Source organism: Thiomicrorhabdus cannonii, from assembly GCF_013391695.1.
GTDB classification, from domain to species: Bacteria; Pseudomonadota; Gammaproteobacteria; order Thiomicrospirales; family Thiomicrospiraceae; genus Thiomicrorhabdus; species Thiomicrorhabdus cannonii.
Genome location: NZ_JACBGH010000003.1, coordinates 1 through 57,671, shown reverse-complemented (window position 1 = coordinate 57,671; position 57,671 = coordinate 1). Strand labels below are relative to the sequence as shown.

Below are 57,671 nucleotides of genomic sequence, written 5' to 3'. Positions count from 1 at the left end.
TGCCCTCGCGCCCAAGGCCCTATTGAATACCTATGTCGAATGCACTTGCCGATTTTTTCAAAAAACATCCCTGGCTCGCCGGCCTCACCGTTCTGCTGGGTCTGGTGCTGTGGCTGTTACCCTACGGCATTAAACTCGGCATCGAAAAAGCCTTGCTGGCGCAAGGCGCACAGCAGGCCAGCATCGACGACATCGACCTCAATCTGTTCCAAGGCCAATTCCGCCTAAAACACCTGCAAATCAGGCAGGATGACCAGCCGACGCTCACCATTCAAAACCTCGACGCCGCCTGGCGCTGGCGTGACCTGTTGCAGCAACACTGGGCGCTGACTGACGTTCATTTGCAAAACGCCACTATCGACATCCGCCAGACCGATGCCGAACACCTGACGATTGGCGGTTTGACACTGCCGCTGGGGGCCAGCGAAGATAAACAGGCCGCCTCTTCGACACTGCCGGCGGTCGGCATCCAAACCCTGAGGCTCGAAAATGTCAGCCTGCAGATTACCCCGCTTGCGCAGCCAGCGAGCCGCTACCATATCCAGAAACTGGAGCTCAACGATCTCTACAGCTGGCAGACCGAACCGGCCGCCTTGATACTCAACAGCGATTTGAACGGTGCGCGTTTCAACGCCCATCTGCAACTCGACCTGTTTGCCAAGGAACCCAAAGTCGTCGGCACCATCCGCACCCAACAACTCAATTTGGCGCAGCTGCCCCTGCCCGAAGCGCTCAAGGCACAGCTACCCGGCCTGTCCGGTTTGCTCAGCACCGACCTGACCTTTACCGCGCAGCAACGCACCCAGGGCGTGCAGTTCAATCAGCAAGGCAACTTCAGTCTGGATCAAGTCGCCTTAACGGTTGCCGACCTTAAAACCCGTTTAGAGCGCATCAGCTGGTCGGGGGATGTGGCTTATACAGAGCAGGAAACCAATCCCCGGCTACACCTCCAGGGCAAATTGCAACTGGCCAATCTCGACCTGCATGACGCCGCCACTCAAACCGCGCTGCAACAATCGCTGGATGCCGAACTGGACCTGACGGCGATTTTAAAAGCAGGCGGCATCGCCCTCAGCCAAAACGGCCGACTCATCCTTAAACGTCTCAATGTTGAGCAGCCCGAAATGCAGCTTGCATTAGATTCCGGCCAGTATCAGGGAGTCATCCGCTTCGAGCAAAACGACGCCGACTCCAATCTCGATATGACAGGCAAATTGACCGCCCAAGCCGTCGCGTTAAAACAGGCCGGGCAAACCATCCAGCAAAATATCGACAGCGACCTGCAATTGCAGGCCACACTGACGCCGCAAAGCATGCAACTCAGCCAAAACGGCAGCTTGCAACTGAAGCAGGTCAAATGGCAGCAGGCCCACCTGCAAGCCGAACTCGGCAAACTTCTCTGGCAAGGCGAGGCGGCTTACCGCCAACTGGGCACCGAAAGCCCACAGCTCCAGGCCAAAGGCCAGGTGCAGTCGGAAAACTTCCGTGCCCTAAGCCGGCAGCAGCCCATTGCCGATCTGGCGGGATTATCGATTCAAAAACTGGAGTTGAACGGCCTCGACAACCTGCATTTAGCGCAAATCCGCCTCAAAGACCTGACATTGCCTGACCAGCCGGAAAAGCCGTTCATCCAGCTCGGCAGCCTGCAAATCGACCAGGCAGCCTTAAAAAACCTCGATTATCTCGATATCGGCCACATTCACGCGCAAAATACGCAAGCGCAGCTGGCAATCGACGCTAATCATCAGGTCGCCGAAATCACCCGCCTGCAGCAGCGTTTGGCCGCCGATACGCAACCAATGGCCTCAAGCCAACCGTCAGAGGAAAAGACAGCGCCCGCCGCAGCGGCCTTCCACTACCGCATCGCCGCCATTCAGGTGGACGGCCAGAATCCGATTCAGCTCACACTCAACCAGTTCGCCGAGCCGATCAGCAAACAACTGCAGGTCGATACCTTGTCCATCGGCACCATCGACAGCCAAAAACCGCAAAGCGACACCGCCGTTAAACTGGCCGCCCGCATTGATGAATTTGCGACTCTCAGCAGCCAAGGCCAACTGCAGCCGCTCAACCCCGAACTGGACGTCAACCTGCAAAGCCGTATTGAAGGACTCAATCTGGTTGACCTGAGCCCCGCCAGCCGTCAATTTGTGGGCTATGACATCGCCAGCGGGCAGCTCTCCGCTAATTTCGATACGCAGATCAAAAACCAGCAGATCAACGCAGAAAACACCTTAAAACTCAATAAACTGGAACTGAAGGCGGCCGATGCCGACAAGAGCGCGGAATTCCAACAAGGGCTGAGTATGTCGCTGGATGCGGCGCTGGGGTTGCTGCGCGACAAGGAGGACAATATCAAACTCAAACTGCCGGTCAAAGGCGACCTCAGCAATCCCGATTTTGACTTGCAGCACGTCATCAATACCGCCCTGTCCGGTGCCATGAAAACCGCCACCAAAACCTATCTGCTGCTGGCGTTGCAGCCCTTCGGAGCGATTGCACTGGCCGGCAATTTCCTGACTGATCAGGCCGGCGCCATCCATCTGCAGGCGGTGGATTTCAATGCGGGAGAAAGCGCCCTTAACCCGCAAATGCAGGACTACCTGCAAAAGCTCGCTAAACTGCTCAACGAAAAGCGCAAAATCCAGATTAAAGTGTGCGCTGCCGCCAACGAATACGACCGTCAGATACGCCTGCACAAGCTGGCTAAAACCCTGACCGAGGCAAAACCGACCGAGAAAGCCGATAAAACGCCTGCTAAAGCGCTGCCTGCGCCGCAGGTCAGTGACGAGGAATTATTAAATTTGGCGACGGAACGCGCCAATCAGATCAAACGCCAGCTATTGCAGCTGGGGGTCAAAACCGAGCAGGTGATTCTGTGTCAGCCGCGACTGGACGCCGACCGCAGCCCGCCAAAGGTCACACTGGGGATTTAAACACCCGGCCTGTTGGGTTTGTGGGATCCAAAATTTGGGCATAAAAAAAGCAGGCAAATGCCTGCTTTTTCAGTAAAGGTGCGCGGCTCTCGAGATTTATCTTATCACCTGGATGTTGCCATCCATTGCCAAAACAGTAGATTCAAAAGCCACTTCAAACTTATAGCGGAGTAACGTTCGCCGCTTGCAAGCCTTTTTCACCTTCAACAATTTCAAAGGAAACCGCTTGGCCTTCAGCCAAAGTGCGACGTCCTGCACCGTTAATAGCACGGAAATGTACGAATACATCCGCACCGTTTTCTTGAGCCAGGAAACCGAATCCTTTCTCATCGTTGAACCACTTAACGGTACCTTTTACTACATCAGACATGATAAACCTCAAAACTAAAAAAATCATTCCGCCTTCACCTTTACAGCAAAACACCCGTAAAAGAGGTGGAACACCATCATAGTAACAGTTGTTCCCATTAAAAGACAGTTAAAACATTGAAATACCAATGAAATTTTTATGACAAATCACTTTTGGCCACCTGCCGAAGCAAAAAACCAATAAAAACAACGGTTTTTCGTCACCGCCAAAGGCTATAAAATAAGCCTCCCTGCCACAACTCTGCGGAGCACGCCTATGTCCAGCACACTTTTGCCAACCTTGCATCGCGAACAGTTCGGCCAAGGCCCGAACCTGACCTTTATCCACGGCTGGGGAGCGCAGAACAGCGTGTGGCGCAACTGGATCGAACACTATTTTGCAGAAGACTACCGCATCACCCTGATTGAACTGCCCGGTTTTGGCGACAGTCCGGAAATCCCCAAACCGGCCGATCTGGAACAGGCCTGGGTGGATGCACTCTATGCCGCCATGCCCGAACCGACCCATCTGGTCGGCTGGTCGCTCGGCGGACTGTTGGCGCAAAAAATCGCCCAGCAACACCCCGCATCCGTCTTGAGCCTGACCTGCCTTGCCTCCACTCCACGTTTTATGCAGACCGAAGGCTGGCATTGGGCGATGAATCCGCAGTTGATGAACGACTTTGTCCAGGCGCTCGCCAAAGACGCTTTGGCAACGCTGCAGCACTTCTGGAAACTGCAGATTCAAGGATCGGACGGCGCACGCCAACTGATCAAACTGTTTATGCAGCAGATGAAGGAACGCAAAATCCCCAAGGCGGTCAGCCTGGCGCAAGGTCTGCAACTCCTCAAACACATGGACAACCGCGCCGCCTTAAGCCAATTGCCGCATGCGGTTTTATGGCTGCTGGGCGAAAACGACCCGCTGATTCCCAAGGAATTTGTGACCGAATTCAGTACAATACAGCCGCAAGCCGAAGTCTGTGTGCTCCAGGGAGCTGCGCACATGCCGTTCTACTCGCACCCTGAGCCGACCGCACAGGCTTTAAGGGATTTTTTACAGCGCCAAATAGCAAAAACCAACCACAAGCCACACTCTAATGTCTGAACAATTCGCCACACCACCGGTCAACCGCCAGCATATCCGCCAGCATTTCAGTCATGCCGCGCCGAGCTATGACGACGCCGCCATTCTGCAGAAAACCGTGGCCGAACGGGTGGACGAACGCCTGGAACTGACGACGCTTTCCCCGCGACTGGTAGTGGATGTCGGCGCCGGCACCGGCCTGTTGACGCAAAAAGTTATACAACGTTATCCACAGGCGCAGCATATCGCCATCGACCTTTCCGAGGCCATGCTCAAACAAGCGCGCCAACGCCTAAAAGCGCCTAAATTCAAGTGGTTACCGCAGAATTTATGGTCAAAGAACGGCGCGCACCTGCTCAATGCCGACGCCTACGCGCTGCCGCTGGCAGACAAAAGTGTGGATTTATTGGTCAGCAATCTGATGCTGCAATGGTGTGACGACTTGGATCGGGTGTTCAGCGAATTCCGCCGCGTGATGCGCCCCGAAGGGCTGCTGATGTTCACCACCTTCGGCCCCGACACCCTCAAAGAACTCAAACAGGCGTGGGCCGTGGCCGATCCGCAGGGACAGCACGTCAACCAGTTTGTCGATATGCACGATATCGGCGACGCGCTGATCCGCAACGGTTTCGGCCAACCGGTCATGGATGTGGAACATTTCACCCTCACCTACGACAAGCCGATCGGCGTGCTGAAAGACCTCAAAGCCATCGGCGCGACCAACTCCAGCCTCAACCGCGATAAAGGCATGATGGGCAAAGGCAAGTTTCAGCGCATGCTGGAAGCCTACGAGATATTCAGACCGGCCGACGGCAAGGTGCCGGCCACCTACGAAGTCGTGCACGGCCACGCCTGGGCGGCGCAAGAAATCATCAAAGGCCCCAACCGCGACCGCAGCGGCCTGGTGGAAATCAGCCTTGACGAATTTGCACGCCAGACACGTGCGAAATAACCTTTGCATGTGATTCACCACACAGACACCGAGTATTAAGCAATCATCGTTAAAACTAGGTGACTCTGTGTCTCTGTGGTTCATAATCCGGCCTGCTCAGTTCATCTCCTGCGGATCGACGTCCACGCTCCAGCGCACTTTGCGCGTCAGCGGGCTTTGGTAGATCAGCGGCTCGACCTGCGCAAACAGGCTTTGCAGCTGGGCGCGTTTGGGTGCCTGCAGTAAAAGTTGATAGCGGTAACGCCCCTGACGGCGCTCCATCGGCGCCGACACCGGCCCCCAGATTTCGACCGGCTTGGCCTCCTCTGCCGGCCACTGCGCCAACGTTTCCTGCAAGCTCTGCTTCAAGGCGTGCAAAAAAGCCATGCCGGCCTGCGGATGCGTCGCCTCGGCGCGCAGCATCAATTGAAAACGGAACGGCGGCAACTTGGCGATTTGGCGCTCCTGCAAGGCCTTGGCGGCAAAGGCGTCGTAGCCGTCGCGAATCAAGGTCAGCAATAGCGGATGGTCGGGATGGTGCGTCTGAATCAGCACTTCGCCGGCCGCCTCGCCGCGGCCGGCACGCCCGGCGACTTGCAGAATCAGCTGCGCCATGCGCTCGGCGGCACGGAAGTCGGCGCCGAACAATCCCTGGTCGATATCCAACAGCCCCACCAAGGTGACTTTGGGGAAGTGATGCCCTTTGGCCAACATCTGCGTGCCGATCAAAATATCCGCCGCACCGCTGCGCGCCTGTTCGGTGAGTTCGGCCATACTGCCTTTGAGGCGCGTGGTATCGCGGTCGATGCGCAACACGGTTTTATCGGGAAACCAGCTTTGAATGGTTTCGGTGAGCCGTTCGGTGCCCTGACCAACCTGCACAAACTCCGTGCTCTGACACGATGGACAGGTTTGCGGTGCGGCGGCCTGATAACCGCAGTGATGGCAGCGCAGATGGCCGTGATGCTGGCCGGAATAGTGCAGCGTCATATTGGCGTCGCAACTCGGACAACTGGCCTGCCAGCCGCATTCATGGCACATCAGCACCGGCGCAAAACCGCGTCGGTTCAAGAACAGCAAAACCTGCCCGCCGGCGTCCAAATGGCGCTGCATCGCCACCTGCAAAGGCCGGGAAACACCTTCCTGAATGCGCTCGCCGCGAATGTCCAGCAATTTAATGGAAGGCAATTTGGCCTTAGCGGCGCGTTGCGTGAGGCGCAGATGTTCAAAGCGGCCGGTCTGCGCGTTATGCAGAGTTTCCAAAGATGGTGTGGCCGACCCCAGCACCACGGGCACCTGTTCGGCAAAGGCGCGGCGCACCAGCAGGTCGCGCGCCGAATAACGGAAGCCTTCCTGCTGCTTGAAAGAGAGGTCGTGCTCTTCGTCGATAATGCACAAGCCCAAATCGGCAAACGGCGCAAACACCGCAGAACGCGTGCCCAAAAGCACCTTGACCTGGCCGGTGCGAATCAGATGCCAGGCACACAAGCGTTCGCTGTCGTTCAGTCCGGAATGCAAGGTGGCGACCGGCTGCTGCAAAGCAGCGGAAAAACGCGCCACCATCTGCGGCGTCAGCCCGATTTCGGGCACCAGCACCAACGCCTGCTGGCCGCGCGCCAGCACCGCTTCGATCATGCCCAGATAGACTTCGGTTTTGCCGCTGCCGGTCACGCCTTGCAACAGAAACGCTTTGAACTGGTCTGGCGGCAAATCGGCCACTGCCTGCACGGCGCTCTGCTGCTCGGCGTTCAAAATGTGGCTGGGTTTGACGCCAAAATCGCTCTTTGGCAGACATAGCCCGCGGTGCGACGTCACCCAGCCTTCGGCCATAAACTTTTTCATCGCAGCGCGCCAGCTGGTTAATCTGGCGTTGAGTTGCGCCGCGCTCCAGCCGGCCTGTTCAGTTTGCAGAAACGCCAGCAAAGCGTGTTGCTGTTTGGCGTTTTTGGGCAGATCAGCCGACTGCAATGACTGCCCGGCTTGGCTTAACCGCCATACTTCTTCGCCTTCGATTTCAAGCGGATCGCCGGCGCGCAGTTTTTTCGGCAACGCGGCCTGCACCACCTCGCCAATCGGTTCGTGATAATAGCTGGCCGCCCACGCCAAAAACGCTAAATGGTCGGCATCAAAAATCGGTTCGGCATCCAACACCGCCATGATGCTTTTAAGCTTGGCGACATCGTAATCGGGGGTAGCCTGCACCGCCATGACCAGCCCAATCAGCTCCTTGTTGCGAAACGGCACGCGCACGCGCACGCCGACCTGCGGCGCGGGCGATTCGGCCAGGTCGAAACGGTAATCCAACGGAGTCAGAAACGGCCCGGGAACGGCCACTTTAACGATCATACGGCATTCAAACTTCTGGTTTAAGGCACTAAAAAAGCGTCATCTTAACACGCCTTTTCTCTCGGCAAATGCACAAATAATCCACAATTCAAACCGGCAAAAATGGTAAGGTTAAACCGAACTTGATCAGCACAAGGAGAACGCCATGTTTGCACACTTTTTCAAGTTTCCGCTGCTGGCGGCGTTGATTGCCGGCACAGCGCTCTTAAACGGCTGTACCGTGGCACCAACACGTGGCGCCGTGCAGGTACACAGCGACAATGTCAGTCTGAAACTGGCCTTTAACGACTATGACCGCAATTATATCCACCGTTATTACGGCTACCCGCATAAACACCGCAAGCCCCTGCCGCCGGGCTATTACAACCGTTTTCATCGCCACAAACCGCTGCCGCGCAACTACTATCCGCGCCCGCTGCCTTGGGAGTTGGAACGCCGTTTATCGCCGCTGCCTTCGGGCTATATGCGTATGATTATCGGCAACGACGTCGTGTTGATGAACAGCCATAACCGCGTGGTATACGACATCCTCTGGTCGATTCGCTGATTTGACCTCGCAAAAACCCAACAGGCCGGGTATCAAGCTACCCGGCCTGTTCACTTTTCCAAACGTGAAAACGGCGCGATGCGATTCGCTTTTGTGCGGATAAAACCTGCAAAAAACGCCATAACACCGTAAAATAGCCTGCAAATTCAGCTATTAATCGAAAAAAGTTATGTCGACCTCCGTTCTACTCAATCGCTTTATTACCGCGCAAAACCGCCTGCAGCTGCAGCTCGGCCACCTGGTCGCCTGGGGAGCGCTCAGTTTGGTATTGTTAACCGCACTCATCGTCATCCTTCGCTACGGCTTCAATATCGGGTCGGTCGCCTTGCAGCAGGCGGCGCTCTACAACCACGCCATTCTGTTTATGCTCGGCATCGCCTACACCTACCTGCAAGACAAACACGTGCGCGTCGACATCTTTTACGGCCAGGCCTCCAAAACCCGCCAGGCGTGGATCGACCTGATCGGCACGCTGCTATTGGTGCTGCCGAGCATGGCCTTTATTGTGTGGAGCGGCTGGGATTATGTGGCCGCCAGCTGGGCGATTCAGGAGCGCTCGGCGGAGTCCGGCGGCTTGGGTTATCTCTATCTGATTAAAACATTGATTCTGGTCATGGCCGCCTTGGTGACGCTGCAAGCCTTGGCGATTGCCGCGCGTGCCTGGCTGCAAATTTCTGACCCGCAGGCCTTGCCGGCCGAAGCGCCGACTGAGGTGGAGGGCAAACTCTAATGGAATGGTTGTCGCTGTTACTCTTCGCGGTGATTTTTATTGCTCTGCTGGTCGGTTTTCCGGTGGCCTTTACCTTGGCCGGCGTTTCCTTGCTGTTTGCCTTGATCGCCAACGTCTTCGGCGCTTTCGACATGGACTTTCTGCAAAGCCTGCCTAACCGCATTTTCAGCATTATGAGCAACGAAACCCTGCTGGCCGTGCCGCTGTTTGTGTATATGGGCATTATGCTTGAGCAGTCCAAAATTGCCGAACAGCTGCTCAACACCATGGATGAGCTGATGCGCGGCGTTAAAGGCGGTCTGGGCATTGCGGTGATTCTGGTGGGCATGCTCTTGGCCGCGAGTACCGGCATCGTCGGTGCCACCGTGGTCACCATGGGGTTGCTGGCGTTGCCGACCATGCTCAAACAGGGCTACTGCCCCAAGCTGGCCAGCGGCACCATTTGCGCGGCCGGCACGCTCGGGCAGATCATCCCGCCGTCAATCATCCTGATTCTATTGGGTGACGTGCTCTCCTCCTCTTACCAGCAGGCGCAACTCAACCAAGGCATTTTCTCGCCGGAAACCCTCTCGGTGGGCGACCTCTTCGTGGGCGCCCTGTTCCCCGGCATGCTCCTGGTGGTGTTGTATATCGCCTATATTTTCATGCGTGCCTGGCTGAATCCGGCGAGCGTGCCTAACCACAGCGGCAATCCGGTCGCCCCCGGCCTGGGCGGACGGGTGGTGAACAGCCTGTTGCCGCCGATGCTGCTGATCATTTTGGTACTGGGGTCGATTCTGGGCGGCTTTGCCACTCCCACCGAAGCGGCTTCCCTGGGTGCGTTGGGTGCGACCCTGCTGGCGCTTTCCAAAAGACAGCTCAATCTCACCACGCTGAATACGGTGATGCGCAACACCCTGCAAGTCACCAGCATGATCTTTATGATCTTCATCGGCGCGGCGTTTTTCTCGCTGGTATTCCGCGGTCTGGGCGGCGACGAGCTGATGCACGAACTGCTGGCCGATCTGCCGGGCGGCGTCTTTACCGCCATGCTGATTGTCATGGTGATTATGTTTATTCTGGGCTTCTTCCTCGACTTTATCGAAATCACCTACGTGGTGGTGCCGGTGGTGGCGCCGATTCTGCTGATGATGGGCGTGGATCCGATCTGGCTCGGCATTATGATCGCCATCAATCTGCAAACCGCGTTTTTGACCCCGCCTTTCGGCTTTGCGCTGTTCTATCTGAAAGGGGTGGCACCGGCCGGGCTGAAAACGGCGGATTTGTATCGGGGAACCGTCCCGTTTATTGCGATTCAGCTCGGCGTTTTAGTCATGATTGCCATCTGGCCGGAAATCGTGACGTGGCTGCCCAAAGTGGTTTATTAAGCCAGTCGTTTATTAAGCCCATCCTGTGCCATCCTGTGCGCTAAACGACCAAATAGCGCACAATCAGCGGAATTTAATGGCGTAATTCTGCCTACGCCTGTTGGATTTGTCGGTATTCTTGGTTAGAATCAAAAAAACTTCTTACATGGCCTCTTAAATGAACGCAGTCAAACTCCATTCACAGCTTGAGCTTTCTCTAGAGAAACTCCGTGAAGAGCGTGAGAACAAACTGGATATTATCTGCTCGTTTCATGAGGCTATCATCGTCTTCAAACCGGACCTGAGTCCGCAGATTATCAACACCCAGGCCAAGACCCTTTTCAAGGATTGCTTGCAGGATGGCGCTACACCCAGCATTGACCAGCTCTGTCTGTACAAAAACAAAAAATCGACCATCCGCTTCGATTTGCGGGGCTGGCTCGAGTCGCTGTTGACGCTCAAACCGCTGCACGGCAAGAACCTCGAACCGCTTGAAGTCTCCGTCTGGCTCAAACAGCCGCAGACGTTGCAAACCAATCTGCTGATGCTCTCGGCCAAACCGCTTTTTACCGCACAGGGTGACATCAAAAACATCCTGTTGGTCATCTACGACCGCTCCATCTACGCCCAGGCCGACGAACAAAAACGCCTGATGGAAGCGGCTTTTAACAGTTTTGACGGCCAGTTCATCACCAACGAGAAAGGCTATATCACCCACCCCAACGACGCCTTTTGCGCCCTCACAGCCCTCACCGCGGAAACCCTCAGAAGCATGACGCTGACCCGCTGGCTGGAACAGCAGGTGACCCTCAAGACCACCACCAACGAACTGCTCAAAACGCTGCTCAGCACGCGCCACTGGAGCGGCGAGGTGGAATTGCATCCGGAACCCAATACCACCTTCTATGCGGTATTGAGCATCTCGCTGTTGGCCGACGAGCAGTTCAATATCGAACACTATGTGGTCACGATACAGAACATCACCGATATTCACGAGGCGCAGATGGCCATTGCGCAGATGGCCTACTACGACGAATTGACCGGCCTGGCGAACCGCCGTCTGGCGATGGAACATCTCGAACTGGCGCTGAAGCACCACAAACGCCACGCCACCTATGCGTCACTGTTTTTTATCAATCTGGATCGCTTCAAAAACATCAACGACGCCTTCGGTCGTAAAATCGGCGATGTTCTGCTGGTGCAGGTGGCGCAATCCCTCAAACAGTTTCTGCGCGATGAAGATACCGTGGCGCGCATTGCCGGCGATGAGTTCCTGATTTTCACGCAGGACAAGGCCACCTCCAAGGCACAGGCCACCCAAAACGCCTACCACTTGGCCAAGAAAATCGCCTCGCACCTCAACCGCAACTATCACATTCACGAAATCACGCTGAACAGTACGGTGTGCATCGGCATTACGGTGTTTCCTTTCAACCCGAATGACACCGCCGAAGACCTTTTCACCTACGCCGAACTAGCGATTGCGGCCGCGAAAAAACGCACCAACCAGAAAATCTATTTTTATGAGCCGTCGCTCTCGCAGATTGTGGTGGAACGACGTACGCTGGAGCACGCGCTGACCACCGCCGACCTGGACAAACAGTTCGAACTGCACTATCAGGTGCAAATCGACAGTGACGACCGCACACACGGCGCCGAAGCGCTGATTCGCTGGCAACATCCGCAAATGGGCAGCATCTCGCCGGGCAAATTTATTCCCATCGCCGAAGAGGGCCGGCAGATCCTGCGCCTGGGACACTGGATTATGGCCAAGGCGTTTCTGCAAGCCAAACAGTGGACCGAAAAAAATCCCGATTTCACCCTATCGATCAATATCAGCCCGATTCAGTTCCACGAAGCGGACTTTGTTGAACAGACCGTTAAAACCATGCAGCAGACGCTGGTCAATCCCAAAAATATTACGCTGGAGCTCACCGAGGGCGTGCTGATTTCCGATACCCAGAATGCGTTAAAGAAAATCGAACGCTTGTCTGAACTGGGCTTCAAAATCTCCATCGACGATTTCGGCACGGGCTACTCCTCGCTGAGTTATTTGCAGAAGCTGCCGATTCATGAGCTCAAAATCGACCAGAGTTTCATTTTCCGGGTGCCGGAGAGTAAAGACGATATTGCCATCGTCGAGTCGATTATCAGCGTTGCCCGCACCAAAAATCTGACCATCGTCGCAGAAGGGGTCGAAAACCAGCAGCAGGTCGAATTTCTGCGGAAACAGCCCGACAACATCCTCATTCAGGGCTATCTGTACGGCCACCCTTGCACGGCTGACGAATTTGAAACCCTCTACCTCAATAAGCGCTGAGGTAACTTATCGCCGCATAAAATCTTTATTTAATTCGATAAGCAATTTTACCGGTCACGCATCGCAAAAGTTAGTGTATTATGCGGTAATGATCGCGTTTAAACGATACCGCCTAAAGCATGAAAGCGCCCCAGCACAACCGTGAAATCATCTCTTTGATTGCCGAGCTTAATCAGGCGCATCACTACCAGAAGCAACAGATTGCCGACTCGTTTGAAGACGGCCTCATCCTCTTTTCCAGCGCCCTGCATCCGCGACTGATCAACACCCAAGCCCAAGCCCTGCTGCATACCGCGGATACCGACCATTTTTTCGAGCAACTCAAGCTTTACAGTCAAAAACGCCAAACCAAACGCTTTGACTTGCAGGCCTGGCTGCAACGCTGTCTGCACCATCCACAAGATTGCACCTGCGACGAAGTCCTGTGGATTACCGCACCCGATCAGAACGTGAAAAGCAGCGTACCGGTCAAGCTGCGCGCCTATCCGATCAGAAACCGCCAGCAGCAGCTCGATAACCTGCTGGTTCACATTAAAGACCTCAGCATCCAAATCCAGGCCGAAGCGCAAATGCGCCTGATGGATGCCAGCTACGCCGGCCAGTTCATCACCAACGCCCAAGGGTACATCACCCAGCCCAACTACGCCTTTTGCGCCTATACCGGGCTGAATCCGGACGCCCTTAAAGGCATGACCTATATAGACTGGCTGAAAAAGCAGGTCACGCTCAAGGTGCCGTTTGGCAGCGTCATGGAATCGCTGCTGCATGAGGGTTGCTGGAGCGGCGAGGTGCAGATCAGCGCCTCCAGCGACGCCCAGTTCCATGCCGTGCTGAGCGTATCGATGCTGACCGATAAAAACCGCAATATCGAACACTTTATCGGCGTGCTGCAGGACATTACCGACATCCATGAAGCACGCAGCGAAATCGAACGGCTCGCTTATTACGACAAACTTACCGGCCTGGCCAACCGCGCGCTGCTGCATAACCAGCTGGAAGCGACGCTTGAAAATCTGCCGGCATCCCAGAGCCACACCGCGCTGATCATGCTGGATCTGGACGGCTTCAAAATCCTTAACGACACACTCGGCCACGCGATTGGCGACCAGCTGCTGATTCTGGTGGCGCAAAAGATCAAAGCCCTCGTTCCTGCCGATGCATTGGTGGCGCGGCTGGATGGCGACGAGTTTGCCATCCTGCTCAAAGAGATCAGCCAGGATGCCGAAGAAGCCCAGCAAAGCGCCTTATCGACGGCTTATAAACTGCAAGATGCGCTGGATGACCGCTACACCCTCAGAAACCGCACCCTACACTGCTCCGTCAGTGTCGGCGTTTATCTGTTTGAACCGGATTTAAGCCAAGGCCAATCCGATCAACTCATCGGCTACGCCAACCTGGCGATGCACGAAGCCAAAAACCTCGGCGGCAATCAGGTCTTTCAATTTGAAAGCCGCCTGTGCGAAACCGCCAAGCAACGTCTGGAAATGCTGCAAGCCCTGAACCACTCCGAGCTGGATCAGGAGTTCCAGCTCTACTTCCAACCGCAGATGAACGCCCGGGGAGAGGCCGTTGCCGCCGAAGTGTTGCTGCGCTGGTTCCATCCGAGTCTCGGGTTTGTGCCGCCCAACGAATTCATTCCGATTGCCGAAGAAGGCCGCCAGATCATTAAAATCGGCCTTTGGGTCATGCACAAAGCCTTTATCCAGGCCAGGGCGTGGAATGAAACCTACGGCCAGCAGCAGCCGATACGCATCTCCATCAATATCAGCCCCATCCAGTTTCACGAACAGAGTTTTGTCGAACTGGTCATCGGTCTGGTCAAATTCACGCAGGTCGATCCGCACGTCATTACGCTCGAACTGACCGAAGGCGTGCTGATCCGCAACACCTTGCTGGCGCTGCAAAAGATTCAACACCTTGTCAGTCTCGGCTTCCAAATCTCCATCGACGATTTCGGCACCGGCTACTCCTCGCTGAGTTACTTGCAAAAACTGCCGCTGCACGAACTCAAGATCGACCAAAGTTTTATCCGCCACATCCCCGACAACACCGATGATGTCGCCATTGTCGAATCGATACTCAAGCTGGCGCAAACCAAACACCTCGCGGTCGTCGCCGAGGGCGTGGAAACCCAGGCGCAGGCCGACTTTCTGCGTCAACAGTGCGACGACCTGCTGATCCAGGGCTACCTGTACAGCAAACCCATACCCGCCATTGAATTTGAAGAGAAATTCCTGCAACGCGCGCAATAAAACTCAACAGGCCGGGTCACAGGAGACAAACGCCCAGTGCAACTTTCAACCGAACAACTCGTTATGGTGCTAAACGCGCTGCCCGACCCGGTTTTCCTGCTAACCGAAGACGCCTTTTACGCCGGGCTTTTCGGCCATTCCGATCCGGGCTACTACCACGACGGTCACGGTTTGGTCGGGAGCTCTCTTTATGAGGTATTGCCCAAAGACGTTGCCGATTGGATTATGGAGAAAGTCCATCTCTCGCTGCATCAGGAAAGATTGATCAAAGTCGAATATCCCCTTTCCGCACAACAGGTTAAAGGCCTCGAAGACAAAACCGGCCCGGATGGCATGATCTGGTTTGAAGGGCATATTCAGCCTTTTCCAAACTTAATTGAGGGCAAAAAGGCCGTGATTTGGGTTGCGCGCAACATTACGCAACGCAAACTGCTGCAGGACGAACTGCTTCACGCCACGCAGACCGATCCGCTAACCGGCCTCTATAATCGTCGCAAGCTCATGGAAACGCTTCAAGAACACTTTGCAGAATTCCAACGCTACGGCCATACCCTATCGCTGATAATGTTCGACATCGATCACTTCAAACAACTCAACGATACCTTCGGCCACTTGCAGGGCGATGCCGTACTTCAATCACTGAGCCAACTCTGCAACCCGCTGTTACGCGCCAACGATCTGCTGGCGCGTTTTGGCGGTGAAGAATTTGTGATTTTGCTGCCCTCCACCCATCGGCAAGACGCTTTTATTACCGCCGAACGCATTCGCACAAGTATCGAACAGCAGCTTGCGCAAGTCGTTGGCATGTCAAATCCCATCACCATCAGCGTGGGGATCAGCGAACTTACCTCTGCCGATACCAGTATGAAAGCGCTGATAGACCGAGCCGACCGTGCGCTCTACCAAGCCAAAAATAGCGGCCGCAATCGTACCGTATCGCTTTAAGCGTTTCTGACTTGCCACCGGCAATTAAAATTTTTTTGCAATAAATTTAATAATTTAATATAATCCGCCGCGTAAATTCGGCTTGATCAAAAAATCCCCTAGCCGATCCGCAAACAGAACTCCTGAGCCATTTGCCCATCTCTTGTGAATTTGGAATCGATTTTCCTACCCTTCACACGAAGTTATCTGCCGCAAAAGTGCTCACTTTATGAACTTTTGCCCCAGAATAACTGAACGACTCCGTACAGGGATCTTTTCCCTTCTACGAAAAAAGCCGTTTCCGGCTTTCGATGACCTGAACTTGACGTTTTTAAACAGGCCATATTTATTCCAGGGCAAACCACTAGACCAAGTGTCTTAAGGAAAAATAATGTCCTCAGAAATCAAATTCGATCAACTTAACCTGCGTCCGGAAGTGCTGCAAGCCATCTCCGAAATCGGTTACGAAACCCCATCCCCGATTCAGGCACAAGCCATCCCAACCCTGCTAAACGGCGGCGACATTCTGGGTATGGCACAAACCGGTACCGGTAAAACCGCCGCGTTCGCCCTGCCGGTGTTGAGCATGATCGATCTTAAAGCCAAAAACCCGCAAGTGCTGGTGCTGGCCCCAACCCGTGAATTGGCCATCCAGGTTTCCGAAGCCTTCCAGAGCTTTGCCCACCACATGAAAGGCTTCCATGTGCTGCCGATCTACGGCGGTTCGGATTACGGCACGCAGATTCGCGCGTTGAAACGCGGCGTGCACGTCGTCGTGGGTACGCCTGGACGCGTCATGGACCACATCGAAAAAGGCACGCTGCAACTGCACGAACTGAAAACATTGGTATTGGACGAAGCCGACGAAATGCTGCGCATGGGCTTTATCGACGATGTGGAATGGGTATTGAAACACACCCCTGACACGCGTCAGATCGCGCTGTTTTCGGCCACCATGCCAAAAGAAATTCACCGCATTGCCAGCACCTACCTGCAGGATCCGACCGAAGTCATTATCAAGCAGAAGACCACCACCGCCACCACCATCGATCAGAAATACTGGTTGGTCAGCGGCCTGCACAAACTGGACGCCTTGACGCGCATTCTGGAACACGAAGACAAAGACGGCGTGATTATTTTCGTGCGCACCAAAACCGCCACGGTGGAATTGGCCGAGAAATTGGAAGCACGTGGTTATGCCGCTGCCGCTCTGAACGGCGACATCGCCCAGAACCAGCGTGAGCGCATTGTCGACCAGTTGAAAACCGGCAAGCTGGATATTCTGGTGGCGACCGACGTCGTGGCCCGTGGTTTGGACGTACCGCGCATCAGCCACGTTATCAACTACGACATCCCGCACGACAACGAATCCTACGTGCACCGTATCGGTCGTACCGGTCGTGCCGGCCGTTCGGGAACCGCGATTCTGTTTGTGGCACCGCGTGAACGCCATTTGCTGCGTTCGATTGAACGCTCCACCAACAAACAGATTCCGATGATGGAACTGCCTTCGCCAAAAGACATCAACGCCAACCGCGTGATGCGTTTCAAAGAGCGCATTATCACTGCCGCACAGCAGGACGACATCCAATTCTATGAAGAGTTGCTGGCCGAGATTGAACGCGATCACAATATTCCGGTGCTGGAAATGGCCGCCGGTCTGGCGCGCCTGCTGCAAGGCGATGTGCCGTTCTTCCTGGACGAGCGCGCCCATAAGGAAGCCGCACCGCGCGAGCGCAACCGCGAGCGTTTCAATGACGACGAGCGTCCGCGCCGTGGCGATCGCGAACAGCGTGAACCACGTCCACGCCGCGAACGCGTGATTGGCGCGCCTGACGAAGGCATGGCGCGTTTCCGTCTGGAAGTGGGTCGTAACCACGGCGTGCGTCCGGGCAATATCGTCGGCTGCATCGCCAACGAAGCGGGCATCGAAAGCGAATTCATCCGCCAACTGCAGATTGAAGACAGCTACAGCATGGTCGACCTACCGGCCGACATGCCTAAAGACGCCGTCAATGACCTCAAAAAAGCCTGGGTCTGCGGCCAGCAGCTCAATATCAGCAAGGTCAAAACCATTGGCGAAAGCGCCCCAAAACGCTTCAACAGTGCCAAAAAGCCAGCGGGCAAAGACAAAGGTAAACCACGCCGTTTGACTGCCAAATAAACCGCACAAAAACACGCGTTAAAAACTGAACAGGCCGGGTAGGAAACTTTCCTACCCGGCCTGTTTGTTTTTATTGCCTCGAATTTTTAAAGCAGTAGCAGCGCTTCTTTCTGGGCTTTGCTGAGTTGTTTGATGGCGTATTCGCGCTGCAAGGCGGCTTGGCGGTTGTCTGCCGCTTCTTGATAAACCAGCTCACAGGGGCGGCGCGCTTGGGTATAACGCGCCCCGCCCTTCAGTTCACCGTTATGCTGGCGCAGCCGTTTTTGCAGCTGGTTGGTAATGCCGCAATACAGCGTCTGGTCGGCGCAGCGTAACAGATAAACGCACCAGCCCTCACACCCGGCCTGTTGAGTTTTTTCGGCAGCCATTTTCGGCCTTAAACTTCGTCGCCCTGACGTTGCCAATGACCGGACTTGCCGCCTTTTTTCTCCAGCAGTTTGACCTGATCGATGACCATGCCGCGATCCACCGCTTTGCACATATCATAGAGCGTCAGTGCGGCAATGGAGGCGGCGGTCAGCGCTTCGATTTCAATGCCGGTCTGGCCGACGGTTTTGCAGGTTGCGGAAATATCCACGCAGCTGCGCTCCATATCGGGGGTCAGTTCGACCTTGACCGAGGTGATCATCAGCGGATGGCACATCGGAATCAGGTCGGGCGTACGCTTGGCCGCCATAATGCCGGCAATGCGCGCGGTGGCCATGACGTCGCCCTTTTTGTGTTTGCCTTCGACAATCATGGCCAAGGTTTCCGGCTGCATGTAGATGGTGGCGCAGGCGGTCGCTTCACGCTGGGTATGCGCCTTGTCGCCGACATCGACCATGCGTGCCTGGCCTTTTTCATCTAAATGAGTCAATTCGTTTGCCATATCGGTTCCTAAATCAAACAAAAGTGCTGAATGGGTAAAAGGCGATTTTATCGCCCGGCTTGATGACGGTGTCTTCCGGAATCACGGCAAAACCTTCCGCCCAGGAGGCCGACATCAATACACCGGAACCCTGATGCGGGAAGATTTCCACCACCGTTTCCTGACGTTTATTAACGAGTCGCGCGCGCAGGAATTCACGGCGGAAGTTGGCGGTTGGCCAACTGAAATCGGCTTTCAGCCAGATGGGACGGCTGCTCAATTCGCTTGCGCCCTGCATCTTCATCAGATAAGGACGGGCAAACAGCTTATAGGTGGCGAATGCGGAAACCGGATTGCCGGGCAGACCGATAAACGGCACCTTGCCCTTTTCCACGCCGATCTTGCCATAGGCGATCGGCTTGCCGGGCTTCATTTTGACCTTCCACATATGCATTTCGCCCAAAGCTTCCAACGCAGGTTTGATATGGTCTTCCTCGCCGACCGACACCCCACCGGTGGTCATGACCACATCGGCAATAGCCGCCGCTTTTTTCATCGCTGCGATGGTGGCCTCCAACGTATCGGCAACACGCCCGAGGTCAATCAGTTCAAAGCCAAGCTGAGGAATCAGGCCGCTGAGCGTATAGCGGTTGGCATTGTAGATTTTGCCTTCTTGCGGATTTTCGCCCGGCTCCAGCAGTTCGTTTCCGGTGGTAAAGGTCGCAATTTTTAACGGTTGGTAAACCTTGATTTCACCGATGCCAATGGAACTGATCAATCCCAATTCCTGCGGACGCAAACGCGTTCCGGCCTTGAGAATCACCTCTCCGGCCTGAATGTCTTCGCCTTTTTTGCGGATATTGTCGCCCGGCTTGGCATTGACGTTGATCTGAATCCCGCCGTCAACCATTTCGGTGTCTTCCTGCATGACCACCTGGTTGGCGCCCGGTGGAATCGGTGCGCCGGTGAAGATGCGCGCCACCGTGCCGGGCTGCAGTTCCGCTCCCATTTCACCGGCGGCAATGCGCTGACTGACCGCAAAGGTGTTGGCGTGCTCCAGATCGTAGCTGTGCAGCGCATAACCGTCCATCTGACTGTTATCATGCGGCGGCACATTCACCTGCGACACAATGTCCTCGGCCAGAATGCGCAACAGTCCGTCGGCGACATTAATAATTTCGGTTTGGGTGGTTACCTGCACGTCGGACAGCAGGGCGTAGAGGGCTTCGTCGAATGTTTTCATAGGGCTTACTCAAAAAAACCCCACGCATGCGTGGGGAAGACAGATTCGTGTAGATAAAGTTGTGGTTATGCGCTTAGGAGGCCCAGCGCTGCTCGGCTTCCTTGTCGCTGATACGTGCGTCAACCCAGCGTTCGTTGCCGTCCGGAAGGGTTTCCTTCTTCCAGAAAGGGGCATTGGTTTTCAGATAATCCATAATAAAATGCGCCGCATAAAAGGCGTTTTCGCGGTGGCGGCTGCTCACGGCCACCAACACAATCTGATCGCACGGATACATCTTGCCGATGCGGTGGATAATCACGCTCGACTCCAGCGCCCAACGCTCGTGCGCTTCCAGGCGGATTTTTTCCAGCGCCTTTTCGGTCATGCCCGGATAGTGCTCCAACTCCAGCACCGATACCTCGTCGCCTTCGTTGATGTCGCGCACGGTGCCCACAAACGAAACCACCGCGCCAATATCCTTGTGGCCCTGACGCAATTTGGCCACTTCCGTGGTCAGGTCAAAATCTTCGCTCTGGATTTTAATATGCGGGTAACTTGTCATTTGGGTTTAACCGCCCGTGACCGGTGGGAAAAAGGCGATTTCGTCGCCGGCTTTAATCATGGTATCGCGGCTGGCAACATCATGGTTGACGGCAATCTGCAGATTCTGGTTATCCAGCAACGCCTGGCGCCAACTGTCGCCGCGTGCCGCCAACTCGTTGATCAGGCAATTCACTGTCTGGTAAGTAGCCGGCAACTCTTCATTGGCGGTACCCAACATTTCTCTAAAGCTGGCGAAATACAAAATATTCAACATACTTGCTTCCTCAATCTTGCTAATCAGCGGGCTGGCCGTTAGCCGCCCAACTGCACCATTTGTCTAAATTCGATGTTATGCACGTTCTCATTAAAGAAGTGACGTTCCGGTTTTTTGGCGATGGCCTGAACAATCATCTGCTGCAGTTCAGCATCGGAAATTCCTTGACGCAAAGGGGTGCGCAAATCCACCGCATCCTCCTGTCCCAGACACAACGCCAGTACACCCCGTGCGGTCAGACGCACGCGGTTGCAGCTTTCGCAGAAGTGCTGCGAAACGGCTGAAATCACGCCTATGCGGGTTTGCGTACCGGCAATGGTGTAATTGCGTGACGGGCCGTCGTGCGTACGTCCGGTTGACGGAATCAAATCGGAACCGACATGTTTTTTGATCCGCGCCAGAATTTTGTCGGCGGCGTAATGTTGATCCATCATGCTGATACCGGCCGGGCCGATCGGCATGGTTTCGATAAAACGCACTTCCACACCTTTTTCCAGTCCGTAATCGACCATCGCTTCGATTTCGTCGTCATTGGTGCCGCGCATCACCACCATATTAAACTTGACCGGATTCAGACCCACCTCAAGCGCTTTGTCCACTCCGACCAGTACCTTCACCAGATCGCCGCCGCGGGTAATCTTATTGAAACGCTCGGCTTTTAACGAGTCGATGGAGATATTGACGCGGTTCAGGCCGGCCTCTTTCAATGCCTGCGCCTCACGCGCCAGATGATGTGCATTGGTCGACAGGGCGATGTCTTCAAGCCCCTCAAATGCGTTTATTTGTTTGACAAAGCCGGCTAAATTCTTGCGCACCAGCGGCTCGCCGCCGGTCAGACGGATCTTGGACACGCCCAGATTCACAAACGCCTGAATGATGCGTGCCAGCTCATCATACGACAGATATTCCGTATGCATGCCTTCGGGATGCACCCCTTGTTCCGGCATACAGTAACCGCAGCGATAATTGCACTTGTCGGTAACCGATACGCGGACATATTCGATTTTTCGGTTAAACGGATCTATCAGTTCTTTTTTCATCTTTAAAACTCTTTTCGGAGCAACGCTATAGTCACTCGGGAATAACGCATTCTACTCGAAAAGCACATTAGAATTCAATAATACTTTTATAGTATCCCATTGATTTTTTTGATGTTATAGAAATAAAAAAGCCCGCAAATTGCGGGCTTTTTGTCTTGAGATCAAGTTTGTAATCCGGAGATTACATACCAGAGTGACCTACACCTGGCGGATCTTCATGCATACGTTGTGGAACGTTATACTGAGGAGTTCCGTCTGGCAGACGACGAGCTTGTTTGTAATGGTGGATATCACCTTTACCATCACCAACCTGCGCGTCTGGGCAGTTAGTCATGCAACGCTCGTTATGGATAACTGGACGGTGGTCACAGAAGAAGTTACCCTGATTCTTCATGAACTTGTTGGCTTTCATCAACATTTCAGAGTTGAAGAAATCGTCGTCCTGAATCTCAGTGCCGTTCTCATCCAACTTAACATAGTTAGATTGCAGGATGTAACCAGTCATACCCATGTAACCTTTGTCACCGATGAACGGTGCGTTAGGTGTCCAGAAAGGCATTGTACGACGGATGTAGTCGAACAGAGTGGTTGCATATGGCCAGTAGTTACCGACGGCTTTCATCGGAGCCGGATCATCAAATGCAGACGTAACTAGGTTCTCGTCAACCGCCAATGGCAGGTAACCTTTGGCACCTTCACCGAATTCACCGTGACACATACCGCAGAACTGAACGTAAATTTTTGCACCTTCTTCAACCGTCATACCGACTGATGGATCTGGCAGACCTTTACCGTCACCGTCAACAACGATGTTCCACTTAGCCAATGCAGATTCTGCGATAGGCGTACCGAAACCGTTAGCAACGAACTTGCTGTCGTTGTAGTAGTTGGCTTTAGCGCTGTCGTGAACTTCTACGAAAGCGGCAGGAATCTTACACTGTGCGTTACCGTGGTTACCGCCGTCAATGCTGTCTTCCACTTCGAAAGAGTAAGGGTTAGCTGGATCCAACTTGCCTTCCAGACCGTCACGGCCGTAAGTTGCATCTTTACCCAAAATCGCTTCGATAACTTTGGCATCTAGGTATTTACCATCAGCAGCGCGGATGATCTCTTCGTAGTTAGCGGCATATTTACCGTTAATTTTTTCACCAGATGCACCGTCAGAGCTTCCGCTCATCGCGCTTGCAGAACCGGCAAATAGCGTTGCAACCGCTGCTGCAACCAATGTTTTATTAGTACTGAACATTTTCAATCATGCCTCCGTTTTTGCCGTCATCCCATGCATGCACGCGCCATGTAACCATCGCGGTACGGTGATATACGTTGTTTGTACCTTCCAAAGTACGCATTTGCGGCATTGGCGGCTGAACGTAACCAGTTTCATCTGTAACACGGCTCATCAGGAACGCTTCTGAACCATCCCAATTCCATTCGATCTCGAAACGCGTCCAAGCCTTGTCCAGAACAGGAGAAGTGAAGTGTGCTTCTTTCCAGTTCTTACCGCCGTCGAAAGAAACGTCAACGTGGGCAACTTTACCGCGTCCAGACCAAGCTAGACCACGTACATAGTACTTGCCAGGACCTTGCATTTTGAAGTCTGGTGATGGGTAAGTGATTACAGAGTTAGGCTCCATGTACCAAGAGAAACGCTGTGCAGTACCGTCTGGCATCAACTCAGTGTACTTAGAGGTTTCTTCACGGTGCTGTGCAGGCACATCGTGAACCTGGATACGACGCAGGTATTTAACCCACATGTTCGCTTCGCAACCTGGAACAACCAAACGGATTGGGTAACCTTGCTCACGACGCAACGCTTCACCGTTCTGTGCGTAAGCAACGAAGCAGTCGTCCATTGCCAAGTCGATTGGGATAGAACGTGTCAAACCAGCTGCATCCGCACCTTCTGGGATAATCCATTTACCTTCTGGCTTGATACCCGCTTCTTTCAACAGGTCAGACAGACGTACACCGGTGTATTCCACACAAGACATCATACCGTGGGTCCACTGAACAGAGTTCAACTGAACACCTTTCCATTCCATCGCGCCGTTAGCAGGACACTCAACGAAGTGGATACGAGAGATAGATGGGAAGCGCTTCAGGTCGTCCATAGTGAAAATCAATGGACGTTCAACCAAACCGTGGATTACCAAACGGTGCTCATCAGGGTTGATTGTTGGTACACCACCGTGGAAACGCTCGAAGTGCAGACCGTTTGGTGTAATGATACCGTGCAAGCTTTGCAGCGGAGTCATGGTGATAGAAGCCATCGAATCTGGAGTCAACCACTCAAGGGTACGACGTTGAACTTCTTTTTCAAATGGAGAAGGCATGCCGTATGGGTATTTACGAACACCGAAACCTAGAGATTTACGCGCCGCACCATCTTGCAACACTTCAGTGATTTCTGGCTTACCAGCGTATGGCGCTACGGCTTTCTTAGGGTCATAACCAGCACCTTCGGCAGCAGAAGCGGCCTTAGTGAAAAGGACACCTCCAGCTACAGCCGCGCTACCTTTTAGGAAGGCGCGACGGCTTTGGTTACGGCTTTCTTCTGTCTGAACCGCAACCTTTTCTACGATTTGATCTGTCATTTAATGCTCCTTGATTGATCTTGTTGCCAAGCAACAACACCCCAGATTCAAGAGTTTATATTTATTATTAGCTAACATGGTGCACACAATACGGACACCAATACGTTAATGCTGACGGGTAATGATATGTTTTAAAACTAAATACTTCAAGCAAATGGCCAACAAAAATTAGAATTCACTTATATAATTTTTTTATGAGCCTTTAAGCAATCGGCAAGCAATCGGCGACCGGTAGAAAACTCTACAACGCTTTCAAATCGCGCCATTCAGTCAACACCAAGATTGCTTGATGGCTTTCAACGCGGTGCGCGACAACAAATCGGTCCGGCTTTCGGGTTTTCGATATCTTCGGCGACCTGACTTAAAAAACGCTGCAACTCATCAACCGTCAATACGGACAGAATCTTGTTCATAATCTCCGGTTCAATCGCCACGGTGGTGAACTCGCCCGACTGAAGCTGAACTTGCACGCCGCATGCATCGGCCAATGCACCTTCGGTACCGTTACCTTCAATCTGTGCAGCCTGCTCGCCAAAGAACAGTTCACCATAGAACTCTTCAATCTGCTCGCTGCACGCCTCGTCAAACTCGCCGTGAAGCTGAACGCAGTACGAAGTCTCTTCCGGATGAAGCTGCTCCGTGACCAGGCTGACCTCCGTCACCATGGGTTTACAAAACGCGCTAAAGCGTTGCGCCAACGCCTCATCAAAAAACACGTATTCAAGCTGTTCCGCCACCTTATGCATCCTTTCCTTTTTAAAGAGACCTTTACACGAAATGGCTGTACGCATAAAAATGGCTAAAATTGCCCTGCTTTTCGTTGAAAACCTTGTCAATAGCCGGCTATTAACTGCGTTTTTCATCTCAATCAGGTCAATTTTTTCTCATTTTTTTCGCGCACCCCACTCGTGCAAAGCTCTCATGAATAGTATCATTCAAGCCAAGTTTTGATTTCGCCGCATCGTGTCAATCCAACAACGATGCGTCAGGTAATAAAGGTTCTCTACCATGATTGATCGCCAATTTCCGATTACCCGTATGCGCCGTATGCGCAAGGACGACTTCTCGCGCCGCTTGATGCGCGAAAACGTGCTCACCGCCAACAACCTGATTCTACCGGTGTTTGTCATCGAGGGGCACAACAAGCGCGAACCGGTCAAGTCCATGCCCGGCGTAGAGCGCTTGAGTATAGACCTTTTGGTTGCCGAAGCCCAAGAAGTTTATGCGCTGGGCATTCCGATGATCGCGATCTTCCCGGTCACGCCGGACGAGGCTAAATCTTTGGAGGCGGAAGAGGCCTACAATCCTGACGGCTTGGCACAAAGAGCGGTGCGCGCCATCAAGGCGGCCTGCCCGAATCTGGGCGTGATGACCGACGTGGCATTGGACCCTTTCACCACCCACGGTCAGGACGGGATTATCGACGAAGACGGTTATGTATTGAACGACGACACCATTGATGTGTTGATGCAGCAGGCGCTGTCGCACGCCGAAGCCGGAGCGGATGTCATCGCCCCTTCCGATATGATGGACGGGCGCATTATCGAAATCCGCGAACTGCTCGAAGACCACGGCTACATCAATACCCGCATTATGGCCTATTCGGCCAAATACGCCTCGGCCTATTACGGGCCTTTCCGCGACGCGGTCGGCTCGGCCGCCAATCTCGGCAAAGGCAACAAAAAAACCTACCAGATGGATCCGGCCAACAGCAACGAAGCGCTGCACGAAGTCAGCCTCGATTTGAACGAAGGCGCCGATATGGTCATGGTCAAGCCGGGCGTGCCCTATCTGGACATTGTGCGCCGCGTCAAAGACGAATTCAAAGCGCCGACCTATGTCTATCACGTCAGCGGTGAGTACGCGATGATCAAGGCCGCCGCGCAGAACGGCTGGATTGACGAACGCGCCGTGGTCCTGGAAACCCTGTTGAGCTGCAAACGCGCCGGCGCCGACGGCATTCTGACCTATTACGCCAAACTCGCCGCCATCTGGCTGCGTGAAGACGCTAACCAACCTTTGTAATTCAACGTTTTTAAACTCAACAGGCCGGGTAAGTTTATTCACTACCCGGCCTGTTGAGTTTTTATCCACGATTTTTCGGAACCGCTAGCCATGACCGATCTCTATGCCGTGGTGGGATTTCCCATCAGCCACTCCAAATCGCCGCTGATTCACCGCCTGTTTGCCGAACAGACCCAACAGGATTTGGTGTATGAAGCCATTCTGATCGACAGCGAAGAGACCAGCTTTGCCTGGGCGATGGAAGACCTCAAGCGCCGCGGCTACAAAGGTATTAACATCACCGTACCCTACAAGCTCGACGCCTTTGAATATGCCGACGAACGTTCGCCGCGTGCCGAGATAGCCCAGGCGGTGAACACCTTTATGTTCAGAGAGGACGGCACGACCTTTGGCGACAACACCGACGGCATCGGTTTGGTCAACGATATCGAAATCAACGGCCAGCGCCCGTTTGCCGGGAAAAGCGTCTTGATTCTGGGAGCCGGCGGAGCCGTGCAGGGAATATTGCAACCCATGTTGGAAAAACAGCCGGCGAGCATCCATATTGCCAACCGCACCGCCAAACGGGCGGAGGTATTGGGGGAGCGTTTCGATAGCGCCATTCCGATGACGGCGAGCGGCTGGGAGGACATTCCTGTAATGCACTATGACATTATTATCAACGGCACTTCCGCCAGCTTGGAAGGCAAACTGCCGCCGATCAGCACGGACGTGATCGGCACGCACTCCCTGGTGTACGACATGATGTACGCTGCAGAACCGACCGTGTTTTTAAACTGGGCCAAAGGCGCCCAACCCAACTGCCAAACCCTGGACGGGCTGGGCATGCTGGTCGGTCAGGCCGCGGAAGCCTTTTACCTTTGGCGCGGCGTGCGCCCGCAAACCCAGCCGGTTATCGACGCGGTAAGAGAACTGATTTCGGCAAAAGCCTGATCAGTTAAAGGCCGCCAGCCCGCTCAAAAAACCGGGGATCCGCGGAATAACCAACCGCCCCCAAAGTCTTTCCGCAAGGCTTTCTGCGAGGGTGCCATTATGCTTCGGCTACATAATCATTTTTCAATTTAACGTAGTGCTCTGCCGAATATTTGAAAAAGGCGATCTCCTGCTCGGTAAGCGCTCTTACCTGTTTAACCGGCGAGCCCACATACAAATAACCGCTTTCCAACACCTTGCCGGGAGGCACCAGACTGTTGGCGCCGACCAACACCTGTTTCTGCACCACGGCGTTATCCAGCACCACCGCGCCCATGCCGATCAAACACTCATCTTCGATAACACAGCCGTGCAAGACCACATTGTGGCCCACCGTCACATCGTTGCCGACAATGCATTTGGAACCCTTTGAAGTAGCGCTTTCATGGGTGGTATGCAGCACACAACCGTCCTGAATATTGGTGCGCTCGCCAATCACAATGTCATTCACATCGCCGCGCAAGGTCGCATTGGGCCAAATACTGGCATCTTCGCCTAAGCGGCATTTGCCAATCACCACCGCAGACTCATCCACCCAGCTAGTTTCATGCAATTGCGGCAAAATACCACGATAACTTCTTATTGCCATACTTCTTCCCATTAACTCATATTTGTTTTCAATGCATTATAGCCAGGCCCCAGCACACCCTTTAATAATTTCTTTTTATGCGCTTTAAAAACTATTCATTTTAGAACGTATCCGTTTATCGTTAGGATAGTAATCAAATTAAGTAAAAGGCCCACCATGACTGCAAGCAACCTGAATCCTCAGATCACCACCGAAAAACGCATGGCAAAACGCCTACCATCCAGCCGTCCCGTTATTTTAATTATTAACGAGCGAACGCTGTACGCCGTTATGACCGATTTTTCCAAACACGGCATCGGGTTTATGGCGGATATCGAAATCCCGCGCCATGAACGCGTCGAGGTGCATTTCGATATCGCCGCCCCCCAGCAAATCACCTCATTTCAGTTCAAAGCAGAAGTCAAACATTGCTATAAACTGCAATCCCAAAGCCATATCGGCGTCAAACTCGATTTCCCGAACCGGGATTATCTAAGCCTCTATGAATCCTTGGCTTCTGCCTGATCAACCATATTCCATTGATTTATGGTGAATATTAGCGTTAGAATCAAAACGGTAACCTGCCTAACGCTTTCTCTGACCCTGCGAGGTGCCTGATGACCGAAGACCATACCGTTCCTAATGAAGATTCTGCGGAAGAAAAACGCAGAGAACCTCGTTATCACACCTATAAAAGCTCTGTGCTTCTCCACGAAAATCAGGAAATCTACACGACTATTATCGACCTCTCCGCCAGCGGCCTCGGCTTACTGTGTGCGATTGAGCTGCAACCGGGCGAACAGGACGACCTGCTCTATAACATTGAAACCCTCAGCCAATTCAATGAGGCAAGTAAAGAGACGGCACAGCCGTCCATGCTGCATCTTCCTATCGAAGTCGTCAGAGTCAGTGAAGCCGAAGACGAATATGTGGTCGGTGTGAAATTACGCAAAGTACCCGAAGAGTACCACGCCATTTTGAAACGCGTTGCCGACATGCAAGCCACCTTGGGCATTGTTCGCCCGCCAGAACCAAACGAAGACGCGCCGACCCAAACCTAACCGGCCTGTTGAAAAACGGATTCCTTCATTTTTCAGTTTAAATGACCAATTACGCATAAATTACACTCTATTGGCATTAACCGGTTGTTTATACACTGCTTTTTTTGGTATAGTGAAAGAACGATTTTATTAAGTTCTTTAGGTTAAGTATGCCCAACAGCGCTATTCACCATATCACCCAAGACAAACGCTGCGCACCGCGCTTTGCCACCTATAAAAGCTCGGTAATGATTCGCGACGATGAAGAAATTTATACCACTATCGTCAATATCTCCGCGAGCGGCATTGGTTTTTTAAGCGCCGTGCCTCTGCAAGTCGGTGATTTAGTGGACATCGTGTGCAGTGTCGAACAGTTTTGCAGCCTCACGCAAGAAGTGATCGATACCACCATTGCACTGCCAATCGAAATCGCCCGCATCGTCGAAGAGGACGGCGAATTTATGGTAGGCGCCAAAGTCCATCAGGTGACATTCGAGTTTCGCCAGATGCTCAAAAAACTCGCCGACCTGCATACTGAATTCGGCACAATCAAAACGCATGACCCGGATTACCATCCCGGAATGAACCCCGAGAGCTAACACAAACAAATTGCTTTCATGCGGAAATCAAAAAGGGCGGGACGTTTTAAACGTACCGCCCTTTTTATTTAAGAGATGCTCAATCGTTGTTATTAACGCATTGTCACCAGTTCTTCCGAACTCGAAGGATGAATCGCAATTGTCGCATCCAAATCCGCTTTGGTCGCGCCCATCTGCACCGCAACGGCAAACCCTTGCAGCATCTCGTCGGCACCGTCACCCACAATATGGATGCCCACCACCTTCTCCTCTTCACCGGCCACTACCAGCTTCAAAGCGGTTTTGATCTGATGCGAGGTGAAAGCATAACGCATCGGCGTGAAGGTTGAGGTATACACCTTGATATTGTCATGGCCATATTGGCTACGCGCATCGTGTTCCGCCAAACCGACCGTACCGACCGGCGGGTGCGAGAAGATCACGGTGGGTACCGAGCTCAAATCCAGCTTCAAATGCGGCTTGTTGTTATATAAACGCTCCGCCAGATAACGTCCGGCGCGGATCGCCACCGGCGTGAGCTGCGCTTGACCGGTGACATCGCCAATCGCGTAGATGTTATCCACCGCCGTCTTATGGCAATCGTCCACGTCAATAAAGCCCCGACCGTTTGCCTGCAAGCCGACATTCTCCAGCTTCAGCGGTTCAATCAGGGTTTCGCGGCCGACGGCCCACACCACCTGGTCAAAACCTTCCAAATGCTGTCCGTCCTCGCTTTCAACCGTAATCGTGCCGTCTGCGGCCTTAATCAGCTTCTTAACCTTAAAATGATACTCTTTATGGATGCCTGCGGTGATCATCGCATCCGTCAGGGTTTCACGAATCATGTCGTCAAAACCGCGCAACACCAAATCCTTGCGGCTCAACAGACTGGTTTCGGTTCCCAATGCCTGAAACACGCCGGCCAATTCCACGGCGATATAGCCGCTGCCGATCACCGCGACTTTTTTAGGCTGTTCCGTCAGCTGGAAGAAACCATCCGAGGTAATCCCCAGGTCGCCGTTTTCGGTTTCCTGAGGAATCGTCGGTCTGCCGCCCGGCGCAATCACAATCGTCTCGGCCGTGTAACGCTTACCATCCACTTCGACCGTATGGTTATCGACAAAACTGCCCCAACCGTGCAGTACATCCACGCCTTTGTCTGCCATATAACCGTCGTACCAGGTCGTGATGTTTTTGATGTACTGTTCGCGCTTGGCCACCAGAGTGGCCCAATCAAATCCCTTGGTTTCCGTTGCAAAGCCAAAATCCGGCGCATCACGCAAGGCTTCGGCGATATGCGCCCCAAACCACATGACTTTCTTCGGCACACAACCGATGTTTACGCAGGTACCGCCCAATTTCTTGGCTTCGACAACGGCGCATTTCTTGCCATACTCGGCCGCTCGCTCTACGACTGACAAGCCGCCGCTGCCGGCACCGATCGCAATCAAATCATAATCATATTTCATACATCATCCCTTATCTAAAGGCCCTTAACAAAAAAGGGTCGAAATAGTTCGACCCTTTAAGCTACGCAGTTCAAACCACCGCTAAGATGGTCTTCAACCTTATTTAGCGAAGTAGGCCTCTAGGTCGTCAGAACCACCAATGTACTCGCCTTCAATAAAGATTTGCGGTACTGTGCCGGCATTGGCAATCGCGCGAAGCGTACGAGACGTGACACCACTGTTAGAAATCGTGATCTCTTCGTAGGAAATGCCTTTATCTTCCAGCATCGCTTTCGCTTTCGCGCAGAACGGGCAGCCCGGTTTGGTGAAAATAGTCGCAACGCGTGGCGGTTTGGCATTCGGGTTGATGTAGTTCAGCATCGTGTCCGCATCAGAGACTTCAAACGGGTCACCCGGTACTTCCGGCTCGATGAACATTTTTTCAACTACGCCATCTTTCACCAGCATCGAGTAACGCCATGAACGCATACCAAAACCGATGTCTTCCTTGTTCACCAGCATGCCCATGCCTTCCGAGAACTCACCGTTGCCGTCAGGAATCAGACGCACATTGTTGGCTTCCTGGTCTTTCGCCCATTCGTTCATAACAAAGGTATCGTTGACCGACATACAGACGATTTCATCCACGCCGTTTTTAAAGAAAACCGGTGCCAGCTCGTTAAAACGTGGCAGGTGAGTTGATGAACAGGTTGGTGTAAACGCACCTGGCAGTGAGAATACGATAACTGTTTTGCCTTTGAAAATTTCATCGGTCGTTACATTAACCCACTCACCATTCTGACGAGTACGGAATGTGACGTTAGGAACACGTTGACCTTCTTTGTTTGGTAATGCCATTTTTATATCCTCTGATTGAATTGCGTTGAAACAATGACTTGTACAACTTTACTTTACAAAACCTAATTTTTCAAACCACCATAACGATGACGTGGATGCTAGTTTAGAAAAACCCAGTTAATTAGTAAAATTGATTGTATAAAATATTTTAATAGCCTGTCACTATCAAAAACCCATTTATTGCAGGGTTGTTCCCTGTAAAGCGCGCATAAACGGCTCTAACACCTCTTTCTCCTGCGCATACTTCATCAGCAAACCCAACACCGCCTGGTCTTCATGCTGCGAAGCAATCCGCGCGCACAGCTGATAATCGCGATCCGTCACCGAACCGCTGAAGCCTTTTAACTCCAGAAGCGCCGCCACCGCGCCGACATTCTGCAACAGACAGGCCGCCTGCAACGCCTTAACGGGTTCGCCCGAGGCATCCTTGCCCACCTCCAGCTGCGGCGACACAAAATGCTCCTGCACCAGCACCATCGTCATCCAATAGTTCATCTCCGGCGATTCGGTACTTTCCAGCACATTCAAAAAAATCTCTTTGGGATCAATGCGATGTTTCTGAATCAGGCCTTTCACCGTATCCGAAAACGCGGCGCGCGCCTGAGCGTCCAAATTCAATAAATTCATGTTAATCCGTGTCCAATCGTGAGTGAGCGCATCATTATAACGCGAAACTATAACGCCAAGCCGCAGGCCACCGCAGAAGCCCAGGCCCACTGAAAATTGTAGCCGCCCAACTGCCCGGTCACATCCAGCACCTCGCCGATAAAATACAACCCCGGCTGTTTTTTGGCCTCAAAGGTTTTGGAAGAGATTTCATCGGTATCCACCCCGCCCAGGGTGACTTCCGCCTTGTCGTAACCGGCGGTGTCGTCCGGATAGAGCGTCCACTGCGTCAACTGCTGGGCATACTGCTTCAGCTGCTCGTCGGGAATATTCGCCAACTCCCCTTCCAACGGATAAAGCGCCAACCAGAACTGCATAAAACGTTTCGGCCAATGCTGTCCCAAAAATTTGGACAGGCCGGCTCCGCTGCGTTTCAAACTCAGCAACGCAGCATACACATCCTGTTTCGGCAGGGTATTGAGCACAATCGGCTCGCCGGGCAGCCAATAATTGGAGGCCTGCAGAATGCCCGGCCCGCTCAACCCGAAATGGGTGAAAAGCACCGCTTCATTAAAGGTTCTGCCGCCCGCGGTGACCGCCATCTCCAGCGACAGACCGCTTAAGTCCGCAAAGCGCTGCTGCCACTTGCCCGCAAAACTCAACGGCACCAGGCCGGGACGACACTGCGTCACCTGCAACCCGAATTGCCGGGCGAGTTCATAACCCAAACCGCTTGCCTTGAGCTTGGGAAACGACAAACCGCCGGTGGCCACCACCAGTTTGGCCGCCTGCCACTCTCCCTGCGACGTGCTCAGCGTAAACCCGCCGTCAGGCAAGGCCGAAACGGCTTCGATGTGCGTGTGCGTCAGCACCTCAACGCCGGCCCAATCACACTCCTGACGCAAAATGGCGATCAGATCGGAGGCTCGCTCGACACAGAACAATTTGCCCAGTTCGCGCTGTTCATACGCCAGAGCGTGACGCTCCACCAGTTCAATAAACGCACTCGAAGGGTAACGCGACAGCGCACTTTTTACAAAATGGGGATTGGAGCAGAGGTAATGATCGGGCGTGACATTCAAATTGGTGAAGTTGCATTTCCCCCCGCCGGATATGCGGATTTTGGCCGCCGCCTTGGGCGCATGATCCAGCACCAGAACCCGTTTACCCTGATAGCCCGCTGTGGCGGCACACATCAAACCGGCGGCTCCCGCCCCCAAAACGATTACATCCCACTCACGGGGCAAACTGGTTGCAGTCATGCTTTTTAAAACCGAACAGGCCGGGGTTCACCGGCATTGAAGAGAAACATAAAAATAAAGATCCTGAGGCCTGTTAAATCGCCACCCATTGCGCGCCGCGGCGTTCCGCCTCGGCCACCAGGGCTTCATAACCCTGCTGCGCCAGATCCGGCAAGCCTTCCACACCCAGATCGATGGTACGGCGGTCATCGTCACCAATGCTCGGCAAGCTGAACAAGCGCAACTCCGGAAAACGCACTTCAAACGCCTCCATGAACGTCACCCATTCGGACTCCTGCCCGTCAATCAGCCGCAAGGCTTTTTCGACGCGCTCGGGCTGCTGCAAATCGGCATAGTAGCTGTTCAAGACCCACTCCATCATCGGCTTGGCCATCATCGGAAAACCCGGCATAAAATGATGGTCTCTGATCGAAAAACCCGGAACGCGGTTGTAAAAATTCGGAATAATCGCCGCACCTTGCGGATACTCCGCCATGCGGATTCGCTGTGGATAGGCATCGGCACCGAACTGCGCCTCAATTTCGGCCACCGCCGCGGGGTGACGCGCCAACGGCAAATTCAGCGCCTTGGCGGCGCACTGCCGGGTGCGGTCATCGGGCGTGGCGCCAATCCCGCCAAAACAAAAGGTAATGCCGCCTTCGGCAAAACTCTGTTGCAGCATCTGCGTCAGCAGCTCCGGCTCGTCACCCAGCATCGTGACCCGACTGACCGCCAAGCCGCGCGGTTTCAAGAGCTCGTTGGCCTGCAGCAGATGCTTATCCTGGCGTTTGGACGAGAGGATTTCATCACCGATAATAAACAAACTAATACGTTGCAGCACAGCCATCCTCGTCCATTTTCTTAGGGTTTGTCCTTGTCCTGATGCATGGTTTCCAGCACATGGCTGACGCTGTCCCCCACCTCTGCGAGCTTCTCGACCACCACCTTGCCGCCGTCCAACCCCTGCAGCGCCAAATCGCGGCTGCCAAACCAGTCAAACATCACCGCCAGCGCGATCAAACCCACCAGCAAAAAAAGCATAATCAGTTTACCAAACATATACGCATCCCCCGTTCCGATGCCGTTTCAGACAGTCACAAAGAAGACCCGGCAGCCGCGTCTTCTGACAAGATTTCCGTTAGATGCGAAAACACCTGCATCGCCAGATCATTAATCACCGCACGTTTGGCATCCTCACTCCATTCACTGCCCGCGGCCACTTCACTTTGCCACTGCGCCACCGGCAGCCCCAAGGTGCTCTTAATCACCACCTTGGCGCGCATCTGCATCGGCGGCGGCGCAAAACGCTCATCGGTTAATTCAATATCGTACTCAAAATGCAGATCAGGCCCTTTGGCACTCACCTCTATGCCATAATCGCGCAAGGCTTGCATAAAGGGCGTCTCATAATCCTGCGCCTCGACCACCAATGGATCGATAACCACCGAGAACTGTTGGCATAATACCGTGAAGCGTCGATCCAGAATGGCGGCTATGCTGCTGTGTTCTTTCAAATCGGGCTGTAAACGCTGCTGCCAGCCCTGCCAGAACTTATAGGCTTCCACCAGCGGCAGAGCGGGCGCCAGCTGCTTGAGCTGATCAAAACGACTGCCCGATTGCGTCATAAAACGGTACGCCATCAACTGCTGGTTGAGCTCGTCCATCTTCTGCTGAATCTGCTGCAACAAGGGCGCATGCGCCAACGCGACCTCCACGGTCACCACGCCCTTTTTATCGTCGACGCGGCTGGAAACCACCTCCGGCGCGGGCAAAGACCACTGCGGCAAATGCGCCTGCGCTTTTGCGCGCAACTGACGTTCCAGCTGAGAGTGATATACAGGGGCAGAAAACGGCAGGTTCAAACGCGCAAGCACCTGCTGTTGCGCTTGTTCGGTCGCCATCGCCAGCGCCTCTTGGGGATGGTCAATCAAGGACACCCGGGCAAAGCCATAGGAAAAACCCTGTACCTCCTGCACAACCGGCAGTTCATCCGCCGCATCGGGCACATTGGCCGCACAGCCTTCCAGCCCCATGGCTCCAAAGCACATACCTAGCACACACAGCTGCTGAAGTAACTTAGGCAACTTCACCTCTTCTCCTCCCTAAGACTCTATACTTATTAGGCCCTATACTTAGTGCGGTTCATCATACCATTTTATGAAGAATAATCACCGCCTAAGCGCATTTTAAAGCGCCTTGCCGCTGCGCCACTGGCGAATCGCAAAGCGTGCCGGATGGGTGGCGCGATACAGCGACAACGGCATCGGCAACGTCTCTCCCAAAATCTCCGCGACGAGCAGATCCGCCGCCAGAAAAACCGACATCAAACCGCGCGGCCCGTGTCCGTTCGAAACGAACAGGCCGGGTTGATAACGCTGCGGCGCATAACGGTACAGCGCATGGGTATGCGACTGACTCAAATAGGCGCCTTGCATCCACTCAGGATCGGCCACCGCCCCCACAATCGGCAGATGGTCCGGCGTGGTCGGCCTGAAGGCGATGCGCCCGTCCACCTGCTCGGGCGTAGTCGACAACCACGTCGGCATAGCCGAAGCCGCCTGTTGCAAATTCGCGGCATGTCCCTGCACGGATAAATCCGTCGTCATGTCGGGCGCCTCAAAGGTCGCGCCGGTCACCGCCCGAGCGTTGCCGCACGGCGCCGAATAGCCCTCATGCGTCACCGTACAGCGCAACGGCCAATGCTGCATCGATGACTCAAGGTGGGTCACCTGACCTTTTACCGGCCGGATCGGCAGCTGCAAAAGCGCATTCAAGCGTTCATCCAATGCACCGCTGGCCACCACCACGCAGGCCGCTTCAAACTGCGCGTTTGGCGTCGTGATCCGCCAACCGGATGATATGGCCTGCAGACCGCTCACCGCCTGCCCGTAGTTCACGCTAATATGGGGATGCTGCAAACAGCGCTTCACCACCGACGGCGGGTTCACCCAGCCGCCACGCGGGAAGAACAGCCCGTCAGAAGAGACCTCACCGCCAACCTTGTCAGCAGCCTCCTGCGCCGACAGCCACACGGCAAAATCCTCCGGCAAACCCACGCGCTCCAACGCCTCCAGCACCCGCTGGCGCCCGATTTCATTGACCGCCAGCTGCAGCAAACCGTTAAGGTCGCCTGCAATCTCGCCTTGTTCAATCCACGGCAACAGCGTGCGCAAAGTCGCCTCAAAGCCGAGCAGATACCACTGGCTGCGCAGATTCCAATCGGCGGTCACCAACGGATGTACCGCTCCCGCCCAGTTGCCGGAGGCGTGTTGTGCGGCTTCGGTTTCCGCCTCCAGAACCCGCACTTTACGCCCCGCCCGCGCCAGGGCATACGCCACGCTGGCACCGGCCAGACCGGCGCCGATCACCACCACTTCTCCCTCGGGAGCCGCCGACGGACGCACAAACCACGGCGCTTTTGAGCTGAACGGCCGCTTCTGCGCCAGCTCGCCGTGACACATCTCGCGCTTGCGTCCATGACCGCGTGCTTTCTTGACCGCAAAGCCGGCTTTTTCCAAACCGCGACGTACCTCGCCGGCCGCCGTAAAAGTGGCAAACGTGGTCTGTTCGTGGCTTAAGCGCGCCATCTGCTGAAACAGCGCCGGCTGCCACATCTGCGGGTTTTTGGCCGGCGCAAAGCCGTCCAGAAACCAGGCATCAATCAAGGCGCACGCGCTGTCATCCAACTCCGGCAGCCCCGCAAGCACATCACCGAACCACAACGTCAGACGGATTCTGCCGTTTGCCAGCCACAGATCATGCCACCCCGGCAGCAGATCAGGATAATGTTTCTGCAACGCCTCGCAGAGCGACTGAAACGGCGTGTAATGCTGGTGCGCCCGCTGCAGATCGGCCAGCGCCAGCGGATACTTTTCAAACGAGATGAAATGCAACACGCCGGCAGACGTCGCTTGCAGCCAGGCGTCCGCCGCCACCAGAAAATTCAGCCCGGTGCCGAAGCCGGTTTCGGCGATGCGGAACGACCCGGCCTGTTCAAAACGCTGCGGCAGACCGTTGTGCTGCATAAACACATAACGCACCTCCTGCACGCCGTCGTCACGCGAGAAATAGACATCGTCAAACTGCTGCGATTTGGGCACCTGCGCCTCGCTCCAATCCAACTGCGCCGCCGTCAGTTTTTCACTACTCATGATTGTTTCCGTTAAAACCGCTTAAAATTCTCAACAGGCCGGGTCTGCGGCCACGCCAAACGCCATTATAAACGTTTTGTCGCGGCGCATTTTCGCGACCTCTCCAACGCCGCCCATCATCGAAAACAACAGCCCCTCACAATGTTGTTGTTTTTCCGACCACTTTTCCCCTATCATCACGCTATGATTTCATTTGATTCGCTTACCGCACTCCGTCAAACACTCAAGCAGCGCCAACATCGCGCTCTGGTCATTCTAAGCGGCGAAACGGGCTGGCAGCACGGCTGGCTGACGTCGCTCTGGTCAGCCACCGAACGCGTCATCCAGATTGGCGAGGCCGACCTGTCGAGCGGCCATGAGATCGAGCAGATCGACAGCGGGCGACTGTTGCACCATCTGGGCGGCGAAGCCGACGGAATCATCATCGACGTCAGCCACGGCCTAAGCGCCAATTCACTCGGCATTGCCGCCGGCATGCTGCGCGCAGGCGGCCTGTTCATTCTGCTGACGCCGCCCACGGAACGCTGGCGCACGCAGAGCAATCCCGAAAACAGTCGCTTTCTCAACAGCCCCCTGCAACCCGAACACGCCTTTAACCACTTCACCGAACACCTTATCCGCCAGTGGCAAAATCCTGACGCACACGTTGTCTGGCTCTCGCAGGGTGAAAACGAAAGCATCCTGCTGGCACACGAAAAGCCTACTTCCAGCCAATCAATCGCGCTACCCACACCAGACCAACAACACGCCATCGACGCCATCGATACGGTGGCTTTCGGCCACCGCAAACGCCCGCTGGTCATCAGCGCCGACCGCGGCCGCGGCAAGAGCAGCGCGCTCGGACTGGCCGCAGTTCACTGCCTGCTCAAAGGCAAGCAACAGATCGTCATCACCGCGGCGCGTTTCGAACAGGCGCAAATCGCTTTTACACAGGCCGAAAAACAGCTCGAATCCCTGCCCGTCGAATGGCAGCATCGTAAACCCGGCCTGTTGAGTTTTGACTATCAGGGCGCAACGAAAACCCTCACGTTTATGGCGCCCGACCAACTGGTGCTGGAACCGACCGAAGCCGACCTGTTGATGGTGGACGAAGCCGCTCACCTGCCTGCTCCGTTGTTGACCGAGCTGCTGAAACGCCATCATCGCATGGTGTTTGCCACCACCCTGCACGGCTACGAGGGATCCGGGCGTGGCTTTGAACTGCGCTTCAAACAGACACTGGATGACCTGACCCCTGACTGGAAAGCCCTGCACCTGCAACAACCGATCCGCTGGGCCGAAAACGACCCGTTGGAACACGCCATCAACCGTGCGCTATTACTGGAAACCGCGCCAAACAAAGCAGCCGTGCCCGCACCATTGACGCAAGCGGATAGCAGCCAACTCCATATCCGCACAGTGAGCAGTGCGCAGCTGCTGCATCATCCCGACCTGCTGGAATCGGTCTTTTCCCTGCTGGTACAGGCGCACTATCAGACTTCGCCGAACGATCTGCAACAACTGCTGAACGCCCCCAATCTGCATATACTGGTCGCCGAGCATCAGGGTGAGGTTGTCGGCGTGGTCGTCAGCGTGGCCGAAGGCAAGATGCCGCCGCGCAGCAACCGCAGCCACGAGCGGGTGCATGGCCATCTGGTGCCGCAGCTGCTGACCAAGCACTACGCCACCACCGATTTCATGCTGCTTTCCACCTGGCGGGTGATGCGCATTGCCGTGCATCCCGCCAGACAGCGGCAGGGCATTGGCAGACGTCTGTTGCAGCACCTCGCCGAGAGTGCGCGTGCCGCGCGTATCGACTATCTCAGCAGCAGTTTCGGCGCCGACGAAACCCTGCTGCCTTTCTGGTGTTCGCTGGGCTATCAGCCACTGCATATCGGCGTCAAACGCGACAAAGCCAGCGGCCATTACAATGCCGTTGTCGCCCAAGCGCTTTCCTCGATGGCGCAACAGGCGCTGGCGGCGATTCACCGCCACTTCCAAAGTCAGTTTCCACATACGCTGATGGAATCTCTGCCGTATCTATCAGCCACGTTGATACTCGGCATTTTGCAGAGCTTCCGCTTCAAAACGCGCGAGCCGCAGCTCGAGGCCAGCCTCAGGGATTATCTGCATGACCAACGCGGCTACGAATCCATCAGCGCGCAGTTGTGGGAATGGAGCCTGCGCCACCCCCATAAAATCAAACAGCTCAGCAAAGCGCAACAGGCGGTTTGGTGTGACAAGATGCTCAAAAAGCACGGTTGGCCGCAGGTCGCCCACGACCATCATCTGGCGGGCAGAAAAGGGGTTGAGGAGCAGTTAAAAGCCAGTATCGAAACCCTGCTTCGGGCTTGAGCGTTTCACGTGAAACACCCAAAAAATTACCCGCACAGCGGCGGGTAAATTCAATCCTCAAAGGGGGATGTTTTTAAGAGGCAAATACCACGGTTTTGTTGCCGTGAATCAACACTCGGTCTTCCAGATGGTAGCGCAAGCCGCGCGCCAGCACAGTCTTCTCCACATCACGCCCCAAACGCTTCATATCGTCAATGCTGTGCGTATGGTTCACGCGGATCACGTCCTGCTCGATAATCGGGCCGGCATCCAGCACTTCGGTCACATAGTGACAGGTGGCGCCAATCAGTTTCACGCCGCGCTCGTTCGCCTGATGATAAGGGCGCGCGCCGACAAACGACGGCAGGAAGCTGTGGTGGATATTGATCACGCGGCCGGCAAAATCGGCGCACATCTGCGGCGGCAGAATCTGCATATAACGCGCCAGCACAATCAAATCCGCGCCATACTGCTGCACCAGCGCTTCGGTCTGCGCAAAGGCTTTGGGCTTGGTGTCCGGCGTGACCGGTACATGATGGAACGGCACGTTGTACCACTCCACCATGGAGCGCAAATCGTCGTGGTTGGCGATCACACAGACAATCTCGCCGGGCAGTTCGTTTTCATGCCAGCGGTGCAGCAAATCGGCCAGACAGTGCGACTCTTTGGACGCAAACAGCGCGATCTTTTTAGGCTTGGCGGTATCGGAGATGAACCACTCCATCTGAAACTTGTCGGCAATCGGTGCAAATCCGGCCTCAAACTCGGCCAAATCCTCTTGCAAAGACGACGCCAGAATTTCATGGCGCATGAAAAACCAGCCGTTAGAGGCGTCGGTATGGTGGTTGGCCTCCACGATAGTGGCGCCTTTATCGGCGATATATTGGGCTACAGCGGCAACAATCCCTACCTGATCGGGACAGGAAATAACCAAACGGTAAACTCGGCTCATGACGACATCCTTCCATTAAGCGCATTAAAACAGTCGATACTGGCGCGGCGGCGATCATAACCAATGCCCGAAACCTATGACCGCCGCCGCGCCAATTGTAAATACATCTAAAAAAACGTCAGTTTAGCGCATTCCTACCCGGCCTGCTCAGTTTTAAAACCCTATTTTTCAGCCGGAAAACGCACTGCCCGATCCACCCCAAAACACGGCAAACGCGCATTGAAACCGCAAACTTGCTATACTTTAAGGCTTTGTTAGCGTGTCTTTCGGATTGCAATGGGTTTTAACATGAAAATCGTCTCTTTTAACGTCAACAGCGTACGCCTGCGTCTGCACCAGTTGCAGGCGCTGATTGAACAAATCTCGCCGGACATCATCGGCCTGCAGGAAACCAAAGTGCAGGACCATGAATTTCCGCTGGCGGAAATCGACGCCCTGGGCTATCACGCCGAATTCATGGGACAGAAAACCCATTACGGCGTCGCCCTGCTGTATAAGAAGGGGCTAGCGCTGCAAGCCGTGCAAAAAGGCTGGCATCACGACGGCGACGATTCACAGAAACGCATGATTATCGGCGATTTCACCGCACCCGACGGCTCCACGCTGCGCGTGGTGAACGGCTATTTCCCGCAGGGTGAAAACCGCGACCACCCGGTCAAATTTCCGGCCAAAGCCAAATTCTATGCCGACCTGATGGAATACCTGCAAACCCAATGCGACCCCAGTCAGAATCTGGTGGTGATGGGTGACTTCAACATCTCGCCGCAGGACATCGATATCGGCATCGGCGAAGACAACCGCAAGCGCTGGCTGCGCGACGGCAAGACCAGCTTCCTGCCCGAAGAGCGCGCATGGTGGAACAACCTGCTCAACTGGGGCTTGAAAGACACCTTCCGTACCGTGCATCCGGATGTCAACGACGTTTTCAGCTGGTTCGACTACCGCTCCAAAGGCTTTGAGCGCGAACCGCGCCGCGGCCTGCGCATCGATACCATCCTCGCCACCGAAGCGCTCAACGCCAAGGCGGTTGCCAGTGAAGTGAGCTACGCCGTGCGCGCCATGGAAAAACCGTCCGACCACGCTCCGGTATGGACTGAATTCAACCTTTAAACCGCGAATCTTGAATCGTAAACGGAAACCGCATGAGCCAAGTCCACACCCTCAAAATCGTTCATCTGGAGCACTACACGGCCGATATTATCCGTTTGTTGATGCGCCCGGACTTCCCGATCCTCTATGCAGCCGGACAATACATTATGCTCGGCTTCGACCAGCACGACCTCAAGCCGTTTTCCATCGCCGCCGCACCGCGCGAGGACGGTTTGATTGAATGCCATATCCGCAAGCACGACGACAATCCGTGGATGCAGCGTCTGTTTGCCGTGCAGGTCGGCGATATGCTCGTCATGCAAGGCCCCAAAGACCAGATGCAGTGGCACGAACCGCACCAGCCGGTGATTTTCGTCGCCGGCGGCACGGGGTTTGCTCCCTTGAAGGCCCTGCTGGAGGAACACTTGCGCCATCGTACCGAAGTGCCGCTGCACTTCTACTGGGGCGCGCGTCAGGCTAAAGAGCTGTATATGCACCAGGCGATGATTGATCTGGAACGTCAGCACCCCAATCTGGTGTATGTTCCGGTTGTTTCCGAAACAGACCCGGATTGGCAGGGGTTAACCGGCCTGGTGCACCACCAGGTGCTCAAAGACTACCCGTCCTTGGCGCATAAAACCGTCTATCTGTGCGGTCCTTGGCCGATGGTGCAAGCCGCCAAAGCGGATTTTGCCGCGATCGGTCTGGCGGAGGGCGCGTGTTTCGCCTGAAAACCGGGCTGTTGCAGGCGGCCGCGGCGCTCCCCTTGCTACTCGGCTCAGGCGCCGTGCCGGCCGCAGAAAGCGGTGACACCACCAGCGCGGCGGCAGTCGCACCGCAGGACCTGACCGAAGTCGTTCCCAGCGGCTTCAATATCTGCGCGCACAACATGCTTATCAACGGTGCCGACACCCTGACGCTTGGCGAGATCCGCCAACAATGCGCCCAGGCCAAAGTGCCCGAGCAACCGCTCTCCAAACGCACCCTGAGCGAAACCCTGACCGAAAAAAATCCCTTTGTGCTCACCCCGCACCGTTTGAATTACGCGATTTTCGGCCACTACGGGCGGGTCAACGCCGCCCCTTTTGAACAGGCTTCGCAAAAGCAGCTGCATTATCAGGATACGGAGATGCAGTTTCAGCTGAGTTTTAAATTCCCGCTTGCCAAAAAGGTGATCTACGACACCTTCGACATCTACGCGGCCTATACCAACCGTTCGTTCTGGCAGTTCTTCGACGACAAAGACTCCATTCCGTTCAGAGAGACCAACCACGAACCGGAAATCTGGGCGGAGTTTCACGCCGACCTCGACTTCTTCGATTTCAATCTGCACAAAGTGCTGATCGGACTCAATCACCAGTCCAACGGCCAGTCCGGGAGCCTTTCGCGCGGCTGGAACCGCCTGTTCGTGCAAGGCCTGTTGCAACGCCCAGAGGGCTATCTGAGCTTTAAGACCTGGCAGCGCTTTGATGAAAAGGACGCCTACGACAACAGTTTCGATTACGCCAAGTATCTGGGAGACTATGAAATCGAGCTGGGCTATCGCATCAGGCAGCACACGTTGGGATTAACCTTGCGCAATCGTTATCTCATCAATCCTTACGGCGCCGTGCAGCTGGATTACACCTATCCGCTCAGCAAACGCCTCAAGGGTTATGTACAATGGTTTAACGGCTACGGCGACAGCCTTATCGACATGGACTTTCACCACAACAAGATAGGTATCGGCATCGTGCTGGCCGATCGCATTTAACACCGTTATTTTAGGGGTGCCAAACCCCGCCAGCTTCAAGGATGCAGCCGATGCAACAACGCTCATTCAAACAGATCATGCGGCGGCAGATTTACTCGGCGATTGCCATCGGCCTGCTGTTGAGCAGCCTGCTGACGCTGCTGCCGAGTTATTTTATTTTCCAGGCGAATATCCATGCCGAGGCCGAACGCCTCGAGTCATTCAGCTACGCCGAGATCGACCAACATCTGGCTACCGGCTGGCAGCCGCATAATATCGAACTGATTCTGACCCACCTCAACCATCAGCTTCCTGCCGCACAGTTCTTTTTGCAGAAAGCCCCTGATTTTCAGCGCCAAAACGAAACCAAACTGCACGGTCAGGCGGCAACAGCATCCATCGACGGCCCGCTTGAACAGCTGATTAATCAGGCGGAGAAGCAGCGGAGCAAACAGGTGCAGGCCACCTTCCTCGACAACCAGATCTATCTGGCGTACCCGATTTTCTTTAAAGAGAGCTGTCTGAGTTGCCATGCAAAGGCCGCTGAGAAAGGAGAGATTTTTGCCGGAAAACTGGCGGGCACCATCGCCATGCAAGCGCCGATTTCGTCGAGTTTTGTGTCAGCATCTTCGATGTTTCTGTTTTTTCTGATCTTTTTGCTGCTGTTTATTGTGATTGGCGTGACCTTGACCAACCGTTTTTTTCAGAACCAACTGATCTCGCCGCTACAGGCACTCAGCCAACGCATCGGCCATCTCAAACTGAGCACGCAAAACCAGCAGATAAACTGGCAACGCCAGCCCCAGCAAGTCATCGAGATTGACCAAATCGACGCCAAAATCAGCGAACATATCCGCACCCTTCAGGGGATTTACCAGAAACTCGACGAACTCGTCGTCACCGAACAGGAAACCGGCCTGTTCCACCGCGAGCGTTTCCATGAAGTGATGCACAATGAAATCCTGCGCAGCCAGCGCTATCATCACCCTTTTTCAATTATCGTCTTGAAATTGGTGCATACCACGGCGCTTGAAAAAACCGCCGAACTGGCGGCAGCAGAGAAGAAGTCGGCCGAAGCGGTCGCTTTCAGCAGACTCCTGATAGACGACACCCGCTTGACGGATCTGGTGTTCCGCATCAGCGAGAATCTTTTCATCATCGTCGCACCGGAAGCCGACGCCTCCGGCGTGCTGGCTCTGCAAAACGCACTTAGCCAGCGCATCCACGCCAGCCATTTGCAAGACGGGCTGCGTTACGCCTTTGATTTCCAGATGGGCTACGCTACCCTCGGCGTGGATGGCGACACCAGCAAGCAGATGGTCCAAACGGCCACGGCACGCATGCAGGCCGACGCACAGCGCCATGCGGAAACGGTCTAGCGGATCAGCGCGCGCTCTTATCCTTCTTTTCCAGCTGCATAATCGCCTGCTTGTAGGTTAAAGCCGCCTGGCGCTCCTCGCCCTCCGCCTCATAACATTGCGCCAACGCATGAAAGGTTTCGATTTCGGGGCGCAACGCCAGACTCTGTTTCAGGTAGTTCTGGCCTCGCGCCCACAACTGGCTGCGGCAAGCCAAACGTCCCAGCGTCAGCAACAACACCGGATTCTCCGCCTGCATTTTCAGCCAGGGCTCCGCCTTTTTAAGGCGCTCAAAGGCCGGGCCAATGGTCAAACGCCCGTACTGATACACCAGACGGTCGTTCCACTGTTTTTTGAGGCTCTTCTCAATCCACTGTTCCAGACCAACCTCCTGCTGCCAGCCCAAACGCTGCTCAACATATTCGGCCAGAATCTCCGGTATCAATTTCTGACGTGCATCCAGTTGCTGCCACAAAGCATCCAGCGCGTCTTCATTCAGCGCCGCCGCCAATTTGCCGGCCCACAGTGCGATTTCAAACTCGGCGTATTCGTCACGCTCCATCGCACGGCGTGATTTCAGGGCCGGCATCAACGCCTCCAACGCCTCCCAGTGCGCCAGCTTGCGCAACAAACGGGCGTATTCCATCAGCACCGTAGACTGCTTGGGATGCTGTTCATACAGGGTTTGCAGAATCGTCAAGGCCACATCCGGCTGCTGCTCCATCAGCAGCCGCGCTTCCACCAGACCGATGGTCACATACTCCTGCGGATATTCGGCGCGCGCCTGAATCAAATATTGGTCGCGGCGCTCATAGGCTTTTTGGTTATCGGCCATTTTGGCGGCGCTCAAATAATGCACCAATCCCGCTTCGCTGTGTTTCGCGCTGCGGATCAGCTGGCGCTCAGCACGCTGCCAGTCGCCGTATTCCAAGGCGATCATGCCGCGCGCCATGGCGTTTTCCGCCTTGCTGTAACGGCGCAGACGACGGCGATGACGCCAGGTGTGCGGCAACCGCCATAGCGTCAGCAACAGTCGCACCAGCACATAACTGAGGATAAACGCCACCACGGCGCTGGCGAGCACGAAACTCAAACTGGTTTCCAGCATCCAATCGCCCCACACCATCGACACATGACCGTTGTCATGCAGCATGACGCTGGCGAGCAGCGTGCTTAATCCCAAGACCAACGCTAAGACAATGACTTGTTTCATAATTTCCCTAGAACCTGCTTGAATGGATGGCGGCGCATTTACAGACCCGCAGCGATCAGCAACGGCTGACGCCCTGTGATATCCGCGGCACGCACCTCGTCCAATACGGCCTTAAAGGCCCCATGCTGTGCAGCAAAATACTGTGCTATCAACTGCTCCATCTCATTGGCGGCGTTTTGGGCGTCGGCTTTCGCGCCGCTTTGCAAGGCCCACTGCAACCTTTCCGTCCAGAGCTGCAAGCGCTGCAGCAATACATCATGTTGCCACAGACGATCCACCTGGCTTAACGTCTGTTCGTCTTCGCGTTTTTTAACGCTGACCAAACCGGAAAGCTTGTGCAGCAGCATCTGCCAGGTCGTTTCAGCTTCAGCTTGCGGCTGCGCTTGAGAAGTCTCCACCGCGGCCTTGGGCTGCGGTAACTGCTGAATCATGCGCTGCAAGTCGGCAATCCAACGCTGCTGCTGGCGGCTAAACTGCTGCAACCGGGCGTCATACTGCGTCAAGGCCGTCAAATCCTGACCGATTTTGCGCGCCAGCTCCGTCTTGTCGGCCGTCTCGCTGACGCCCAACGCCTGCTCCAACGCCAGCAGCTGGTTTTGTACCTGCTGCACATCACCGTGCATCAGCCACTGCGCATTGATCTCAATACGCCACGCATTAAGCTGTTGCTCGCTCAGCGGCTGAGGCGTCGTTTGCGGCGTAGCGGACTGGCTTTGCTGGGTCTCTTTCAAGGCAAACAGATTGGCCAGTTTGTCGCCGATCCGGGTGATTTCACTTTGCAATTTCTGCTCCAACTGCTGCAAAGCCGCACCGGCCTCTTCGCCTGACGGCAAAGCCTCGCCGGCCTGCTGCGCCTGTTGTCCTATTTGCTGACCCAACGTCTGCCATTTCTGCTGCAACTGCTGGCCGAAATCATCCAACTGTTTTTCGAGCTGCTGCTGGGTCACTTCAAGCTGCTGCTGCCAGCTGTTCTGCATGGCCTCCAGATCGCCTTTGCTGACCAAAGGCTGGTTTTGCGGCTGTTGCAGGGCGGCGGCCAACTTCTCGTCGATCTGGGCCGTCAGCTGCTGCTCCAGCGTTTGCTTCTGCTGCTCCATGCGCGCCACCAGCAATTGGTTGGTTTCATGCAGCTGCGCCACCTGGCTTTGCAGTTGATTGATATGCTCCACCTGCCAATCGGTATCCGGGCGGGTATACAGCAGCACCAGAATCACACCGGCAGCGGCACCGCCCCATGTGAGGGTTTTGATCCAGCCAATCGGCAGCTTGCGTTTTTCCTGCTGCTCGCCGCCGGGCTTGTCTTGCGGTTTGTGGTCGACGCGGTTATGGGCGCGACGGCGCGCATTGGCTTGGGCCTGCGCATCCAATTCCGCATCCGTCAGATTTTCCGCTTCGTCCTGCACCACTTCACCGTCGATTACACGGCGTTCCGCTTTGGGGGTCACCGGTTCCGTCATGACTGTTTCCTCTTGCTTGTCTCTGCCGCAAACCACTGCGGCCAATGCTGTTGAATGCAGGCGATAATGCCGGCATCGCTCTGGGTATCCACCACCTGAATATCGCCTTGCCAACCCTGTGCTTCGGCCCAATCGGCAATGCGTGCGCTAAAGGTCACCAAAGGCTGCTGCAAAAGCCACGCAGACCCGGCCTGTTGAGTTTGTTTTGCGCCATTTTCGGCCATGCTCAACGCACTCAAAAGCGCCTGCAAACCGGCCACGCTGCTCGCCAAAACCAGCGGATGGCGGCTTTGCCTGAAGTTTTGCCAGGTTTCCGCACATAATTCACAGGGAACGCGCTGATACACCTCCCAGGCTTCAACCTCCGCACCGCGCTGCTGCAAGGTCTCGGCGATCAGTTCGCGGCCGTTCTGCCCTTTGATCAGCAGCACCTTCTTGCCCTGCAAGCGTTGCAAATCCGGATGCGCCAGCAAGGCTTCGCTGTCGAAGCGGTGGGCATCGGCGCTGTGCAGCTTCCAGCGCAGGGTTTCCGCCGCTTTAAGGGTGGCGCGACCAATCGCAAAACAGGTCTGGCGAGCGCCTGGCTGCCAAACCCGTTCGGCCCGCTGCAACGCGGTTTGCAAACCCTGCACCGCATTGGCGCTGATAAAAATGAGCGTGTCAAACTCCGCCAACTGCGCGAGCTTTTCGGCGGCAACGCCTTGAAACGCCACTTTCAGGGTGGGACAGGGCAAGGCTGCGCCGCCAGCCGCCTGCGCCAGGGCTTGCAAGCCGGCCGCCTGATGCGCCGGACGGGTATTCAGCAGCGTAAAAGCAGGAAGGTCGGCCATCTATGCGGCTGCTTAATGCGCGTGACCGTTGGCGTAAACCTCCGCCAGAATCGCCGCCGCACCCTGCGCCAGCAGGTCTTCGGCCAGCTTCACGCCGAGTGTTTCGGCCTCATCGCGCGTGCCGCTGATGCTCGCCTTCAGCAGCGTCGAGCCGTCCAGACTGCCGACCAAGCCGCGCATCGACAGGGTCTCGCCGTCCAATTCGGCAAACACCCCGATCGGCACCTGGCAACCGCCTTCCAGACGGTGGTTCATGGCACGTTCCGCGCGGGTACGGATTTCGGTCTCTTCGTGGTTCAAGACGCGGATAATCGCCAGCGTCTCTTCGTCTTTGGCAAAATATTCGATGCCCAGCGTACCTTGCGTCACCGCCGGCAAACACTGCTCCGGCGCGATTTCGTGGCGGATGCGGTCATCCAGCCCCAAACGCTGCAAGCCGGAAGTCGCCAGGACAATGGCGTCATATTCGCCGGCGTCCAGTTTACCCAAACGCGTACCGACGTTACCGCGCAGATCGCGCACATCCAGATCGGGACGCAGCGCCATCAACTGGGCTTTGCGGCGCAGGCTGGAGGTACCCAAAACCGCACCCTGCGGCAGGTCTTCAAAACGCGCATAGGTATTGGAAACAAACGCGTCCGTCGGCGCATGGCGCTCCAGAATCGCGCCCAGCGCAAAGCCTTCCGGCAGTTCCATCGGCACGTCCTTCATGGAGTGTACGGCAATATCGGCCTCACCCGCCATCATGCGGTCTTCGAGCTCTTTGGTAAACAGCCCCTTGCCGCCGATTTTAGCCAAAGGCACATCCAGAATCTTGTCGCCCTTGGTGGACATGGGCAGCAGTTCGATTTGCAGATCGGGATAGGCTTGTTGCAGTTGGGCTTTAACAAATTCGGCTTGCCAAAGGGCGAGAGGGCTTTTACGCGTGGCGATACGCAGGGTTTTCTTCATAACGTTTTCCAGAGGATTTCTAAGATTTCTGCGGCGGCAACAGGCACCGCCGATTTAGGGTCAGATTTTAAAGTGTTATCGCCATTTTACTAAAACAGGGGCAAAGTTTTAGTTAAAATAAGCAGTTAAACGCGCAATCCCGCCAATTTTGAGCTGGGCTTGCCGCCTCGCCCTTGGCGTGAACCGCCAAGCACGATTGGCGATTTCAGCTGAAGGATGACTATGGCAATCTCAACAGGCCGGGTACCGGGCACATACAACCGATTGAACGCTAGCTTCCAGCGCTTGGCGATGCTGTTCGCGGCGCTGTTTTGGAGCCTGGCGGCCTACGCGCAGAGCGACCGCCCAAGTGGTGTCCACGGCAGCTTCCAGGAGTTGCAGGATTGCCAGCTTCTGGGGCAGGAATCGCGGGCGAAAAAGCTGCCGATAGTGTTGATGTTCGGCGCGCAGTGGTGCGAGTTCTGCCAGACGCTGAGCGAGCAGGTGTTTGCGCCCATGGCCTTGGGCGGCATGTACGAAGGCAAGGCGATGCTGCTGCGCCATGTCGGAATCGACGAGCCGGGATCTATCCCCGGCTTTGACGGCAAACCGCTCAACAAGGCCAAGTGGGCTTATGAACTCGGTGCCGATTTGACGCCGACCACGCTGTTTCTGGATGGCCAGGGACGTGAAATCGCGCCGCGCATCGTGGGCATTTCCAATATCGAACTGTTTACCGGGCTGATACACCGCAATCTGAATATCGCCTATGCAAAGCTCGGCAATCCGCTGCGTCTGCCGGCCACGCCGGAACTGTATGAGCAGCAGCTCAAGGCGCAAACCGCCAGTCAGCCTGCCGACAAGCCATAATGGAAGCCATAATAGGCGGCAGACCCGGCCTGCTGAGTTTTTTGGAACACATTTTTAGCAACCCAGATTTGAACGCAAACTTGAGATTTTTATGAGCAACAACCAACACAACCAGGAAAAACTCTCCAGCGCACGCTTCAGTGAAGCCACCGATGCGTTTGTGGAGGAGTTCACCGCCTCCATCCAGTTCGACAAGCGCATGTACAAACAGGACATTCAGGGTTCCATCGCGCACGCCAAAATGCTCACCAAAGTGGGCATTCTGAACGAACAGGAACTGCAGGATATTATCGACGGCTTGGGTAAAATCCAGGCCGACATCGAAGCCGGCAAGGTGGCATGGTCGATCAAGCAGGAAGATATTCACATGAATATCGAATCGCGCCTCACCGACCTGATCGGGATCACCGGCAAAAAACTGCACACCGGCCGCTCGCGTAACGACCAGGTGGCCACCGACATCCGTCTCTACCTGCGTGACGAGATCGATCTGATCAGCGCCGAACTGAAGCGTTTGCAGCAGGGCCTGGTGATGCTGGCGGAGCGCGAAGCGGACACGATTATGCCCGGCTTTACCCATTTGCAGACCGCCCAGCCGGTGACCTTCGGCCACCACATGCTGGCGTGGTTCGAGATGTTGAAGCGCGACGTGGAACGTCTGCAGGATTGCCGCAAGCGCGTCAACACCCTGCCGCTCGGTTCGGCCGCCCTGGCCGGCACCACCTACCCGATCGACCGTTTCTACACGGCAGAACTATTGGGCTTTGACCGCATCAGCGAGAACTCGCTGGATGGCGTGTCAGACCGCGATTTCGCCATCGAATTCACCGCGTTTGCGGCAACGTTGATGATGCATCTGTCGCGCTTCTCGGAAGAGCTGGTGCTGTGGTCATCGGCGCAATTCCAGTTCATCGACCTGCCGGACCGTTTCTGCACCGGCTCGTCGATTATGCCGCAAAAGAAAAACCCCGACGTGCCCGAACTGGTGCGCGGCAAAAGCGGGCGTGTTTACGGCCATCTGATGAGCCTGCTGACGCTGATGAAATCGCAGCCGCTGGCGTATAACAAGGACAATCAGGAAGACAAAGAGCCTCTGTTCGACACGGTGGACACCGTCAAAGGCAGTTTGCGTGCCTTTGCCGATATGATGCCGGCGCTGATGGTCAAACGCGACGTGACCTACGAGGCGGCGAAACGCGGCTTCTCCACCGCGACCGACCTGGCGGACTACCTGGTGCGCAACAAAGGCTTGGCCTTCCGCGACTCGCACGAAGTCGTCGGTTTGGCGGTGGCGCATGGTGTCAAAACCGGACAGGATTTGTCGGAAATGTCGCTGGAAACGCTGCAAAGTTTCTGCGAGCAGATCACCGACGATGTCTTTGAAGTGCTCACACTGGAAGGCTCGGTCGCGGCACGCGACCATATCGGCGGGACCGCACCCAATCAGGTACGCGCCGCCGTGGAACGCGCCAAGGCGTATCTCACGACCTAACCGTCCGTACCGCGCACTACAAAAAACAAAAGCCCCGTCTGGCAGATGCCAAACGGGGCTTTTTGTTGCTCAAAAACCGCTTAGCTCGGCAGTCCGGGCTGTTCTGCCTGCTGCTTGGACAGCTTTTCCGTTTCACCGCTCAGGTCGGCAAAGGAGATAACCTTGTTGCGGCCGGTCTCTTTGGCGTTGTAGAGCGCCTGATCGGCATAGTGCAGCAACGCCATCTCATCCTCGACCTCGGTCTGCGGATAGGAGACATAACCGATACTGACGGTGAAACGCACCTCTTTATCCTGCACGCGCAGAATGGAGTCTTCCGCCAGGCGACGGATACGCTCCGCCGCATTCCAGCAGTTATGCTCGGAAGCCCCCGGCAGAATCACCAAGAACTCCTCTCCGCCGTAGCGCGCCAGCACATCCCCCTCTCGCAAGGTGTGCAGAATGGATTTGGAGACATTCACAATCGCCTTGTCGCCCACCAAGTGGCCGTAAGTGTCGTTAATGTTCTTGAAGTGGTCGATATCGATCATCAGCACGCCTAAAGGCGCTTCATTGCGCTGGATGCGCTTGAACTCTTCCTTGAGACGCTTCAGGCCGAAACGGCGGTTATAGACATTGGTCAGGCCGTCCAATGCGGCGAGACGTTGCAGACTTTCGTGCGCGATGGCGTTATTGAGCGCCAAGCCCATGCCCTGGCGGAACATCTGGATCATGTTCAGCGACTGTTCGTTGATATGCACCGGCGAGGCCAGCACAAACACGCCCAGATTACGCTGTTTGAACAGCACCGGCACAATCACCACTTCCTGCGGACGGAACTTGGTTAAGAGTCCGTCCACCTGAATGTTTTCCGGCAGGGTAATGCGTTCGATACGGTGCCCGTCCATCGCCTTGAGCAGGTAATCGTGCTGCGCGAGCTGCTTGGCGTTGACGATGCCCTGCGCATAAATGAGCTTCATCTCGCCCTCGTGCTCGATATACAAACCGCCGGCACTGCACACCGTGTGTTCGATAAGCAGGCGGATCGCCTCGTTTGAAAGCGCCTCCAGCTCCAGATTGGACGACAACGCCTTGGAAAAGTTGGTATAGACGTATTCGACTTCGTGGGCGTTTTGCAGGGCTTTGACCATCTCGTTGAAAGCGCGGGCGCTGTCGCCGAATTCGTCGTCGGAAACCGCCTCGATAAAACAGCTGTTGCCCATGCAATGCGCTTCGGACTCCTGATAGGTTTTGTGGTTGACCGAGGTTTTGATCATCGCCATACGTTCGGCCAGCTCTTTCAGATGCGGACGCACCACAAAATGCACCAGCCCGAAGTTCATCACGCCCATCAACAGACCTGCCATCAAGGACGCGCCGAAAAACAGCGGCGTCAGCACATACTCGGCAGGCACGCCGAGCACAATCATAAACGGCGGGAAAATCACGCCCAACAGCACACCGAGGGTCATCATCCAGATCAACTGGTCGGTAAAAATTTTGCGTGTAATCCTGGGCATATGCATTTGCATGGTGCGTCTCTCTTGAAATGAATTAGTCTTCCAACTGAATAACCGAGCGAACTTTCTGGCCGTTATAGGTGAAACTGTTAAGCGCCGCCAAGTCGACCAGACAGGCCATGCCGACCACCTGATAGCCGACTTTTTCGCATAACGCGGCGGCAGCCCCCATTGACCCGCCGGTGGCAATCAAATCGTCAAACAGCACGATACGGCTGCCGTCGCCTTTTTGCATCTCCAGCGTATCGCTGCCGTACTCCAAACCGTAATCGATTGAGGCGAATACATTCGGCAATTTGCCGGGTTTGCGCACTTTGATAAAGCCCTTGTTGTGCTTGTAGGCCAACGCCGCGGCAAAAATAAAGCCGCGCGATTCGATCCCGGCCAAACAGTCGATCTGCGCCCACTCTGCGTCGCTGAACAGCGCACTCATGGCGTCGATGGTTTCGACAAAATGGCTTTTCAACAGAGGGGAAATATCGCTGAAAAGAATGCCGGGTTTCGGAAAATCGGTAACAGAATCCAAGTATTGCGCTAAAGGATGTTGGGACATAACAGCTTCCTACCTTACGTAAGCGCGCTGGCGCGCTTAAAAGTGAAAACCATTATTCTAACAATTTGCTTGGAAAGACAATGAATTTTACTGATTACGAGATAAGTAAATACCATTAACACATTAGAGAACACTTAAGCGTTTTGGTCAGCCTACCCGGCCTGTTGAGTTTTTTCAAACCCGATTTTTGCCATTCTTTAGGTATGCTGCAACGCCGCTTTCTGCCAGCTTGCCAATACTGTCTGGGCGGGTTTGTAGCCATAGTGCGCCGCCAATTTCATCCAGGAAAGGGCTTGGAGCGGATCGGCAGGCACCGCCGCACCCTCATGCAACGCCAGGGCCACTTTGTACTGCGCCTGCAAATGCCCGCGTTGCGCGGCAAAAAGAGTTAAATCGAAGGCCTTGCGGGGGTTGGGTTTTAACGCTTGTCCGGTTTCGTACATACACGCCAATTCAAATGCGGCCTGCGGATGGCCTTGCTGATAGGCCGAATGAAACAGATGGGCCGCCATCTCTTCGCAGGCCTCTACCGGAAAACCTTGCAGATAAAGCCGGGCCAGTTCGGCTTCGGCCAGAACATACTCTTTAAAGGCGCCGTTTTCATAAAGATTGAAGGCGGTCGTTAAATCGCCTTGCGATTCCAGCAGGCGGGCACGCTGGTAGAGTGCATTGGGATAGTGTTCGTCAGCCAATGCCAGCAGACAGTTGTCGGGAAACCCCTTGATTGTTTTGGGCGCTTGCTTGCGCACCCATTTTGGCGTTTTGAAGTCCTTGGTCCACTGTTTAAGTTCTGCCAGACTGGGGCGCCTTTTAGGGTCTTTCTGCGTCATCCATTCAAGCAGATAACGGATGTAAACCGGCAGCTTCTCGGGTTTGCGGATGGAGTGATGGGTATGCGCCCACATTTGCGCGAAAGCGTCGTTGATTTTCTCGAGACGGTAAATGTGCTTGCCCGTCAGCGCATAATACAGCGTGCAACCCAGCTGGTAGATATCACCTTTGGCATCAAATTGTCCGTGCAGCCGTTCCGGCGGCGTATAACGGTTATCATCCGGCAAACAGGCCGATTCATAACCGCTCAGCGCCGGTATCGCCTGGCGCCAGTCCATCAGGTAAAAACGCCGCTTGGAGACCCAAATGCGTCCCGGCTCAATGGCGGTATGCACAAACCCGACCTGATGCACTTTTTCGAGGACGGCTATCATGTCTTGCAGCAAACGCAGCCAGGACTTTTCCGTTAAAGCGCCCTTTTTGGCAACCTGCTGTTTGAGTGTGCGTTTGGCTTTCAAGTCAAAGAATTGCAGATAATGAAAATCCACTTTGCGGATTTCGTTGAAACGCGCAAAGTTTTCAAATTGGTCCAAATAGTGCAGCAGATCCTTTTCCCGCTTAATGGCATAGTGATTCTGCAGGTCGTCCAATACCTGAATGACTTGCTGATGCGAGCCATCGGGACGCTGTTGCTGGGCTGCATACAACGCCACCGAAGAACCTTTGCGCAACGGCCTGACCTCGCATAAATCGCTCTGTTGCTCCAGCAGGGCTAATACCGGATCTGCCATATTTCCTCCATGCTTCACTAGGCTTCCACCAATAAAAAAGGCACCATAAAGATGCCTTTAAAGGTGCCTTTTGATTGTAACTCAATAATCAGTTACTCTCATAGTCGACTTTTAGGTCGTCTATTTCGTCCACATCAGATGGCTGGTCTTCCAAATAAACTGTCGTCAATACACTAGATCCCTGATCAAACCCGTCAGAATCTATGTCCACTTTAACATCATCAGGGACACCATCCGAATCACTATCAGCCCCCACTCGTGTCAGTTGCATGTAATCTTCCAATGTTTCTGCCGTGACTTCACTATCGCTGTCAATCACATCACTGACTTCCAATACATCCTGTTCGGTATCATAATTGGTAATGGTGACGTCACTGCCTTCATCATCCAAATCAAATACATCCTGAACATCCGTCGTGCCGTGATAGACATATCCAACCTCCTCGTCGCCACCATAAAGGTTGACCGTGACATAGGAGGAAGCAGATTCATCATCGTCCGACACGGAATACGGGAATGTCATCGACACATCTTCATCAACCGCCAGCGTTGTCATAGTGTCAAAACTTAGCTGATAAGGACGCTCCGTTGCATCGTCAGCACTAAAGACCACTTTATCGATATAGACTGCACCATCCAAATCCGCTGTGCTAATTGTCAATGTGGCTTGTCCATCCACATTCAACGTTTGAAACTCAGAAGAATGAATTTCATTACCGTCCGCATCAACACCGTAAATCATGTAGGTAGCAGTGGCGTTTTTATCGGCTTGTGCATCCAAGGTAACCGTTAAACTCTGAATACCCGAAGGCATATAGTCATAAGTATTACCACCCTGTACAAATGAACCGCTATCCGCCGAGAAATCAATTGTCAAAGCCTCACCGGCATCAATAAAGGTGTTATCTGCACCCATAATACTACTATTGGTATTTACCGCATCTTGATCGCTATCCGCCGTGGCTTTAGCGGTTGCAATCAGTTCACCGCTATCGTCAAATAGCGCAAAACCATAAGCTTCACCACTCCCACCGTGAACACTACCAAAATCGATTGGATCGGTAGTCGTATATCCCGCCATCATGCTGGCTTGTTGATCAAAGGTAAAACTAGGCTGATCACCGTCTAAACTGACGGATAAAGTGAATACTGGATCAGGATTACCCTCCACTGTACCAACCAACGTATCAGGCGAATCGCCATAAGTGACCGTTACCAACTTGCCGTTTGAATACAATTCATTACTGCCTGTCGAAGTCCACGCAAAAATGTTTTCACTATCACCCGACAATATAATCGGCATGGCCGAATCAACGAGATCTCCCGCAAGATTATCTGAGTGAATCACAATGGGTTCTGCTTCTGGAGAATCGTTCACTGAATTGACTGTTAAATTCACTGTCGCACTGTCAGTTCCACCATTACCGTCGCTCACTGTGTAGGTGAAACTATCATCCCCAAAGTAATTAGAATCAGGCTTATAAGTGAACGTACCATTCCCATTATCCACAACCTCACCATGTAAAGGCTGCGTAAATCCGGTAATCACCAACGTATCTTGGTCAATGTCCGTATCGTTGCTTAACAGTGACGCTGCGCTGATTTCCAACGCAATATCTTCATCGGTGCTGTACGCATCATCTAACGCAACCGGCGGGTCGTTTTGCGGATTGACAGTTATACTTACCGTTGCAGTATCCGTTCCGCCTTGGCCGTCGGTGATGGTGTAGGTGAAGCTGTCAGGACCGTTGTAATTGGCAACCGGTGTGTAGGTGACGGTGCCGTCGCCTTCAATCACAACATTACCGTGCGCAGGTTGAGTCACGCTTTGTACTGTGATGGTATCACCGTCCAAATCGCTGTCATTGGCCAGTACGTCAATA

The 57,671-nt window shown here is 54.6% G+C and carries 51 protein-coding genes; 22 read left to right on the top strand and 29 right to left on the bottom strand.

All coding sequences use genetic code 11. From position 1 onward, the window contains the following. Positions 1-32 precede the first annotated feature (32 nt). Positions 33-2,936 carry a DUF748 domain-containing protein gene (locus HZ297_RS04790; protein ID WP_178861865.1) on the top strand — a complete coding sequence of 968 codons (2,904 nt, stop codon included), beginning with the start codon at positions 33-35 and terminating at the stop codon, positions 2,934-2,936. Between the two features lie 160 nt (positions 2,937-3,096). On the opposite strand, the gene HZ297_RS04785 is transcribed toward HZ297_RS04790, so the two are convergent. Further along, positions 3,097-3,306: a cold-shock protein gene (locus tag HZ297_RS04785; RefSeq protein ID WP_178862041.1), complete on the bottom strand. Its 210-nt coding sequence runs from the start codon at positions 3,304-3,306 to the stop codon at positions 3,097-3,099. A 255-nt stretch (positions 3,307-3,561) separates the two neighbouring features. Between HZ297_RS04785 and HZ297_RS04780 the strand changes: the two genes are divergently transcribed. Continuing rightward, complete coding sequence (locus tag HZ297_RS04780) at positions 3,562-4,392, top strand: alpha/beta fold hydrolase (RefSeq protein ID WP_178861864.1); 831 nt, start codon at positions 3,562-3,564, stop codon at positions 4,390-4,392. Then, positions 4,385-5,323: a malonyl-ACP O-methyltransferase BioC gene (gene bioC / locus HZ297_RS04775; RefSeq protein ID WP_178861863.1), complete on the top strand. Its 939-nt coding sequence runs from the start codon at positions 4,385-4,387 to the stop codon at positions 5,321-5,323. The genes HZ297_RS04780 and bioC overlap by 8 nt, the downstream gene beginning before the upstream one ends. A gap of 96 nt (positions 5,324-5,419) precedes the next feature. Here bioC and HZ297_RS04770 read toward each other — a convergent pair whose 3' ends face one another. Next, complete coding sequence (locus tag HZ297_RS04770) at positions 5,420-7,648, bottom strand: primosomal protein N' (protein ID WP_178861862.1); 2,229 nt, start codon at positions 7,646-7,648, stop codon at positions 5,420-5,422. A 145-nt stretch (positions 7,649-7,793) separates the two neighbouring features. On the opposite strand from HZ297_RS04770, the gene HZ297_RS04765 reads away from it, so the two are divergent. The 7 genes from HZ297_RS04765 (at position 7,794) to HZ297_RS04735 (ending at position 17,931) form a co-directional block, all read left to right on the top strand. Beyond that, positions 7,794-8,195 carry a hypothetical protein gene (locus tag HZ297_RS04765; protein ID WP_178861861.1) on the top strand — a complete coding sequence of 134 codons (402 nt, stop codon included), beginning with the start codon at positions 7,794-7,796 and terminating at the stop codon, positions 8,193-8,195. A 169-nt stretch (positions 8,196-8,364) separates the two neighbouring features. After that, positions 8,365-8,925, top strand: coding sequence for a TRAP transporter small permease subunit (locus HZ297_RS04760; protein WP_178861860.1), 561 nt, complete (start codon positions 8,365-8,367; stop codon positions 8,923-8,925). After that, the gene (locus HZ297_RS04755; RefSeq protein WP_178861859.1) at positions 8,925-10,292 is read left to right on the top strand and encodes a TRAP transporter large permease; all 1,368 of its coding nucleotides are present in this window, start codon (positions 8,925-8,927) and stop codon (positions 10,290-10,292) included. The genes HZ297_RS04760 and HZ297_RS04755 overlap by 1 nt, the downstream gene beginning before the upstream one ends. Before the next feature lie 157 nt (positions 10,293-10,449). Continuing rightward, complete coding sequence (locus HZ297_RS04750; protein WP_178861858.1) at positions 10,450-12,591, top strand: putative bifunctional diguanylate cyclase/phosphodiesterase; 2,142 nt, start codon at positions 10,450-10,452, stop codon at positions 12,589-12,591. Between the two features lie 119 nt (positions 12,592-12,710). Beyond that, positions 12,711-14,843: an EAL domain-containing protein gene (locus HZ297_RS04745; protein WP_178861857.1), complete on the top strand. Its 2,133-nt coding sequence runs from the start codon at positions 12,711-12,713 to the stop codon at positions 14,841-14,843. A 36-nt stretch (positions 14,844-14,879) separates the two neighbouring features. Beyond that, positions 14,880-15,788 carry a diguanylate cyclase gene (locus HZ297_RS12035; protein ID WP_178861856.1) on the top strand — a complete coding sequence of 303 codons (909 nt, stop codon included), beginning with the start codon at positions 14,880-14,882 and terminating at the stop codon, positions 15,786-15,788. Between the two features lie 370 nt (positions 15,789-16,158). Further along, positions 16,159-17,931 (top strand): DEAD/DEAH box helicase, encoded by a 1,773-nt coding sequence (locus tag HZ297_RS04735; RefSeq protein WP_178861855.1) that lies wholly within the window; start codon positions 16,159-16,161, stop codon positions 17,929-17,931. 86 nt (positions 17,932-18,017) lie between these two features. Here HZ297_RS04735 and HZ297_RS04730 read toward each other — a convergent pair whose 3' ends face one another. From HZ297_RS04730 to HZ297_RS04690, 9 genes are all read right to left on the bottom strand, one after another. Then, positions 18,018-18,299 carry a GIY-YIG nuclease family protein gene (locus HZ297_RS04730; protein ID WP_178861854.1) on the bottom strand — a complete coding sequence of 94 codons (282 nt, stop codon included), beginning with the start codon at positions 18,297-18,299 and terminating at the stop codon, positions 18,018-18,020. Between the two features lie 8 nt (positions 18,300-18,307). Continuing rightward, a complete protein-coding gene (gene moaC / locus HZ297_RS04725) occupies positions 18,308-18,799 on the bottom strand; it encodes a cyclic pyranopterin monophosphate synthase MoaC (protein ID WP_178861853.1) in 492 nt (163 codons plus the stop codon). A 13-nt stretch (positions 18,800-18,812) separates the two neighbouring features. Continuing rightward, positions 18,813-20,021 (bottom strand): molybdopterin molybdotransferase MoeA, encoded by a 1,209-nt coding sequence (locus HZ297_RS04720; protein WP_178861852.1) that lies wholly within the window; start codon positions 20,019-20,021, stop codon positions 18,813-18,815. Positions 20,022-20,094: 73 nt separating this feature from the next. Beyond that, entirely contained in the window at positions 20,095-20,562 is a 468-nt protein-coding gene (gene moaE / locus HZ297_RS04715) for a molybdopterin synthase catalytic subunit MoaE (RefSeq protein ID WP_178861851.1), read from the bottom strand. Positions 20,563-20,568: 6 nt separating this feature from the next. Continuing rightward, positions 20,569-20,817: a molybdopterin converting factor subunit 1 gene (gene moaD, locus HZ297_RS04710; RefSeq protein WP_178861850.1), complete on the bottom strand. Its 249-nt coding sequence runs from the start codon at positions 20,815-20,817 to the stop codon at positions 20,569-20,571. A gap of 38 nt (positions 20,818-20,855) precedes the next feature. Then, positions 20,856-21,857 carry a GTP 3',8-cyclase MoaA gene (gene moaA, locus HZ297_RS04705; protein WP_178861849.1) on the bottom strand — a complete coding sequence of 334 codons (1,002 nt, stop codon included), beginning with the start codon at positions 21,855-21,857 and terminating at the stop codon, positions 20,856-20,858. Between the two features lie 181 nt (positions 21,858-22,038). Beyond that, positions 22,039-23,103, bottom strand: coding sequence for a c-type cytochrome (locus tag HZ297_RS04700; RefSeq protein ID WP_178862040.1), 1,065 nt, complete (start codon positions 23,101-23,103; stop codon positions 22,039-22,041). Next, positions 23,090-24,451: a sulfite dehydrogenase gene (gene soxC, locus HZ297_RS04695; RefSeq protein ID WP_178861848.1), complete on the bottom strand. Its 1,362-nt coding sequence runs from the start codon at positions 24,449-24,451 to the stop codon at positions 23,090-23,092. The genes HZ297_RS04700 and soxC overlap by 14 nt, the downstream gene beginning before the upstream one ends. A gap of 296 nt (positions 24,452-24,747) precedes the next feature. Next, a complete protein-coding gene (locus HZ297_RS04690) occupies positions 24,748-25,188 on the bottom strand; it encodes a hypothetical protein (protein ID WP_178861847.1) in 441 nt (146 codons plus the stop codon). Between the two features lie 271 nt (positions 25,189-25,459). On the opposite strand from HZ297_RS04690, the gene hemB reads away from it, so the two are divergent. After that, positions 25,460-26,476 carry a porphobilinogen synthase gene (gene hemB / locus HZ297_RS04685; RefSeq protein ID WP_178861846.1) on the top strand — a complete coding sequence of 339 codons (1,017 nt, stop codon included), beginning with the start codon at positions 25,460-25,462 and terminating at the stop codon, positions 26,474-26,476. A 90-nt stretch (positions 26,477-26,566) separates the two neighbouring features. Continuing rightward, positions 26,567-27,409: a shikimate dehydrogenase gene (aroE, locus tag HZ297_RS04680; protein WP_178861845.1), complete on the top strand. Its 843-nt coding sequence runs from the start codon at positions 26,567-26,569 to the stop codon at positions 27,407-27,409. Between the two features lie 97 nt (positions 27,410-27,506). Here aroE and HZ297_RS04675 read toward each other — a convergent pair whose 3' ends face one another. Next, the gene (locus tag HZ297_RS04675) at positions 27,507-28,037 is read right to left on the bottom strand and encodes a gamma carbonic anhydrase family protein (protein WP_178861844.1); all 531 of its coding nucleotides are present in this window, start codon (positions 28,035-28,037) and stop codon (positions 27,507-27,509) included. 156 nt (positions 28,038-28,193) lie between these two features. Between HZ297_RS04675 and HZ297_RS04670 the strand changes: the two genes are divergently transcribed. The 3 genes from HZ297_RS04670 to HZ297_RS04660 all read left to right on the top strand — a co-directional run bounded on the left by HZ297_RS04670 (position 28,194) and on the right by HZ297_RS04660 (position 29,655). After that, positions 28,194-28,541, top strand: coding sequence for a PilZ domain-containing protein (locus HZ297_RS04670; protein ID WP_178861843.1), 348 nt, complete (start codon positions 28,194-28,196; stop codon positions 28,539-28,541). A gap of 92 nt (positions 28,542-28,633) precedes the next feature. After that, the gene (locus HZ297_RS04665) at positions 28,634-29,077 is read left to right on the top strand and encodes a PilZ domain-containing protein (RefSeq protein WP_178861842.1); all 444 of its coding nucleotides are present in this window, start codon (positions 28,634-28,636) and stop codon (positions 29,075-29,077) included. Between the two features lie 149 nt (positions 29,078-29,226). Further along, positions 29,227-29,655, top strand: coding sequence for a PilZ domain-containing protein (locus HZ297_RS04660; RefSeq protein WP_178861841.1), 429 nt, complete (start codon positions 29,227-29,229; stop codon positions 29,653-29,655). Between the two features lie 92 nt (positions 29,656-29,747). Here the strand turns inward: HZ297_RS04660 and gorA are convergent, their stop codons facing one another. The 8 genes from gorA to mnmC form a co-directional block, all read right to left on the bottom strand. Beyond that, positions 29,748-31,103, bottom strand: a complete 1,356-nt coding sequence (gene gorA / locus HZ297_RS04655) for a glutathione-disulfide reductase (protein WP_178861840.1) — start codon at positions 31,101-31,103, stop codon at positions 29,748-29,750. Between the two features lie 99 nt (positions 31,104-31,202). Continuing rightward, a complete protein-coding gene (locus HZ297_RS04650; RefSeq protein WP_178861839.1) occupies positions 31,203-31,940 on the bottom strand; it encodes a glutathione peroxidase in 738 nt (245 codons plus the stop codon). A gap of 177 nt (positions 31,941-32,117) precedes the next feature. After that, the gene (locus HZ297_RS04645) at positions 32,118-32,567 is read right to left on the bottom strand and encodes a hypothetical protein (protein WP_178861838.1); all 450 of its coding nucleotides are present in this window, start codon (positions 32,565-32,567) and stop codon (positions 32,118-32,120) included. A gap of 47 nt (positions 32,568-32,614) precedes the next feature. Then, positions 32,615-33,808, bottom strand: coding sequence for a BaiN/RdsA family NAD(P)/FAD-dependent oxidoreductase (locus HZ297_RS04640; protein ID WP_178861837.1), 1,194 nt, complete (start codon positions 33,806-33,808; stop codon positions 32,615-32,617). A gap of 73 nt (positions 33,809-33,881) precedes the next feature. After that, the gene (locus tag HZ297_RS04635; protein ID WP_178861836.1) at positions 33,882-34,634 is read right to left on the bottom strand and encodes a competence/damage-inducible protein A; all 753 of its coding nucleotides are present in this window, start codon (positions 34,632-34,634) and stop codon (positions 33,882-33,884) included. Positions 34,635-34,648: 14 nt separating this feature from the next. Then, entirely contained in the window at positions 34,649-34,846 is a 198-nt protein-coding gene (locus HZ297_RS04630; RefSeq protein ID WP_178861835.1) for a hypothetical protein, read from the bottom strand. A 35-nt stretch (positions 34,847-34,881) separates the two neighbouring features. After that, positions 34,882-35,871 carry a hypothetical protein gene (locus tag HZ297_RS04625; RefSeq protein WP_178861834.1) on the bottom strand — a complete coding sequence of 330 codons (990 nt, stop codon included), beginning with the start codon at positions 35,869-35,871 and terminating at the stop codon, positions 34,882-34,884. 102 nt (positions 35,872-35,973) lie between these two features. After that, a complete protein-coding gene (mnmC, locus tag HZ297_RS04620) occupies positions 35,974-37,938 on the bottom strand; it encodes a bifunctional tRNA (5-methylaminomethyl-2-thiouridine)(34)-methyltransferase MnmC2/FAD-dependent 5-carboxymethylaminomethyl-2-thiouridine(34) oxidoreductase MnmC1 (protein ID WP_178861833.1) in 1,965 nt (654 codons plus the stop codon). 183 nt (positions 37,939-38,121) lie between these two features. Here mnmC and HZ297_RS04615 point away from each other — a divergent pair, with 183 nt between their 5' ends. Further along, complete coding sequence (locus HZ297_RS04615) at positions 38,122-40,272, top strand: tRNA(Met) cytidine acetyltransferase TmcA (RefSeq protein WP_178861832.1); 2,151 nt, start codon at positions 38,122-38,124, stop codon at positions 40,270-40,272. Between the two features lie 73 nt (positions 40,273-40,345). On the opposite strand, the gene purU is transcribed toward HZ297_RS04615, so the two are convergent. After that, positions 40,346-41,203 carry a formyltetrahydrofolate deformylase gene (purU, locus tag HZ297_RS04610; RefSeq protein WP_178861831.1) on the bottom strand — a complete coding sequence of 286 codons (858 nt, stop codon included), beginning with the start codon at positions 41,201-41,203 and terminating at the stop codon, positions 40,346-40,348. A 288-nt stretch (positions 41,204-41,491) separates the two neighbouring features. Between purU and xthA the strand changes: the two genes are divergently transcribed. From xthA to HZ297_RS04590, 4 genes are read left to right on the top strand one after another with little or no spacing between them, the layout of a single operon-like run. After that, the gene (xthA, locus tag HZ297_RS04605) at positions 41,492-42,313 is read left to right on the top strand and encodes an exodeoxyribonuclease III (protein ID WP_178861830.1); all 822 of its coding nucleotides are present in this window, start codon (positions 41,492-41,494) and stop codon (positions 42,311-42,313) included. A 32-nt stretch (positions 42,314-42,345) separates the two neighbouring features. Next, positions 42,346-43,023, top strand: coding sequence for an FAD-binding oxidoreductase (locus HZ297_RS04600; protein ID WP_178861829.1), 678 nt, complete (start codon positions 42,346-42,348; stop codon positions 43,021-43,023). Then, complete coding sequence (locus HZ297_RS04595) at positions 43,011-44,045, top strand: phospholipase A (protein ID WP_178861828.1); 1,035 nt, start codon at positions 43,011-43,013, stop codon at positions 44,043-44,045. The genes HZ297_RS04600 and HZ297_RS04595 overlap by 13 nt, the downstream gene beginning before the upstream one ends. A gap of 50 nt (positions 44,046-44,095) precedes the next feature. Beyond that, positions 44,096-45,403: a diguanylate cyclase domain-containing protein gene (locus HZ297_RS04590; protein ID WP_178861827.1), complete on the top strand. Its 1,308-nt coding sequence runs from the start codon at positions 44,096-44,098 to the stop codon at positions 45,401-45,403. Positions 45,404-45,407: 4 nt separating this feature from the next. Here HZ297_RS04590 and HZ297_RS04585 read toward each other — a convergent pair whose 3' ends face one another. Genes HZ297_RS04585 through hemC form a run of 4 tightly spaced genes read right to left on the bottom strand, consistent with a single transcriptional unit; the run spans position 45,408 to position 49,833 of the window. Beyond that, complete coding sequence (locus tag HZ297_RS04585; RefSeq protein ID WP_178861826.1) at positions 45,408-46,595, bottom strand: heme biosynthesis HemY N-terminal domain-containing protein; 1,188 nt, start codon at positions 46,593-46,595, stop codon at positions 45,408-45,410. Between the two features lie 38 nt (positions 46,596-46,633). After that, on the bottom strand, positions 46,634-48,052 hold the full coding sequence (locus tag HZ297_RS04580; RefSeq protein ID WP_178861825.1) for a hypothetical protein: 1,419 nt from the start codon (positions 48,050-48,052) through the stop codon (positions 46,634-46,636). Then, the gene (locus tag HZ297_RS04575) at positions 48,049-48,882 is read right to left on the bottom strand and encodes a uroporphyrinogen-III synthase (protein WP_178861824.1); all 834 of its coding nucleotides are present in this window, start codon (positions 48,880-48,882) and stop codon (positions 48,049-48,051) included. The genes HZ297_RS04580 and HZ297_RS04575 overlap by 4 nt, the downstream gene beginning before the upstream one ends. 12 nt (positions 48,883-48,894) lie before the next feature. Beyond that, complete coding sequence (gene hemC, locus HZ297_RS04570; RefSeq protein ID WP_178861823.1) at positions 48,895-49,833, bottom strand: hydroxymethylbilane synthase; 939 nt, start codon at positions 49,831-49,833, stop codon at positions 48,895-48,897. Between the two features lie 222 nt (positions 49,834-50,055). On the opposite strand from hemC, the gene HZ297_RS04565 reads away from it, so the two are divergent. Both HZ297_RS04565 and argH read left to right on the top strand, forming a co-directional pair. Beyond that, positions 50,056-50,682, top strand: a complete 627-nt coding sequence (locus tag HZ297_RS04565) for a thioredoxin family protein (RefSeq protein WP_178861822.1) — start codon at positions 50,056-50,058, stop codon at positions 50,680-50,682. Between the two features lie 91 nt (positions 50,683-50,773). Further along, positions 50,774-52,174 carry an argininosuccinate lyase gene (argH, locus tag HZ297_RS04560; RefSeq protein ID WP_178861821.1) on the top strand — a complete coding sequence of 467 codons (1,401 nt, stop codon included), beginning with the start codon at positions 50,774-50,776 and terminating at the stop codon, positions 52,172-52,174. An 80-nt stretch (positions 52,175-52,254) separates the two neighbouring features. On the opposite strand, the gene HZ297_RS04555 is transcribed toward argH, so the two are convergent. The 4 genes from HZ297_RS04555 to HZ297_RS04540 all read right to left on the bottom strand — a co-directional run. After that, positions 52,255-53,685, bottom strand: coding sequence for a GGDEF domain-containing protein (locus HZ297_RS04555; protein ID WP_178861820.1), 1,431 nt, complete (start codon positions 53,683-53,685; stop codon positions 52,255-52,257). Between the two features lie 22 nt (positions 53,686-53,707). Next, positions 53,708-54,226 (bottom strand): adenine phosphoribosyltransferase, encoded by a 519-nt coding sequence (locus tag HZ297_RS04550; protein ID WP_178861819.1) that lies wholly within the window; start codon positions 54,224-54,226, stop codon positions 53,708-53,710. Between the two features lie 197 nt (positions 54,227-54,423). Next, positions 54,424-55,788 (bottom strand): Sel1-like repeat-containing protein kinase family protein, encoded by a 1,365-nt coding sequence (locus tag HZ297_RS04545; protein ID WP_178861818.1) that lies wholly within the window; start codon positions 55,786-55,788, stop codon positions 54,424-54,426. An 88-nt stretch (positions 55,789-55,876) separates the two neighbouring features. Then, the coding region (locus tag HZ297_RS04540; RefSeq protein ID WP_178861817.1) for a cadherin-like domain-containing protein at positions 55,877-57,671 on the bottom strand (1,795 nt) is incomplete at its 5' end.

Coding starts and splice junctions, on each gene's coding strand:
- HZ297_RS04585 (WP_178861826.1), bottom strand. CDS start 46,595: ATGAAACAAGTCATTGTCTTAGCGTTGGTCTTGGGATTAAGCACGCTG.
- moaE (WP_178861851.1), bottom strand. CDS start 20,562: ATGACAAGTTACCCGCATATTAAAATCCAGAGCGAAGATTTTGACCTG.
- HZ297_RS04785 (WP_178862041.1), bottom strand. CDS start 3,306: ATGTCTGATGTAGTAAAAGGTACCGTTAAGTGGTTCAACGATGAGAAA.
- purU (WP_178861831.1), bottom strand. CDS start 41,203: ATGAGCCGAGTTTACCGTTTGGTTATTTCCTGTCCCGATCAGGTAGGG.
- HZ297_RS04730 (WP_178861854.1), bottom strand. CDS start 18,299: ATGGCTGCCGAAAAAACTCAACAGGCCGGGTGTGAGGGCTGGTGCGTT.
- hemB (WP_178861846.1), top strand. CDS start 25,460: ATGATTGATCGCCAATTTCCGATTACCCGTATGCGCCGTATGCGCAAG.
- hemC (WP_178861823.1), bottom strand. CDS start 49,833: ATGAAGAAAACCCTGCGTATCGCCACGCGTAAAAGCCCTCTCGCCCTT.
- HZ297_RS04545 (WP_178861818.1), bottom strand. CDS start 55,788: ATGGCAGATCCGGTATTAGCCCTGCTGGAGCAACAGAGCGATTTATGC.
- xthA (WP_178861830.1), top strand. CDS start 41,492: ATGAAAATCGTCTCTTTTAACGTCAACAGCGTACGCCTGCGTCTGCAC.
- HZ297_RS04650 (WP_178861839.1), bottom strand. CDS start 31,940: ATGGCATTACCAAACAAAGAAGGTCAACGTGTTCCTAACGTCACATTC.
- HZ297_RS04550 (WP_178861819.1), bottom strand. CDS start 54,226: ATGTCCCAACATCCTTTAGCGCAATACTTGGATTCTGTTACCGATTTT.
- HZ297_RS04580 (WP_178861825.1), bottom strand. CDS start 48,052: ATGACGGAACCGGTGACCCCCAAAGCGGAACGCCGTGTAATCGACGGT.
- HZ297_RS04635 (WP_178861836.1), bottom strand. CDS start 34,634: ATGGCTGTGCTGCAACGTATTAGTTTGTTTATTATCGGTGATGAAATC.
- HZ297_RS04720 (WP_178861852.1), bottom strand. CDS start 20,021: ATGAAAACATTCGACGAAGCCCTCTACGCCCTGCTGTCCGACGTGCAG.
- HZ297_RS04645 (WP_178861838.1), bottom strand. CDS start 32,567: ATGAATTTATTGAATTTGGACGCTCAGGCGCGCGCCGCGTTTTCGGAT.
- HZ297_RS04640 (WP_178861837.1), bottom strand. CDS start 33,808: ATGACTGCAACCAGTTTGCCCCGTGAGTGGGATGTAATCGTTTTGGGG.
- HZ297_RS04700 (WP_178862040.1), bottom strand. CDS start 23,103: ATGTTCAGTACTAATAAAACATTGGTTGCAGCAGCGGTTGCAACGCTA.
- moaC (WP_178861853.1), bottom strand. CDS start 18,799: ATGGCAAACGAATTGACTCATTTAGATGAAAAAGGCCAGGCACGCATG.
- HZ297_RS04755 (WP_178861859.1), top strand. CDS start 8,925: ATGGAATGGTTGTCGCTGTTACTCTTCGCGGTGATTTTTATTGCTCTG.
- HZ297_RS04770 (WP_178861862.1), bottom strand. CDS start 7,648: ATGATCGTTAAAGTGGCCGTTCCCGGGCCGTTTCTGACTCCGTTGGAT.
- moaA (WP_178861849.1), bottom strand. CDS start 21,857: ATGAAAAAAGAACTGATAGATCCGTTTAACCGAAAAATCGAATATGTC.
- HZ297_RS04590 (WP_178861827.1), top strand. CDS start 44,096: ATGCAACAACGCTCATTCAAACAGATCATGCGGCGGCAGATTTACTCG.
- HZ297_RS04615 (WP_178861832.1), top strand. CDS start 38,122: ATGATTTCATTTGATTCGCTTACCGCACTCCGTCAAACACTCAAGCAG.
- HZ297_RS04750 (WP_178861858.1), top strand. CDS start 10,450: ATGAACGCAGTCAAACTCCATTCACAGCTTGAGCTTTCTCTAGAGAAA.
- mnmC (WP_178861833.1), bottom strand. CDS start 37,938: ATGAGTAGTGAAAAACTGACGGCGGCGCAGTTGGATTGGAGCGAGGCG.
- HZ297_RS04790 (WP_178861865.1), top strand. CDS start 33: ATGTCGAATGCACTTGCCGATTTTTTCAAAAAACATCCCTGGCTCGCC.
- moaD (WP_178861850.1), bottom strand. CDS start 20,817: ATGTTGAATATTTTGTATTTCGCCAGCTTTAGAGAAATGTTGGGTACC.
- HZ297_RS04670 (WP_178861843.1), top strand. CDS start 28,194: ATGACTGCAAGCAACCTGAATCCTCAGATCACCACCGAAAAACGCATG.
- HZ297_RS04660 (WP_178861841.1), top strand. CDS start 29,227: ATGCCCAACAGCGCTATTCACCATATCACCCAAGACAAACGCTGCGCA.
- HZ297_RS04735 (WP_178861855.1), top strand. CDS start 16,159: ATGTCCTCAGAAATCAAATTCGATCAACTTAACCTGCGTCCGGAAGTG.
- HZ297_RS04665 (WP_178861842.1), top strand. CDS start 28,634: ATGACCGAAGACCATACCGTTCCTAATGAAGATTCTGCGGAAGAAAAA.
- HZ297_RS04675 (WP_178861844.1), bottom strand. CDS start 28,037: ATGGCAATAAGAAGTTATCGTGGTATTTTGCCGCAATTGCATGAAACT.
- argH (WP_178861821.1), top strand. CDS start 50,774: ATGAGCAACAACCAACACAACCAGGAAAAACTCTCCAGCGCACGCTTC.
- HZ297_RS04745 (WP_178861857.1), top strand. CDS start 12,711: ATGAAAGCGCCCCAGCACAACCGTGAAATCATCTCTTTGATTGCCGAG.
- HZ297_RS04565 (WP_178861822.1), top strand. CDS start 50,056: ATGGCAATCTCAACAGGCCGGGTACCGGGCACATACAACCGATTGAAC.
- HZ297_RS04780 (WP_178861864.1), top strand. CDS start 3,562: ATGTCCAGCACACTTTTGCCAACCTTGCATCGCGAACAGTTCGGCCAA.
- bioC (WP_178861863.1), top strand. CDS start 4,385: ATGTCTGAACAATTCGCCACACCACCGGTCAACCGCCAGCATATCCGC.
- HZ297_RS04555 (WP_178861820.1), bottom strand. CDS start 53,685: ATGCAAATGCATATGCCCAGGATTACACGCAAAATTTTTACCGACCAG.
- soxC (WP_178861848.1), bottom strand. CDS start 24,451: ATGACAGATCAAATCGTAGAAAAGGTTGCGGTTCAGACAGAAGAAAGC.
- gorA (WP_178861840.1), bottom strand. CDS start 31,103: ATGAAATATGATTATGATTTGATTGCGATCGGTGCCGGCAGCGGCGGC.
- HZ297_RS04600 (WP_178861829.1), top strand. CDS start 42,346: ATGAGCCAAGTCCACACCCTCAAAATCGTTCATCTGGAGCACTACACG.
- HZ297_RS04575 (WP_178861824.1), bottom strand. CDS start 48,882: ATGGCCGACCTTCCTGCTTTTACGCTGCTGAATACCCGTCCGGCGCAT.
- HZ297_RS04760 (WP_178861860.1), top strand. CDS start 8,365: ATGTCGACCTCCGTTCTACTCAATCGCTTTATTACCGCGCAAAACCGC.
- HZ297_RS04630 (WP_178861835.1), bottom strand. CDS start 34,846: ATGTTTGGTAAACTGATTATGCTTTTTTTGCTGGTGGGTTTGATCGCG.
- aroE (WP_178861845.1), top strand. CDS start 26,567: ATGACCGATCTCTATGCCGTGGTGGGATTTCCCATCAGCCACTCCAAA.
- HZ297_RS04765 (WP_178861861.1), top strand. CDS start 7,794: ATGTTTGCACACTTTTTCAAGTTTCCGCTGCTGGCGGCGTTGATTGCC.